The organism is Klebsiella sp. GW_Kp181 (assembly GCF_040062315.1).
Lineage (GTDB): Bacteria > Pseudomonadota > Gammaproteobacteria > Enterobacterales > Enterobacteriaceae > Klebsiella > Klebsiella oxytoca.
This window is the reverse complement of the sequence record NZ_JBEAFR010000084.1, coordinates 1-57,671: the sequence shown is the minus strand read 5'-3', so window position 1 is coordinate 57,671 and position 57,671 is coordinate 1. Positions and strand designations below refer to the sequence as shown.

Annotated in this window: 50 protein-coding genes (1 of these 50 running past the window's edge); 37 read left to right on the top strand and 13 right to left on the bottom strand. The window is 52.8% G+C overall.

Annotation, left to right across the window (positions count from 1 at the left end):
• The 3 genes in view from thrA to thrC are tightly spaced (at most 3 nt apart) and all read left to right on the top strand, a layout consistent with a single transcriptional unit that may run on beyond the window.
• Positions 1-963 carry the end of a bifunctional aspartate kinase/homoserine dehydrogenase I gene (gene thrA, locus ABLV11_RS24480; protein WP_224329930.1) on the top strand. Its footprint begins 1,500 nt before the window's first position, so the window shows 963 of its 2,463 coding nt (coding positions 1,501-2,463); its start codon lies beyond the left edge, outside the window; it ends in the stop codon at positions 961-963.
• A 1-nt stretch (position 964) separates the two neighbouring features.
• Positions 965-1,894 (top strand): homoserine kinase, encoded by a 930-nt coding sequence (thrB, locus tag ABLV11_RS24475; protein ID WP_004110407.1) that lies wholly within the window; start codon positions 965-967, stop codon positions 1,892-1,894.
• 3 nt (positions 1,895-1,897) lie between these two features.
• Entirely contained in the window at positions 1,898-3,178 is a 1,281-nt protein-coding gene (gene thrC, locus ABLV11_RS24470) for a threonine synthase (RefSeq protein WP_004108418.1), read from the top strand.
• Positions 3,179-3,229: 51 nt separating this feature from the next.
• Here the strand turns inward: thrC and yaaA are convergent, their stop codons facing one another.
• Together yaaA and ABLV11_RS24460 are read right to left on the bottom strand one after the other, a co-directional pair.
• Positions 3,230-4,003, bottom strand: a complete 774-nt coding sequence (gene yaaA / locus ABLV11_RS24465) for a peroxide stress protein YaaA (RefSeq protein WP_126488404.1) — start codon at positions 4,001-4,003, stop codon at positions 3,230-3,232.
• A gap of 77 nt (positions 4,004-4,080) precedes the next feature.
• A complete protein-coding gene (locus ABLV11_RS24460; RefSeq protein ID WP_004108414.1) occupies positions 4,081-5,511 on the bottom strand; it encodes a sodium:alanine symporter family protein in 1,431 nt (476 codons plus the stop codon).
• 203 nt (positions 5,512-5,714) lie between these two features.
• On the opposite strand from ABLV11_RS24460, the gene tal reads away from it, so the two are divergent.
• From tal to ABLV11_RS24445, 3 genes are all read left to right on the top strand, one after another.
• The gene (gene tal, locus ABLV11_RS24455) at positions 5,715-6,668 is read left to right on the top strand and encodes a transaldolase (protein ID WP_004108412.1); all 954 of its coding nucleotides are present in this window, start codon (positions 5,715-5,717) and stop codon (positions 6,666-6,668) included.
• A 99-nt stretch (positions 6,669-6,767) separates the two neighbouring features.
• A complete protein-coding gene (mog, locus tag ABLV11_RS24450; RefSeq protein WP_004108410.1) occupies positions 6,768-7,355 on the top strand; it encodes a molybdopterin adenylyltransferase in 588 nt (195 codons plus the stop codon).
• A gap of 120 nt (positions 7,356-7,475) precedes the next feature.
• Positions 7,476-8,786, top strand: coding sequence for an MFS transporter (locus tag ABLV11_RS24445; RefSeq protein WP_348855927.1), 1,311 nt, complete (start codon positions 7,476-7,478; stop codon positions 8,784-8,786).
• Between the two features lie 47 nt (positions 8,787-8,833).
• On the opposite strand, the gene satP is transcribed toward ABLV11_RS24445, so the two are convergent.
• The 3 genes from satP to ABLV11_RS24430 all read right to left on the bottom strand — a co-directional run bounded on the left by satP (position 8,834) and on the right by ABLV11_RS24430 (position 10,672).
• Positions 8,834-9,400, bottom strand: coding sequence for an acetate uptake transporter (gene satP, locus ABLV11_RS24440; protein ID WP_004110413.1), 567 nt, complete (start codon positions 9,398-9,400; stop codon positions 8,834-8,836).
• An 89-nt stretch (positions 9,401-9,489) separates the two neighbouring features.
• Positions 9,490-10,239 (bottom strand): acidic protein MsyB, encoded by a 750-nt coding sequence (msyB, locus tag ABLV11_RS24435; protein ID WP_004108405.1) that lies wholly within the window; start codon positions 10,237-10,239, stop codon positions 9,490-9,492.
• A gap of 28 nt (positions 10,240-10,267) precedes the next feature.
• Positions 10,268-10,672 carry a DUF2541 family protein gene (locus tag ABLV11_RS24430; RefSeq protein ID WP_348855925.1) on the bottom strand — a complete coding sequence of 135 codons (405 nt, stop codon included), beginning with the start codon at positions 10,670-10,672 and terminating at the stop codon, positions 10,268-10,270.
• Positions 10,673-11,058: 386 nt separating this feature from the next.
• On the opposite strand from ABLV11_RS24430, the gene dnaK reads away from it, so the two are divergent.
• The 4 genes from dnaK (at position 11,059) to ABLV11_RS24410 (ending at position 15,783) form a co-directional block, all read left to right on the top strand.
• Positions 11,059-12,975, top strand: coding sequence for a molecular chaperone DnaK (gene dnaK, locus ABLV11_RS24425; protein WP_004108401.1), 1,917 nt, complete (start codon positions 11,059-11,061; stop codon positions 12,973-12,975).
• 87 nt (positions 12,976-13,062) lie between these two features.
• Positions 13,063-14,196 carry a molecular chaperone DnaJ gene (gene dnaJ / locus ABLV11_RS24420; protein ID WP_004108399.1) on the top strand — a complete coding sequence of 378 codons (1,134 nt, stop codon included), beginning with the start codon at positions 13,063-13,065 and terminating at the stop codon, positions 14,194-14,196.
• Positions 14,197-14,363: 167 nt separating this feature from the next.
• A complete protein-coding gene (locus ABLV11_RS24415; protein WP_004108397.1) occupies positions 14,364-15,311 on the top strand; it encodes a LysR family transcriptional regulator in 948 nt (315 codons plus the stop codon).
• Between the two features lie 124 nt (positions 15,312-15,435).
• Entirely contained in the window at positions 15,436-15,783 is a 348-nt protein-coding gene (locus ABLV11_RS24410; RefSeq protein ID WP_105889666.1) for a phage holin family protein, read from the top strand.
• A gap of 76 nt (positions 15,784-15,859) precedes the next feature.
• Here the strand turns inward: ABLV11_RS24410 and ABLV11_RS24405 are convergent, their stop codons facing one another.
• The gene (locus tag ABLV11_RS24405; RefSeq protein WP_024273704.1) at positions 15,860-16,393 is read right to left on the bottom strand and encodes a glycoside hydrolase family 108 protein; all 534 of its coding nucleotides are present in this window, start codon (positions 16,391-16,393) and stop codon (positions 15,860-15,862) included.
• A 16-nt stretch (positions 16,394-16,409) separates the two neighbouring features.
• Positions 16,410-16,853, bottom strand: a complete 444-nt coding sequence (locus tag ABLV11_RS24400; protein WP_004108388.1) for a transcriptional regulator — start codon at positions 16,851-16,853, stop codon at positions 16,410-16,412.
• Between the two features lie 389 nt (positions 16,854-17,242).
• Here ABLV11_RS24400 and ABLV11_RS24395 point away from each other — a divergent pair, with 389 nt between their 5' ends.
• The 16 genes from ABLV11_RS24395 to nhaR all read left to right on the top strand — a co-directional run bounded on the left by ABLV11_RS24395 (position 17,243) and on the right by nhaR (position 37,629).
• Positions 17,243-19,357, top strand: a complete 2,115-nt coding sequence (locus ABLV11_RS24395; RefSeq protein ID WP_126488405.1) for a glycosyl hydrolase family 18 protein — start codon at positions 17,243-17,245, stop codon at positions 19,355-19,357.
• Positions 19,358-19,448: 91 nt separating this feature from the next.
• Complete coding sequence (locus ABLV11_RS24390) at positions 19,449-22,508, top strand: chitinase (protein WP_348855921.1); 3,060 nt, start codon at positions 19,449-19,451, stop codon at positions 22,506-22,508.
• Between the two features lie 311 nt (positions 22,509-22,819).
• Positions 22,820-23,536, top strand: a complete 717-nt coding sequence (locus tag ABLV11_RS24385) for a winged helix-turn-helix transcriptional regulator (RefSeq protein ID WP_224250590.1) — start codon at positions 22,820-22,822, stop codon at positions 23,534-23,536.
• A 417-nt stretch (positions 23,537-23,953) separates the two neighbouring features.
• A complete protein-coding gene (locus ABLV11_RS24380; RefSeq protein WP_004108376.1) occupies positions 23,954-24,496 on the top strand; it encodes a fimbrial protein BcfA in 543 nt (180 codons plus the stop codon).
• 84 nt (positions 24,497-24,580) lie between these two features.
• Entirely contained in the window at positions 24,581-25,264 is a 684-nt protein-coding gene (locus ABLV11_RS24375) for a fimbria/pilus periplasmic chaperone (protein ID WP_126488409.1), read from the top strand.
• A 10-nt stretch (positions 25,265-25,274) separates the two neighbouring features.
• A complete protein-coding gene (locus ABLV11_RS24370) occupies positions 25,275-27,884 on the top strand; it encodes a fimbrial biogenesis usher protein (RefSeq protein ID WP_126488411.1) in 2,610 nt (869 codons plus the stop codon).
• The gene (locus ABLV11_RS24365) at positions 27,885-28,892 is read left to right on the top strand and encodes a fimbrial protein BcfD (RefSeq protein ID WP_070557724.1); all 1,008 of its coding nucleotides are present in this window, start codon (positions 27,885-27,887) and stop codon (positions 28,890-28,892) included. It abuts the gene before it with no gap.
• A complete protein-coding gene (locus ABLV11_RS24360; RefSeq protein WP_126488412.1) occupies positions 28,893-29,429 on the top strand; it encodes a fimbrial protein BcfE in 537 nt (178 codons plus the stop codon).
• A 35-nt stretch (positions 29,430-29,464) separates the two neighbouring features.
• Positions 29,465-29,962: a fimbrial protein BcfF gene (locus ABLV11_RS24355; RefSeq protein ID WP_126489684.1), complete on the top strand. Its 498-nt coding sequence runs from the start codon at positions 29,465-29,467 to the stop codon at positions 29,960-29,962.
• Positions 29,955-30,659: a pili/flagellar-assembly chaperone gene (locus ABLV11_RS24350; protein ID WP_348855918.1), complete on the top strand. Its 705-nt coding sequence runs from the start codon at positions 29,955-29,957 to the stop codon at positions 30,657-30,659. Before ABLV11_RS24355 ends, ABLV11_RS24350 begins: the two co-directional genes overlap by 8 nt.
• A 29-nt stretch (positions 30,660-30,688) precedes the next feature.
• Positions 30,689-31,534, top strand: coding sequence for a DsbA family protein (locus tag ABLV11_RS24345; RefSeq protein WP_004108353.1), 846 nt, complete (start codon positions 30,689-30,691; stop codon positions 31,532-31,534).
• Positions 31,535-31,596: 62 nt separating this feature from the next.
• Complete coding sequence (locus ABLV11_RS24340; RefSeq protein WP_017145020.1) at positions 31,597-31,896, top strand: hypothetical protein; 300 nt, start codon at positions 31,597-31,599, stop codon at positions 31,894-31,896.
• Between the two features lie 489 nt (positions 31,897-32,385).
• Positions 32,386-33,822 carry a sulfatase-like hydrolase/transferase gene (locus ABLV11_RS24335; RefSeq protein WP_348855916.1) on the top strand — a complete coding sequence of 479 codons (1,437 nt, stop codon included), beginning with the start codon at positions 32,386-32,388 and terminating at the stop codon, positions 33,820-33,822.
• A gap of 232 nt (positions 33,823-34,054) precedes the next feature.
• Positions 34,055-35,317, top strand: a complete 1,263-nt coding sequence (locus ABLV11_RS24330) for an IS1 family transposase (protein ID WP_126488415.1) — start codon at positions 34,055-34,057, stop codon at positions 35,315-35,317.
• Positions 35,318-35,465: 148 nt separating this feature from the next.
• The gene (gene nhaA / locus ABLV11_RS24325) at positions 35,466-36,641 is read left to right on the top strand and encodes a Na+/H+ antiporter NhaA (protein ID WP_016809073.1); all 1,176 of its coding nucleotides are present in this window, start codon (positions 35,466-35,468) and stop codon (positions 36,639-36,641) included.
• A gap of 52 nt (positions 36,642-36,693) precedes the next feature.
• Positions 36,694-37,629, top strand: coding sequence for a transcriptional activator NhaR (gene nhaR, locus ABLV11_RS24320; protein WP_004108338.1), 936 nt, complete (start codon positions 36,694-36,696; stop codon positions 37,627-37,629).
• Positions 37,630-37,728: 99 nt separating this feature from the next.
• On the opposite strand, the gene rpsT is transcribed toward nhaR, so the two are convergent.
• Positions 37,729-37,992 carry a 30S ribosomal protein S20 gene (gene rpsT / locus ABLV11_RS24315; RefSeq protein WP_003018940.1) on the bottom strand — a complete coding sequence of 88 codons (264 nt, stop codon included), beginning with the start codon at positions 37,990-37,992 and terminating at the stop codon, positions 37,729-37,731.
• A 330-nt stretch (positions 37,993-38,322) separates the two neighbouring features.
• On the opposite strand from rpsT, the gene ribF reads away from it, so the two are divergent.
• The 6 genes from ribF (at position 38,323) to rihC (ending at position 45,101) form a co-directional block, all read left to right on the top strand.
• Positions 38,323-39,261 (top strand): bifunctional riboflavin kinase/FAD synthetase, encoded by a 939-nt coding sequence (ribF, locus tag ABLV11_RS24310; protein ID WP_004108323.1) that lies wholly within the window; start codon positions 38,323-38,325, stop codon positions 39,259-39,261.
• Between the two features lie 44 nt (positions 39,262-39,305).
• Positions 39,306-42,122 (top strand): isoleucine--tRNA ligase, encoded by a 2,817-nt coding sequence (gene ileS, locus ABLV11_RS24305; RefSeq protein WP_126488417.1) that lies wholly within the window; start codon positions 39,306-39,308, stop codon positions 42,120-42,122.
• Entirely contained in the window at positions 42,122-42,622 is a 501-nt protein-coding gene (gene lspA / locus ABLV11_RS24300) for a signal peptidase II (RefSeq protein WP_004108317.1), read from the top strand. Before ileS ends, lspA begins: the two co-directional genes overlap by 1 nt.
• A 97-nt stretch (positions 42,623-42,719) precedes the next feature.
• Entirely contained in the window at positions 42,720-43,169 is a 450-nt protein-coding gene (fkpB, locus tag ABLV11_RS24295) for an FKBP-type peptidyl-prolyl cis-trans isomerase (RefSeq protein WP_004098486.1), read from the top strand.
• Between the two features lies 1 nt (position 43,170).
• The gene (ispH, locus tag ABLV11_RS24290; RefSeq protein WP_151386399.1) at positions 43,171-44,121 is read left to right on the top strand and encodes a 4-hydroxy-3-methylbut-2-enyl diphosphate reductase; all 951 of its coding nucleotides are present in this window, start codon (positions 43,171-43,173) and stop codon (positions 44,119-44,121) included.
• Between the two features lie 65 nt (positions 44,122-44,186).
• A complete protein-coding gene (gene rihC / locus ABLV11_RS24285; RefSeq protein ID WP_004108313.1) occupies positions 44,187-45,101 on the top strand; it encodes a ribonucleoside hydrolase RihC in 915 nt (304 codons plus the stop codon).
• 28 nt (positions 45,102-45,129) lie between these two features.
• Here rihC and ABLV11_RS24280 read toward each other — a convergent pair whose 3' ends face one another.
• A complete protein-coding gene (locus ABLV11_RS24280; RefSeq protein ID WP_004108311.1) occupies positions 45,130-46,065 on the bottom strand; it encodes a LysR family transcriptional regulator in 936 nt (311 codons plus the stop codon).
• A 279-nt stretch (positions 46,066-46,344) separates the two neighbouring features.
• Here ABLV11_RS24280 and ABLV11_RS24275 point away from each other — a divergent pair, with 279 nt between their 5' ends.
• The 4 genes from ABLV11_RS24275 to ABLV11_RS24260 all read left to right on the top strand — a co-directional run bounded on the left by ABLV11_RS24275 (position 46,345) and on the right by ABLV11_RS24260 (position 52,743).
• Positions 46,345-47,400, top strand: coding sequence for a 4-oxalomesaconate tautomerase (locus ABLV11_RS24275; protein ID WP_105889675.1), 1,056 nt, complete (start codon positions 46,345-46,347; stop codon positions 47,398-47,400).
• Positions 47,401-47,507: 107 nt separating this feature from the next.
• Positions 47,508-48,941: an anion permease gene (locus ABLV11_RS24270; RefSeq protein ID WP_004108306.1), complete on the top strand. Its 1,434-nt coding sequence runs from the start codon at positions 47,508-47,510 to the stop codon at positions 48,939-48,941.
• A 183-nt stretch (positions 48,942-49,124) separates the two neighbouring features.
• On the top strand, positions 49,125-50,384 hold the full coding sequence (locus tag ABLV11_RS24265; RefSeq protein ID WP_004108304.1) for an SLC13 family permease: 1,260 nt from the start codon (positions 49,125-49,127) through the stop codon (positions 50,382-50,384).
• Between the two features lie 70 nt (positions 50,385-50,454).
• Entirely contained in the window at positions 50,455-52,743 is a 2,289-nt protein-coding gene (locus ABLV11_RS24260; protein ID WP_126488419.1) for a hydratase, read from the top strand.
• A 55-nt stretch (positions 52,744-52,798) separates the two neighbouring features.
• Here ABLV11_RS24260 and ABLV11_RS24255 read toward each other — a convergent pair whose 3' ends face one another.
• Positions 52,799-53,752: a LysR family transcriptional regulator gene (locus tag ABLV11_RS24255; RefSeq protein ID WP_126488421.1), complete on the bottom strand. Its 954-nt coding sequence runs from the start codon at positions 53,750-53,752 to the stop codon at positions 52,799-52,801.
• A gap of 92 nt (positions 53,753-53,844) precedes the next feature.
• Here ABLV11_RS24255 and ABLV11_RS24250 point away from each other — a divergent pair, with 92 nt between their 5' ends.
• Positions 53,845-54,474, top strand: a complete 630-nt coding sequence (locus tag ABLV11_RS24250; RefSeq protein WP_126488423.1) for an alanyl-tRNA editing protein — start codon at positions 53,845-53,847, stop codon at positions 54,472-54,474.
• A 45-nt stretch (positions 54,475-54,519) separates the two neighbouring features.
• Here the strand turns inward: ABLV11_RS24250 and ABLV11_RS24245 are convergent, their stop codons facing one another.
• From ABLV11_RS24245 to ABLV11_RS24235, 3 genes are all read right to left on the bottom strand, one after another.
• Entirely contained in the window at positions 54,520-55,218 is a 699-nt protein-coding gene (locus ABLV11_RS24245) for a response regulator (protein ID WP_004108295.1), read from the bottom strand.
• Positions 55,211-56,839: a sensor histidine kinase gene (locus ABLV11_RS24240; protein WP_004108293.1), complete on the bottom strand. Its 1,629-nt coding sequence runs from the start codon at positions 56,837-56,839 to the stop codon at positions 55,211-55,213. Before ABLV11_RS24240 ends, ABLV11_RS24245 begins: the two co-directional genes overlap by 8 nt.
• Before the next feature lie 323 nt (positions 56,840-57,162).
• Positions 57,163-57,671, bottom strand: a 509-nt coding sequence (locus ABLV11_RS24235; RefSeq protein WP_348855908.1) for a sodium ion-translocating decarboxylase subunit beta, incomplete at its 5' end; no start/stop codon positions are given.

The following is a 57,671-nucleotide window of genomic DNA, read 5'->3' as shown; positions in this document are numbered from 1 at the left end:
TGCGGGGTAGCCAACTCTCGCGCTTTACTGACCAACGTACACGGTCTGAACCTGGAACACTGGCGCGATGAGCTAGCGGAAGCCAAAGATGCGTTCAACCTGGGACGACTCATTCGTCTGGTGAAAGAGTACCATCTGCTGAACCCAGTGATTGTCGACTGTACCTCCAGCCAGGCGGTGGCCGATCAGTATGCCGATTTCCTGCGCGAAGGCTTCCACGTGGTGACGCCGAACAAAAAGGCCAATACCTCATCGCTGGATTACTATCATCAGCTGCGTCATGCCGCGAGCAGCTCACGACGCAAGTTTCTCTACGACACCAACGTCGGCGCGGGGCTGCCGGTAATCGAAAACCTGCAAAATTTGCTGAATGCCGGTGATGAACTGCTGCACTTCTCCGGTATTCTGTCCGGCTCGCTGTCATTTATCTTCGGCAAGCTGGATGAGGGCGTAAGCTTCTCTGCCGCGACGAAGCTGGCGCGTGAGATGGGCTATACCGAACCGGATCCGCGCGACGATCTTTCTGGCGTTGATGTCGCGCGTAAGCTGCTGATTCTGGCTCGTGAAACAGGGCGAGAGCTGGAGCTGTCTGACATTATCGTAGAGCCGGCGCTGCCGGCGGATTTTGATGCCAACGGCGATGTTGATAGCTTTATGGCGCGTCTGCCGTCACTGGATGATGAGTTTGCTTCACGGGTCGCTAAAGCGCGCGATGAAGGTAAAGTCTTGCGTTATGTTGGCAATATCGAAGAGGATGGCACCTGCCGCGTGAAAATTGCCGCGGTAGACGGCAACGATCCGCTGTTTAAAGTGAAAAACGGCGAGAATGCGCTGGCGTTTTACAGCCACTATTATCAGCCACTGCCGCTGGTGCTGCGCGGTTATGGCGCGGGGAATGATGTCACCGCGGCTGGCGTTTTTGCCGACCTGCTGCGTACCCTGTCATGGAAGTTAGGAGTTTAAGATGGTCAAAGTATATGCCCCGGCTTCCAGTGCCAACATGAGCGTCGGGTTTGACGTGCTGGGCGCGGCGGTAACGCCGGTCGACGGCACGCTGCTGGGGGACAACGTCTCGGTTGAAGCGGCGGCGAGCTTTAGCCTGCAAAACGTGGGTCGCTTCGCCAGTAAACTGCCGACGGCTGCGCAGGAGAATATCGTCTATCAATGCTGGGAGCGTTTTTGCCAGGAGATTGGCAAACAGGTACCGGTGGCGATGACGCTGGAAAAAAACATGCCGATTGGTTCCGGCCTGGGCTCCAGCGCCTGTTCCGTGGTTGCCGCGCTGGTGGCGATGAATGAATTCTGCGGTAAGCCGCTCAATGAGAGCCGAATGCTGGCGCTGATGGGCGAGATGGAAGGGCGGATTTCCGGCAGCATTCACTATGATAACGTCGCCCCTTGCTATCTGGGCGGGATTCAGCTGATGCTTGAGGAAAATGGCATCATCAGCCAGCAGATACCGGCATTTGATGAATGGCTGTGGGTGCTGGCCTATCCGGGGATTAAAGTCTCAACTGCGGAAGCGCGGGCCATTCTCCCGGCGCAGTATCGCCGTCAGGACTGTATTGCCCACGGTCGCCATCTGGCGGGCTTTATTCACGCCTGCTATAGCCGTCAGCCTCAGCTGGCGGCGAAGTTGATGAAAGATGTCATTGCCGAACCGTATCGTACCAAACTACTGCCGGGCTTCAGCGAAGCGCGTCAGGCAGCAATGGAAATTGGCGCGCAGGCGTGCGGCATTTCCGGTTCCGGTCCAACGTTGTTTGCATTATGCGATAAACCGGAAACCGCGCAGCGCGTCGCCGACTGGCTGGCTACGCACTATCTGCAAAATAAGGAAGGCTTCGTTCATATTTGCCGGCTGGACACGGCGGGCGCTCGAGTAGTGGGATAACCAATGAAACTCTATAACTTAAAAGATCATAACGAACAGGTCAGCTTTGCGCAGGCCGTTACGCAGGGGCTTGGCAAGCATCAGGGGCTGTTCTTCCCGCACGATCTGCCGGAATTCAGCCTGACTGAAATCGACGAAATGCTGCAGCAGGACTTCGTGTCGCGTAGCGCAAAAATTTTGTCGGCATTTATCGGCGACGAGATCCCGCAGGAGGTTCTGCAAGAACGTATCGGCGCCGCCTTTACCTTCCCGGCACCGGTAAGTAAAGTGCAGGACGACGTCGGCTGCCTCGAACTGTTTCACGGTCCGACTCTGGCGTTTAAAGACTTCGGCGGCCGCTTTATGGCGCAAATGCTGACCCATATCGCAGGCGACAAACCGGTTACTATTCTGACGGCCACCTCGGGTGATACCGGCGCGGCGGTTGCGCATGCGTTCTATGGTCTGCCTAACGTCAAAGTCGTCATTCTCTATCCGCGCGGCAAAATCAGCCCGCTGCAGGAAAAGCTGTTCTGCACCCTGGGCGGCAACATTGAAACCGTAGCAATCGACGGTGACTTTGATGCCTGCCAGGCGCTGGTTAAGCAGGCATTTGATGATGAAGAGCTGAAAGCCGCGCTGGGTCTTAACTCGGCTAACTCAATCAATATCAGCCGCCTGCTGGCGCAGATTTGCTACTACTTTGAAGCCGTTGCTCAGCTGCCTCAGGAAGCCCGTAATCAGCTGGTTATCTCGGTACCCAGCGGTAACTTTGGCGATCTGACCGCCGGTCTGCTGGCTAAATCTCTGGGGCTGCCGATCAAGCGTTTTATCGCGGCGACTAACGCCAATGATACCGTGCCGCGCTTCCTGCAGGACGGTAACTGGTCGCCAAAAGCGACTCAGGCCACGCTGTCTAACGCGATGGACGTCAGCCAGCCGAACAACTGGCCGCGTGTGGAAGAGCTGTTCCGTCGTAAAATCTGGCGTCTGAACGAGCTGGGCTACGCGGCGGTGGATGATGAAACCACCAAAAAGACCATGCGTGAGCTGAAAGCCATCGGCTATACCTCTGAACCGCATGCGGCGATTGCCTATCGCGCGCTACGCGACCAGCTGCAGCCTGGCGAATATGGCCTGTTCCTCGGCACGGCGCATCCGGCGAAATTTAAAGAGAGCGTGGAAGAGATTCTGCAGGAGACGCTGCCGCTGCCGAAAGAGCTGGCCGATCGTGCCGATTTGCCGCTGCTGTCGCATGATCTGCCGGCTGATTTTGCCGCGCTGCGTAAGCTGATGATGGGTTAAGCCTGATTCAGCGCTCCCCTCCTGCATTATCCGCAGCAGGGGAGCGTGTTTTTACTGCTCGTGGCGTTTAAAGACCAGTTCTCCGTTATCCGAAGCCTCGGCGTCAAAGAAATAGCCTTCACTATCAAAGCGGGTCAACTGCTCAGGCTTCGTTAAGCGATTCTCAATGATATAACGACTCATCAAGCCGCGCGCTTTTTTAGCGTAGAAGCTGATCACTTTAAACTTGCCGTTTTTCTCATCAAGGAATACCGGCTTAATCAGCTGGCCCTCAAGCCGTTTGGCTTTCACCGACCTGAAGTATTCATCAGAGGCAAGGTTGACCACGATATCGTCGCCCTGGGCTTTCAGTGCCTGATTCAGCTTATCGGTGATGACGTCTCCCCAATAGTGATACAGGTCTTTACCCCTCGTATTCTCAAGCTTAATACCCATTTCCAGGCGATACGGCTGCATCAGATCCAGCGGGCGCAGAACGCCATACAGGCCGGACAGCATCCGCAGATGCTGCTGGGCAAAATCGAAATCAGCTTCGCTAAAGGTCTCTGCCTGCAGGCCGGTATAGACATCGCCCTTAAACGCCAGGATCGCCTGACGGGCATTGTCCGGGGTGAAGTCTGGCTGCCAGTCGTGGAAGCGGGTCGCGTTCAGATCGGCCAGCTTGTCGCTGATGCCCATCAGTTTAGCAATCTGTGGTGCCGACAGCTGGCGGGCAATGCCGATAAGCTCCTGAGAGTGTTCCAGCAGCTCTGGCTGAGTATAACGCGTCGTTGCCAGCGGACTTTGATAATCAAGCGTTTTGGCAGGTGAAATCAGAATGAGCATATCCAGTCCTTACGGGAAATTTTTGACGACTTTAGCAAAAAAACCTCAAGAGAGGATCGATAGCTGCGATTGCCGCGCTATTCGCGCGGCAGGTTATCCCAGGTTCCCGGTACCAGCTGTTGATGGATTTCAGGGTAGCGGGTGACGTCAAATTCCGGCCGCTGGCCCAGCTTGCGCTGCCGCAGGTAATCGCTGGCAATGATGCGCACCGTCGGCGACAGCAGCAGGATAGCCGTCAGGTTAGTTATCGCCATCAGCGCCATGATAATATCCGCCATCTGCCAGACTACCGGCAGGCTGACTACCGCTCCGGTGATGACCATGCACAGCGTCAGCAGACGCAGCAGCCAGATGTTGCGGAGGCTATCCATGCGCAGAAAGATGAGGTTATTTTCGGCATAGATATAGTTTGCGACGATCGAACTGAAGGCGAACAGCAGCACGATACAAGCGACAAAGCTGGCACCCCAGTCGCCGACAAGATTGTTCATCGAGTGCTGGATAGCCTGAATACCGTTTGCCACCCCTTCATTGCCGTCTCTTGGCGCCAGCATAATGATCACGGCGCTGGCGGTACAGATGACGATGGTATCAATAAAGACGCCGATCATTTGTACGATCCCCTGCGCTGCGGGATGAGGTGGCCAGGAGGCAGCGGCGGCGGCAGAATTTGGCGTCGAACCCATACCCGCTTCATTGGAGAACATCCCGCGCTGAAAGCCGCTGGTGAGCGCCTGGCTGATGGTATAGCCCACCGCGCCTGCAGCGGCCTCCTGCCAACCGAAAGCGCAGCGGAAAATAATTTCAAAAATCGTCGGCAGGGCGCTGATATGCCACAAGCCAATGACCAGGCTGGCCATCACCCACAGCAAAGCCATAGCCGGCACGAGCCACTGCATCAAGCGCGCTACGCCGCGAATACCGCGAATGATGACCAGTAGGGTCAGGGCCGCAAGCACGCCGCCGGTGATGACATCAGGTAAACGAAACGCATACTCCATGGCATGGGCAACGGAGTTGGCCTGGACGGTGTTAAAAATAACACCGTAGGCCAGCAGGAGAAGAATAGAGAACAGCACGCCCATCCAGCGCATGCCGAGCCCCCGGGCCATATACCAGGCCGGACCGCCGCGAAAGTGGCCGCGAGAGTCGCGCTCTTTATAAAGCTGCGCCAGAGAGCATTCGGCGAAGCTGCTGGCCATGCCGAGCAGCGCCGAGATCCACATCCAAAAAACGGCGCCCGGGCCGCCAGCGGCAATGGCCAGCGCAACCCCAGCCATATTGCCGCTGCCCACGCGCGCCGCCAGGCTCATGCACAGCGCCTGAAAAGACGTTAAGCCGCCGGGCTGCGGCTGAAGGCTTTTTTTCAGACTTTTGCTGAACTGGCGGATATAACGGAACTGAATATATTTTGTTCGCCAGGTAAACCAGACGCCAGCTCCCAGTAACAGGTAGATCATTACCGAGCCCCAAAGTATTTCATTGATAAACGACAGAAAATCAGGCATCAAGCATCCTCTTGCCCATATCGGCGCGCGAGTGTAAGCGCTACCAATCCAGTGACAATCCTTTAGTGTTCAGGTAATTAATTGGCCCAGTTTATCACACTCTGCGCTCATGCATTGTAGGCGGTTGCGCTGCCCCGGCAGCGTGTTATCATCTTGGCAGACCGGTTACATCCCCTTAACTGCTGTTTAAGAGAAACACTATCATGACGGATAAATTGACTTCTCTGCGTCAGTACACCACTGTCGTAGCTGATACCGGAGATATCGCGGCAATGAAGCTGTATCAGCCTCAGGACGCCACGACTAACCCTTCTTTGATTCTCGGCGCGGCTCAGATCCCTGAGTACCGTAAGCTGATTGATGACGCTGTTGCCTGGGCTCGCGGCCAGAGTAGCGATCGCGCGCAGCAGATTATCGATGCTTCCGATAAGCTGGCGGTGAACATTGGTCTCGAAATCCTTAAGCTGATCCCTGGCCGTATTTCCACCGAAGTTGATGCTCGTCTGTCCTATGACACCGATGCATCTATCGCCAAAGCTAAGCGCCTAATCAAGCTGTATAACGATGCCGGCATCAGTAACGATCGCATTCTGATCAAACTGGCTTCTACCTGGCAGGGCATTCGCGCCGCTGAGCAGCTGGAAAAAGAAGGCATCAACTGTAACCTGACTCTGCTGTTCTCCTTCGCTCAGGCGCGTGCTTGTGCGGAAGCGGGCGTATTCCTGATTTCTCCGTTTGTGGGCCGTATCCTCGACTGGTACAAAGCGAACACCGATAAGAAAGAATACGCGCCGGCAGAAGATCCGGGCGTGGTGTCCGTGAGCGAAATCTACGAATACTACAAACAGCACGGCTACGAAACTGTGGTTATGGGCGCAAGCTTCCGTAACCTTGGCGAGATCCTGGAACTGGCCGGCTGCGATCGCCTGACCATCGCTCCGGCCCTGCTGAAAGAGCTGGCTGAAAGCGAAGGCGCGGTTGAGCGTAAACTGTCTTTCAGCGGCGAAGTGAAAGCCCGTCCGGCTCGCATCACCGAATCCGAATTCCTGTGGCAGCACAATCAGGATCCGATGGCGGTAGACAAACTGGCGGAAGGTATCCGTAAGTTTGCGATCGACCAGGAAAAACTGGAAAAAATGATCGGCGATCTGCTGTAATCCCCCATGTGGCCGACGCCCGTCGGCCACATTAAACTGTCTGCCTTGCTCCCCTCGGTGTATTATTCTGGCTATTAATACTGTTTGAACGGAATAATCATGAACACCTTACGAATCGGCTTAGTTTCCATCTCCGATCGCGCCTCCAGCGGCGTCTATCAGGATAAAGGCATCCCGGCGCTCGAAGAGTGGCTGGCCCGTGCGCTATCCACGCCTTTCGAATTGCAAACCCGCTTGATCCCGGATGAACAGGTTATTATCGAGCAAACGCTGTGCGAACTGGTTGATGAAATGGGCTGTCATCTGGTCCTGACTACCGGTGGCACGGGCCCGGCTCGCCGTGACGTGACCCCGGATGCGACGCTGGCGATTGCCGATCGGGTGATGCCAGGCTTTGGCGAGCAAATGCGCCAGGTGAGCCTGCATTTTGTGCCGACGGCCATTCTTTCTCGCCAGGTTGGCGTTATTCGCAAGCAGGCGCTGATCCTTAACCTGCCCGGGCAGCCGAAAGCGATTGAAGAAACCCTGGAAGGCGTAAAAGATGCTGAGGGTAACGTGCTGGTGCACGGAGTTTTTGCAAGTGTACCGTATTGTGTACAGTTGCTTGAGGGGCCATATGTCGAAACAAACGGCAATGTTGTAGCAGCTTTTCGCCCTAAAAGCGCGAGACGTGAAACATTATCCTGAATTTAATGCATTCCTGAAATAACCTGCAACATCAGTGGTGTGTTGTTTTATTTACGATATAGTGTTTTTTACTTTACACACTGCGTAGAATCTCTTCACACCTCTGGATGATTGCTCGTTATGTCACACTATACCCGACCCCTGAACCGACAGGATTATAAAACCCTGACGCTTGCCGCGCTTGGCGGCGCGCTGGAGTTTTATGATTTCATCATCTTTGTTTTCTTTGCCGCCGTTGTCGGCGAGCTGTTTTTCCCGGCGGATATTCCTGAGTGGCTGCGACAGGTACAAACCTTCGGCATTTTTGCGGCAGGCTATTTAGCGCGTCCTCTTGGCGGCATCATTATGGCCCACTTTGGCGATCTGGTTGGTCGTAAGAAAATGTTTACTTTGAGCATTTTACTGATGGCGCTGCCTACGCTGGCGATTGGTCTGCTGCCTACCTACGCGTCGATGGGCATCGTGGCGCCGATTTTGCTGTTGCTGATGCGCATTCTTCAGGGCGCAGCAATTGGCGGCGAAGTTCCCGGCGCCTGGGTCTTCGTTGCCGAGCATGTACCGGAAAAAAGAATAGGTATCGCCTGCGGTACGCTGACTGCCGGTCTGACGGTGGGTATTTTACTCGGTTCGGTCGTCGCGACGCTGATTAATACGCACCTCACCCCTCAGGGTATCCACGATGGCGGCTGGCGTATCCCGTTCCTGTTAGGCGGCGCATTTGGCCTCGTCGCCATGTATCTGCGCCGTTGGCTTCAGGAGACGCCGATTTTCCTCGAAATGCAGCAGCGTAAGGCATTAGCGCAGGAGCTGCCGGTTAAAGCCGTCGCGCTGAAGCATCAGAAGGCGGTTGTGGTCTCAATGCTGCTGACCTGGCTGTTATCCGCAGGCGTGGTGGTGGTGATCCTCATGTCTCCGGTCTGGCTACAAAAACACTACGGCTTTGCTCCCGCCATCACCCTGCAGGCGAACAGCATCGCTACCATCATGCTCTGTATCGGCTGCCTGCTGGCAGGCCTGGCCGCCGATCGTTTTGGCGCCAGCCGCACGTTTATTGTCGGCAGCTTATTCCTCGCTGCGGCAAGCTGGGCTTTCTATCATCTTTCCGGTGATAGCCCGCAGCGCCTGTTCCTGCTCTACGGTACGGTGGGGTTATGCGTTGGCGTGGTCGGGGCGGTTCCGTATGTGATGGTGCGCGCGTTCCCGGCGGAGGTCCGATTTACCGGTATTTCGTTCTCTTATAACGTCTCTTACGCCATCTTTGGCGGCCTGACGCCGATTGCGGTGACCATGCTGATGGGCGTTTCGCCGATGGCGCCCGCGTGGTACGTGCTGGCACTGTCGTCTATGGGATTGGGGTTGGGGATCTGGCTGCGTCAGGGACTGGATCAGCAGGTTGCAGCGCCGAAAGCTGAACTGCAGCGTCTGCCTTAAATCAAGGTGACTCATGTCGCCGCTCGTGAACGAGCGGCGACAATGAATTAATGCTTTTCGCCGATTGGCAGAACGGTGCGGCCAAACTGCTCGTTCAGCACTTCACCCATCGCCAGATAGATGGCGCTGCCGCCGCAGACCAGACCCACCCAGCCAGCGATCTTCACAATGCCTTCGTTATCAGCCAGGTGGCCAATCGCCAGCAGAGCGAACAACACGGTCAGGCTGAGGAAAACAAACTGCAGCATACGTGCGGCTTTCAGAGTGCCAAAGAACATGAACAGGGTGAAAACGCCCCACAATCCAAGGTACATACCGAGGAAGTGTGCATCAGGCGCTTCAGCAAGGCCCATTTTCGGCATCAGAAGAATGGCAACCAGCGTCAGCCAAAAAGCGCCGTAAGACGTAAATGCGGTTAAGCCAAAAGTGTTGCCTTTTTTAAATTCCAACAGGCCGGCAAAAATCTGCGCAATGCCGCCATAAAAAATGCCCATCGCCAGGATAGCTACATCAAACGCGAACAGGCCGCTATTTGCCAGGTTAAGCAGAATAGTGGTCATGCCGAAGCCCATAAGGCCCAGCGGTGCCGGATTAGCCAACTTAGTGTTGCCCATAATTCCTCAAAATAATGATTAGAAAGGGAAGCATTCCCCGCCGTCTCTGCGTCGGGGCGCGGCATAATAATTAGGCGTTACGATACTGTCTATGATCTGGCGGGGTATTTTTCGCCAATTTCATTTTTTCCCTGATGAAGTCTGGTCATTTGCCTTAAACAGGCAATATGCAACACGGCTGGAATGGTCACCCGATATGCGCTGCCGCTCACGGCTTTTACCCCATTAAACGCGGCGCCGAGCGGTCCGCCAAGCCCTGCTCCGCGTACCAGCCCGTGGCCGATGACGCTCACCGCGGCGTGGGTGCGGAGGATCTTCGTCAGTCGGGTTTCAAGAAGATGCGAGACTCCCTGCGCTAACTTATTTGTCTGAAGCAGATGGGGAAGCAGCTCTTTCTGCTCTTTGACACGACACTCAACGGCACTAAAGAAGTCGGCTTTTTGCCGCTCATCCATCTTTTTCCAGCTATGCTCCAGAAAGTGTTCCAGGAGATGTTGTTCTATTTCCGGGGTAGAGGCTTGTTTATCGGTTTTGATTTTTAGTCTCTTGCAGACGTCCAGCAAAATTTCGCGATAGAACTTGCCATGACGACGCAGCGTGTTGGCGATGCTATCACCGCCAAAGTGCTGGAGTTCCCCGGCAATGAGCTGCCAGTTGCGGCGATAGCGCTCAGGGTGTCCTTCCATCGCCTGAAAGGTTTCATTACGCAATAGCGTACTTGAAAGCCGGGGTTTTCCATTCTCATTGTGAGTCAGAATTCGAGTGAATGTTTCCAGATGCTCTTCGCTGCAGCGATGCAGAAAAGAGAGGTCTTCATCATCCAGATAATTAATCTTCATAAGCGTTTTGATAATGTGAACCGGAATATTAATCGTCGCCGATAATTTTTAGCGAGGCCATATCGGAAGAGTTAATGGTGTGACCAGAAAAAGCGATTTTTTTAACGCAGCGTTTGTTGTCGTTGTCGCTATTAATATTAATCCAGCCGGTCGTTTCCCCTTCTTTTATAGTTGACGGGACGCTGAGGATTTGGCTGGTGCTGTTGCTGACTTTGAAGTACACCGTTGCGCCGGACAGCTGGACATCGCCGCGATCGGCAGTCAGCTGGATACGCTTAATTACCCTGCATATCGGTAGCTTCAGGGTGAGATCGTTAGTCTCATTTCGCGGCATGGCGACAACCCCTAAAATTTTATGATCGTTAGCGGACGCCGACGCGACTAACGTTGCGCTCAAAAATAATCCTGCTGATATATGAATCAGTGATTTCATGAGGATTTCCTGATTATTAGATGGGTTATTAGGACGACGCATTTTATCACTGGAACTTTATTGTATTTAGCACGTAATGATTGCGGATTATGTCAATTACGGTGTGAATGTATTTAGGTTTAATTATAATTTTAAATTATGTAATGGGCGTTTTTAGCGCGGCATTTCGCGCGTTTTCGGCTGTCGGGATGTACCCGGCGACGCGGTCAGAGTAAAAATTTTTTGTATCCCCCCCTTGATGAAGTCGCGGGTGACCCCATCTTGTAGTCAACCGCAGTGAATGAACCTGAAAAAAAAATGATGTCTGGGTAGTTGAAACCGCACGTTTCGCCCTTATTACAGGTTCACAACCACATGTTGACTGAATTTTTAGTGGAGACGTTTAGATGGGTAAAATTATTGGTATCGACCTGGGTACTACCAACTCTTGTGTAGCGATTATGGATGGCACTACTGCACGCGTGCTGGAGAACGCCGAAGGCGATCGCACCACGCCTTCTATCATTGCCTATACCCAGGATGGTGAAACTCTGGTTGGTCAGCCGGCTAAACGTCAGGCAGTGACAAACCCGCAAAACACCCTGTTTGCGATTAAACGCCTGATTGGCCGCCGCTTCCAGGACGAAGAAGTCCAGCGTGACGTTTCTATCATGCCGTACAAAATCGTGGCCGCAGATAACGGCGACGCATGGCTTGATGTGAAAGGCACCAAAACCGCACCGCCGCAGATCTCTGCTGAAGTGCTGAAGAAAATGAAGAAAACGGCTGAAGATTACCTGGGCGAACCGGTAACTGAAGCGGTAATCACCGTACCAGCTTACTTCAACGATGCTCAGCGTCAGGCAACCAAAGACGCCGGCCGTATCGCAGGTCTGGAAGTCAAACGTATCATCAACGAACCGACAGCCGCTGCGCTGGCTTACGGTCTGGATAAAGAAGTCGGCAACCGTACTATTGCGGTATACGACCTTGGTGGTGGTACTTTCGATATCTCCATTATCGAAATCGACGAAGTTGACGGTGAAAAAACCTTCGAAGTTCTGGCGACCAACGGTGATACTCACCTGGGCGGCGAAGACTTCGACACCCGTCTGATCAACTACCTCGTTGACGAGTTTAAGAAAGATCAGGGCATCGACCTGCGTAACGACCCGCTGGCGATGCAGCGCCTGAAAGAAGCCGCTGAGAAAGCGAAGATTGAACTCTCTTCTGCTCAGCAGACCGACGTGAATCTGCCGTACATCACCGCAGATGCCACCGGTCCGAAACACATGAACATTAAAGTGACCCGTGCGAAACTGGAAAGCCTGGTAGAAGATCTGGTTAACCGTTCCATCGAGCCGCTGAAAGTTGCTCTGCAGGATGCTGGCCTGTCCGTGTCTGACATCAACGACGTTATTCTCGTTGGCGGCCAGACTCGTATGCCAATGGTGCAGAAGAAAGTTGCTGAGTTCTTTGGTAAAGAGCCGCGTAAAGACGTTAACCCGGACGAAGCCGTGGCCATTGGCGCAGCTGTCCAGGGCGGTGTTCTGACCGGTGAAGTAAAAGACGTACTGCTGCTGGACGTTACCCCGCTTTCTCTGGGTATCGAAACCATGGGCGGCGTGATGACTGCGCTGATCAACAAGAACACCACTATCCCAACTAAGCACAGCCAGGTGTTCTCTACTGCGGAAGACAACCAGTCTGCGGTAACCATCCATGTGCTGCAGGGTGAACGTAAACGCGCATCTGATAACAAATCTCTGGGTCAGTTCAACCTGGATGGGATTAACCCGGCGCCGCGCGGCATGCCGCAAATCGAAGTCACCTTCGATATTGATGCCGACGGTATCCTGCACGTTTCCGCGAAAGACAAAAACAGCGGTAAAGAGCAGAAGATCACCATCAAAGCCTCTTCTGGCCTGAACGAAGAAGAGATCCAGAAAATGGTTCGTGAAGCAGAAGCTAACGCGGAATCTGACCGTAAGTTTGAAGAACTGGTTCAGACCCGTAACCAGGGTGACCATCTGCTGCACAGCACCCGTAAGCAGGTTGAAGAAGCGGGCGATAAACTGCCGGCTGACGATAAAACAGCTATCGAGTCTGCATTGACCGCGCTGGAAACTTCCCTGAAAGGTGAAGATAAAGCCGATATTGAAGCGAAAATGCAGGCGCTGGCCCAGGCTTCCCAGAAGCTGATGGAAATCGCTCAGCAGCAGCACGCACAGCAGCAGGCTGGCGGCGCTGACGCTTCCGAGAGCAACGCGAAGGACGACGATGTTGTTGACGCTGAGTTCGAAGAAGTGAAAGACAAAAAATAATCGCCCTTTGAACGGGTAAAACACTGGCACGGGCGAAGAGGTTTCCTCTCCGCCCGTGCACGCATGTTAAGGGGCTGAAAAACACCAATGGCAAAGCAAGACTATTACGAGATTTTAGGCGTTTCCAAAACAGCGGAAGAGCGTGAAATCAAAAAGGCGTACAAGCGCCTGGCCATGAAGTATCACCCGGACCGCAACCAGGGCGATAAAGAGGCAGAATCAAAGTTCAAAGAAATCAAAGAAGCGTATGAAATCCTGACTGATGCCCAGAAGCGTGCAGCTTACGATCAGTACGGCCATGCTGCGTTTGAGCAGGGCGGTATGGGGGGCGGCGGCGGTTTTGGCGGCGGCGCGGATTTCAGCGATATCTTTGGCGATGTTTTCGGCGATATTTTCGGCGGCGGACGCGGTCGTCAGCGCGCATCGCGCGGTTCGGACCTGCGCTATAACATGGATCTTACGCTCGAAGAAGCCGTTCGCGGCGTAACGAAAGAGATCCGTATCCCGACTCTGGAAGAGTGCGACGTATGTCATGGCAGCGGCGCCAAAGCGGGCAGCCAGCCGCAGACCTGTCCGACCTGCCACGGGGCAGGCCAGGTTCAGATGCGACAGGGCTTCTTCGCCGTTCAGCAGACCTGTCCGCACTGTCAGGGACGCGGTACGCTGATCAAAGATCCGTGCAATAAATGTCACGGTCATGGCCGCGTCGAGAAAACGAAAACGCTGTCGGTTAAAATCCCGGCGGGCGTTGATACCGGCGACCGTATTCGTCTGGCAGGTGAAGGTGAAGCCGGCGAGCATGGCGCACCGGCAGGCGATCTGTATGTTCAGGTTCAGGTTAAGCAGCACGCCATTTTCGAGCGTGAAGGAAATAATCTGTACTGTGAAGTACCGATCAACTTCACTATGGCTGCTCTCGGCGGTGAAATCGAAGTCCCGACGCTGGACGGTCGTGTAAATCTTAAAATACCGGGCGAGACGCAGACCGGTAAGCTGTTCCGGATGCGCGGTAAAGGCGTGAAGTCCGTTCGCGGCGGCGCGCAGGGCGATCTGCTGTGCCGCGTGGTCGTCGAAACGCCGGTTGGCCTGAACGATAAACAAAAGCAGCTGCTGAAAGATCTGCAGGAAAGCTTTGGTGGCCCAACGGGTGAAAAGAATAGCCCGCGCTCCAAAAGTTTCTTCGATGGCGTGAAGAAATTTTTCGATGATTTGACCCGCTAATTGCATTTCATTTTCAGTCTTCCACTAAGCCTGGGCCTTCGCGCTCAGGCTTTTTTCTATCCACAGCCCCTATCTTTTTAATTAACCTATTATTTATAAGGGCTAAGAATTGATTTATTTTGAGTATTATCTATATTGCTTTTTTCGTTTTTAGAGGCTGACAGCGGATGGGATCGAAAGGTGCCAACAAGGATTTTGATTACAATTTAATCAAGACCCTTGACGCTGTTATTTCAGCTGGAAATGCTGCCAAAGCAGCAAAAAAACTTGGTATCACTCCGGCGGCGGTCTCGTTGGCGCTTCGCCGTTTACAGAGCTATTATCAGGAAGAGTTGTTTATCCGTGGTAAAGATGGCCTGTTACCCACCGCTAAAGCGATAGAGATCCATCAAAATTTCCGTCAGGTTATGGAACTGATAAATAGTACCTTTATTCCCGAGCATAAAGGGAGTCGTGATGCCCGGCTGACTATTTTAGGCGGTGATATCGTTGAGGCTTACTATCTCTCACAGCTTTATGCCGGAGATATCTTTGAACGGGTATTACTCAACCATTATTCATCAAGAAATCTCTCTCGTGAGATGATGACGGAGCTACTGCTTACAGCAGAATGTGATGTTCTGATTGGTACCGAGCCGTTGAACGTCCCCGGGATTGATAATCAACTGATCGATAGCTTCAAAAGCTTTGTCTGCATTTTTGCCAGTAATCATATCTTAAGTACCTTGCCTCATCTTTCATTACATCATTTCTATTCCTCCCGTCATGCGATGTATCAGCCGGGCATGCACTCCCCGATGATTATTAATGATAAGGGTCTTTTTAAAGATGATCTTTATTATAAAGGGTCACGTATTATTGGCTATCGTAGCGACTCCCTCAATGGCCTGATGAGTATGATTGAACGTACTTCATTAATAGCCCTGATGCCGTTGAAATTGGCGCTATTCTATAAAAATCAGCGTAAATATGATATTAAGTTTGTGCAACCGCCACCGGAACTCACTTTTAAATCTATACAGATTTATGCATCATGGAACAGAAACAGTAAAAATATATCAGTGATAAATGAAATTGTTTCCATGTTACACACTCTGTCATCATTTCGTCGCTGAGGAGTATCACTTCAAACGATATAGTTAATATGGTTTGGTTTGATGCTCTTTGATTACTGGTAAATAGCTAACCTATTTACACTTATTGGGTACCATTTTGTACGCCTTCATCAAGGAGTGTTCTATGTCTATTCCAAATCATTTGGCGACAACGGAAGTCGTTTTGCTGGAAGTCGAAATTTTTATCACCATTATTGCTATCGGAGCCTGGGGCGGGTTTGTTAGCTACCTTATCCGGCGTGATAAGCAAGAAGGTGATGATCATTCCCATAAGGGCATCATGCACTGTTTAACCCAGGTTGTGATTTCCTGTTTTACTAGTTTTTTGCTCAGCGCCGTGGCGATTGAAAAAGAGCTTAGTTTTAATATGGTGTTGCTCGCCGCGGGTCTTGGCGGGGTATTTGCAGGGCCGATTTTGAAAATTCTTGGCGAGAAGATTAAAAAGGCTCTGGAAAATGCAAAAATTCATTAAGTGATGTCCAGTCTATATTTATGCTAATAAAAGTCTCGTCCCTGAGTCTTTTATTAGCTGTATTGCTACGATGATCTCAGGTGATTCTGGCCTTCATCCAGCCATAAATAAACTCTTCATTACCTTTGTTTTTTTCTGTGATATCCAGATAGTAGGCTCCCTGGCTGCAGTTGAGCGCTTTTATCAGCACTTCTTCACCCTGTTTGCCCCTTAAGGTCAGAAAGTGATTGAGAGCGGAGAGGGTCCGAGGGCCAATCTTGCCATCGGTTTTGATATCCTGGTAACTTTTTTCTTCCCGGTTTAGCGCGTTGAGCCAGCGCTGTAGCCAGACGCAAGGATAGTGGGGGCCAATATTGACTGCGGCATCGCAGAGTTCGAAAGAAATGGGCCAGGATATAGTTGAGATCTGCTCAAATCCGGGTTTGATCCAGTAATCCTCTTCGAGGATAGAAAATGCTTCAGCTCGCGTCAGGTTGATCATCTCTCCTGTATAACCATGAGCTCGGGCCGTTGCCTCAGTGATCCCCCAGTTGGTGGCTCCACCTTTATCTTTAGGATTGTTGGTATAGCCGCCTTCCATTACTAAAATACCATCAATAATCGGGTTCATTTTTCATTTCCTTGAATTAATGAATGTGCAGGTACATCACCGTACCGAGGGTCACAGAAAACACGGTGGTTAATGCTGCCAGCGTCTTTCTGAACACCTGTCGTTTTGTTCCTTTCTTTTCGCTCTCCATGGCTTTAATAGGAATCTCTTTATTAACCTGAATGCCCTGTCTTGGGATGGTGATAAACAGGTCATTTATCCCAAGGGACTTCAGATCTCTTCTGATTAAGTAGAGTATTTGCGTTAAATTTGCGTCATTCACAAAGTGACTACGGCTTCCCCATAATTCTGAAGTTATTTTTTGCCGTTCAATAATATCCATATTTGCATTTTCGATGATGAAGCTCAGGCACTTCGCCCTCATTGCCGTCATTTTAATGACCTGTGAGTTTGAGGTGGTTCTCAGCTCATACTTTCCTTCGTTGTAAACGCAATTATCATTGATGAGATAAGTTTTCATGTTGTCGTCCTTTAGATATATAGATCCTGATTGCGTGGGTTCAATATATTGTACGAGAATTGGCTTAATCTATTACTTGTCATTCGTATTATTCTAATGTCATTTGATGATGAGAGCTTAATCACATAATCTCATGTAAAGTAAATGATATTTAACCCACTGATAAATGAGATTTAATGTGCTGCTGATGTTTTCGCCATGATTTTGCTGAGATACGTATATCCGCTGATGATTTAAGAATTACCGCCATCATTTTTCTCGCATAAAATAGCGTGAATGAGATGTTGAAAACATGATGTTATGTGATTAGCCATTGTCTCGTAAGCATTGAATTATTGGTCCGGCAGAACGAACTGCGACAATTTTTCAAGCTTAAAAGGAAATTAATAATGGCTACTAGCAAACTGATTCAGGGCGATACGCTGACCGAAACCAGCAACGCCGCAGACGGCTTTAACCCAGCGAAAGAAGTCAGCGCATACAGCTATACTTCTGCTCGCGTCGCGAAGCCTGTATATAACCAGTACAAGTCTTCCACGGCTAAGCCCAAAGTATTCGGCTACTACACCGACTGGTCCCAGTATGATGGTCGCCTGCAGGGAGACGATTCGAAAGATAACCGCGGTCGCGGTTACGATCTGACCAACGTCGCGCCTACCGCTTACGACAAAATCATCGTCGGTTTCGTCGGCGTCACCGGCTTCCATAAAGTGGATGGGATGTACCGCGATGTGGTTGCCGAAGGCGCTGAGCAGTGCGGAAAAGTCAAATATGAGCCGACCTTCCTCGACCCGTGGGGCGATTTCCAGTCCTACGTTAACGTTGGCCACTCCGTCAGCGGCTGGGACGTCGATCCGAAAACCGTCACTCAGGCGAATGCCAAAGGTCTGCTCGGCGGCCTGCGCGATCTGCAGGCTAAAGCGAAGCAGCAGGGTCACGATCTGGTGCTGTCCATGAGCATCGGCGGCTGGACCATGAGTAACGGCTTCCACGAAACTGCAGCTTCTGATTCCGCCCGTAAAACCTTCGCGAAAGGCGTGGTAAAACTGTTCAAACAGTTCCCGATGTTCAGCGAAGTGGATATCGACTGGGAATACCCGAACGCGGAAGGCGCGGGCAACCCTTACGGCCCGGAAGACGGCGAAAACTATGCGCTGCTGATCGGCGAGCTGCGTAAGCAGCTGGATTCCGCCGGTCTGAGCAACGTCAAAATCTCCATTGCCAGCTCCGCGGTAGTGAAGACCTTCGATTACTCCAACGTGAAAGCGCTGCTGCAGGCCGGTCTGTACGGCATCAACGTGATGACCTATGACTTCTTCGGTACGCCGTGGGCGGAAACCCTGACCCATCACACCAACCTGAACGCGCTGGAAGAAGGCAGCTGGGCGGTCAATACCATCGTCGACCATCTGCTGGCCGAAGGTTTCCCGGCAGACCGCATTAACATTGGCTATGCCGGTTATACCCGCAATGGCCGCAGCGTTGAGCTGGAATCTCTGTCTCCGCTGAAAGGCTCCTATAACCCGGGTACCGGTACCACCACCGGTACCTTCGAATCCGGTACCACCGAATGGTATGACGTTATTTATAACTACCTGGACCTGGAAAACCAGAAAGGCCGCAACGGTTTCAACGTCTATACCGACCAGGTGGCCAATGCGGATTACCTCTACAACCCGGAAAGCAAACTGTTCATGTCTCTGGACACGCCGCGTTCTGTTAAAGCCAAGGGCGAGTACGCCGCGAAGCTGGGGCTCGGGGGAATGTTCACCTGGACTATCGACCAGGACAACGGCGTGCTGGTGAACGCCGCGCGTGAAGGTCTGGGCTATGAAATAGCTTCTGAAGTTATCGATATGGAGCCGTTCTATTTCGAAGGCATCAACGTCGATCCGGCAGATGAACAGGATGACGATAGCGTTCAGCCTGAACCGGCGATCAACCACGCGCCGAAGGCTGCCATTGAACTGCGCGTTGTGGGCGGTTCTACCGTACAGCTCTCTGGTGAAGGTTCCTCTGATGAAGATAAAGACGAGATTACCTGGAGCTGGGGCGTTCCTTCTGAAATCAGCGTGGCAGACAAGACCAGTGCCGTCATCGAGTTCGTCGTTCCGGAAGTGACCGTTAACACCAACTTCCAGTTCACCCTGTTCGTTCGTGATGCCTGGGGCGAGCCTTCTTCCCAGCAGCGTTATGTGCTGGTTGCCGTTCCGTCGGCGTCTCAGGTGCAGCCTGAGCCTGAAGAGGACGATACCGTGGTTCCGGTAGAGCCTGTCGAACCGGAAGAAGACACCACACCTGCGGAAGATGACACTTCCACGGATGACGCGACGACGCCTTACCCGCTGTGGGATGCCAGCACCATTTATGGCGGCAACTGGGGCACCTTTGAAACCGTCAGCTGGAAAGGCCATAACTACCAGGTGAAATGGTGGTCTCTGGGCGACCAGCCGGATCTGAACTGCGCTGCGGGCCAGGCATGGACTGACCTTGGTGCTTACTGATCCTTTTCGTTAAGCGAAAAATAGTGGGCTAAAAAATGCAAGCCCCGGTTTACCGGGGCTTTTTTCCACCAGGGAATGAGGAATTTTGTCAATGACGGTCTCGATTAAAAACAGCCAGATCGATGTGAACAGCTGGTATCAAAAAATCACCTTAACCATCACCAATGAAAATAACAGCGCCGTGGATATCAATCATGCGGCCATTGGTTTTACCGGGTCCGGACATCAGGATCCGTGGGGCAATTTTGGCGGTACGCTTAAAGGGAATATGCCCCTCACCTTAAGCGGTAAAGCGCAGGGAACCCTCGACGTCAATGAAATCATTATTAATAACAGCCAACCGCTGCTACTGCAGCCCGGTGAAAGCGGCACGTTATTCTTCAGCTTTGCCGCCACTCAGGTGCCGGTCAAAATCTCAACTTTTAGCTTAACCCTGGCCTCATCTGCGCAAGATGATAGCGCTGATGAATCTGCGGAAGAAGGGCTGCCGGAACCTGAAGCCCCCGTCGATGATCAAACTGATGATGTCGCGCCTGAACCGGAAGAGATTATCCCTGACGATGAGGGTACGGATGAGATGGCTCCTGAGCCTGAAGAGCAGGACGATGATGCGGTTGTGGAAGGAGAGGGAATGACTGTTGTCGCAAGCCCGCTGAGCACGACCAGCTGGTATCAACGGGTGACTCTGACGCTGACCAACCTCTATGCCCAGGCTATCGACCTTAACCAACTTAAGCTGCAGTTTACCGCCAGCGCGCATCCCGATCCTTACAGCGCGTTCAGCGGATCTTTGCTCGGCAACAAGCCCGTAACGTTGGGCAGCGACGGCGGTTGGCCAATCGAAAAGAACACGATTACGATAAATAATGATGGGCAATTCTGGCTAAAGGGCGGCGCAAGCGCTGAGCTGCAGTTCTATCTTTCCGCTACCCAAACTCCGGTCACTATGAGCGGCTTAACGGCAATCCTCGCGCACGACCCAGGCCGTCAGGGCAAGATCAATATTCAGTTCCCTTCGTTAAAACAAAACACCACCCTGAAGCCGACGATCGACCTGTTCTATCCGGATGCGACTTCACGACGCTTTGCAGGCGAGTGGGGAGAGACGCTGACCATCAGCGATCTTAGCGCGGGTGAGTACACGATCGCTGTGCTGGAGCTGAGTAATGATGATATGCGGATCGTACCCGTTGAATCGACGTTCAGGCTGAAGCTGGCTGGCGGATCTGACTGCCAGACCTGTCAGGTCGCGTATCAGGCGCCGGTACAGTTTGCTTCAGTACGCCTTATCGTCGATGCCCCTGAGTTTGCCGGCGCGGAAATGGTGGTTGAGCTGTGGTCGGAATCTGGGGTATGCGAAAGAACCCTGACGATGCCCGTCAACCAAATACAGCTGGTGGATCGGCTTATCGCCGGTCACTGCTACGAGATTGGCTTACAGCCGACGGTAATCAATAACCAGATGATTAGCCATCCCGCCAGACCGACGATTTTTACCCCTGAGCAGGGCCAGGTGAAAGAGGTGAGCATCGGCTTCCAGCAGACCGGGGTTGATAGTCATGATTTTGTCGAAGTTCAGGTGACGATACTAGGTTTACCTGAGGGCGTATCGCCTCAGCGCTATCGGTTCTGCTGCGGGCAATATCAATATACCGTGATGCTGGAGAGCGATGCCCGTCTGCAAACGCTGGCGATGCATCTGGCTCCCGGACAGTATAGCGTTGAGACTCCCGATGTTTACGTCGCCGGTACACCGTGGCGCTGTGAACAGGATGCGCCGCTGCGGCTGCTGAAAAGCGTCAATCATATTACGCTCGAGTTTGTGCAGGGCGTTCCACTGCAGGTTAAAGGCTGGCCGGACTATCTTGCCCACGGCGGGGTGACGGTGAATGCCGCGGATACCGTATCGCTATATCGCGACGTCCCTTTTAGCGCCCTGTTTAAATATGATGGTTTTGACGGCGGCGGCGACCCGATACCGGCGGCGGAAGTGGATAAAAACGGTGACGGCTTCCTTGATTATGACTCGCTGCCGATTCACAAAACCGTTCCGCTGGTGCGTGAGATTGAAAAAGAGGCGGAACGCTCCGTGATGCCGGTCATGGTGGTTTATACCGCTAACGCCAGCGGCGGCAGCGCGCTCTCGGATCTTCAGGACGGACAGCGGTTACGTAACCACTTTGGTAACTTCATCACCCAGTGTCTTGCGGCGCAGTCCTGGAAGGACGACCAGCACGCCGTTCCCGCCACCTTTGGGCTGAATCCGGATTTCCTTGGCGCGATACAGCAGGAGCCGTACGGCTATACCGCGGTACGTAAAGCGAATAGCGTACAGGTTAACGTTCAACTGGCGGCGGCGATTAACGCTTTGCCTGCTCTTCCGGGATTCAGCGCGCCGCTGTTGCCGACGTTTTCTAACGATCTTTATGGTTATGTCCAGGCGATTAACTATATTGTGCGCCAGTTTGCGCCGGACGTGGCCTTCGGCTGGCAGACCAACGTCTGGGCGACGGGAACGGCAGACTGGGTACTCAGAGCAAATGCCGATCCTGTTGCCCAGGGGACAGAGATAGCCAGCTTTATCAATGAGCTGGGAGTGTATAGCGGTGAGTATGCGCCAGATTTTATCGCCTTTGATAAATTTGAACGCGATTGCTTTAGCCCGGATGCATTAGCGCACTATGGCTGGAACGCGACCTGCTGGTTTAATTATTTAGGGATGGTAAAACAAGCGGCTAAAGACCTGCATAAACCGGCTATGCTATGGCAAATCCCGGGGGGCCATATGCCAACCGTAGACGAAGGCAACAGTAAAATTGCCGCCGCGCACTACGCGTCGGGTGGAAGCTTCTTTATGGGCGATGTGCGTATTGGCAGCGATCTCAATACCATCGCTTCGGATCTGTTAAATACGACGGTGAATAGCGCTACTTATGGCGTAGCGACAGTCGGTGACTTTTTACGCCAGGATAATGGCTACGACTGGGGGCAGATGCAGGCGTTAAATCTCCCTGACTATAACGTTTTCTCGGTACTTTGGGGCGGAGGCTCAACGGTAAGTATTACGACGATTCACTCTAACGGTGAAGATGGCGGTTGGCTGGCAGAAAAAATGGTGGAATATTACTCAGCGCCAAAATATTTTAGCTAATCTCTTTTCTTCCTCTGTTATGTAGTGAAAGAACATCGTCTTGCTCATAGTGATTCAGAAAGTTTAATATTCTGAATCACTATTTTTTATGAGGTTTTTTATTTTGCGAAAAATAGTTTCATTTGTAATTTTATTTTCCTGTTAATATTATGTTTTGAGAGTTAATAGAGCTTGTTGATATTCTTATTAAGAATTTACTCATCGTGCTAAGTATTGCGTATTTGTGCGGGTTTGGTACAGATATACTACCAGGTGGTTTTATTTATAATTAATTGAAGACACCTTTCATTAAGTATATGTTGGGTTGACCTATGATTATGGTTTTTAATGAAAAAATGAAAGTTGATGTTGCTGAAAACGATAATGAGAATACCTTACACTCATATTTATTTTCCCAGCAGGCTAAACCTTATGCAGCGCTTGATGCGCTCTTCTCCGCATTATGGTCTTTTGGAAAGCCTTTTAATTTAAATCCTGGCGATGAGTTTTTACTGAATTCTTCCGGAGAAAGTAAAATAGTTCTTCTGCAGTCCGGAATTTTTTCATTTTGCCGCTGCGGCAGCGGACTTCATGTATGTTCCGCTTTTGCGCCCTCTATTGTCGGATTAGTTGACAGCTACGGGGTGACCTACGATGTTCCGACCCGACCGGAGCACTTTCTGGTGGCCGAAACCGAGTGCAGTGGACGTGCGGTTTCTTTGCCCGACTTTATTAAGACCGTCGATGAGTGCGATCTGTGGCACGATGTCGCACGAATACTTGCCTATCGTCTGATGGTGATGAGCGTACGGGATCGGGAGCTGGTTGGTGTGGATTCTTATCTGAAGGTGCGCGCATTATTAATCGAGCTTTGGGCTTATGCCAGCGAATACCGACAAAGTATTAACGTCCTTAACTTTATTCAAAGACGAACGGGCATATCCCGTAGCCGTACGATGAAACTCCTCTCTGAACTTAAGAAAGGGGGTTACATTAGTATTGATGGCGGTCGTTTATTAGACATGAAGAAATTACCGACAGCCTATTAATGATGTTGCATAAAAGGTGTTTTTTTACATCAATTAAACACCTTTTAAAAAATATTACGAACGGTTGCCTTTCGTGCATTCACGTATTAATTAAAAAGTCAATAGTCCTGATGGCATAGGGTATGCCTCACGTCTATAGCTCTTTTAAAACATGGGGTTATCTGTAGTCCTATAAAAACAGCAGGTGATGATTGCAACTGTTTATACCTTTTATAATAATTAACTAATGTCAGAGTGTTTATTTGAGTGAGGCGATTACTGGTCAGTAAGTTATCTCATATTAATGACGTGAGTGTCTTCCTGTAGCATATAAAACCAGGGGTCGTCAGGCTGGCCTGAGCGAAAGCCCTTGTCCACCAATGTCTGATATTTATCAAACTATAACACTGGGTTTTTATTAAATTTAAAAGGGATTATATGAAAAAGCATCTATTAGCCATGATGGTGACTGCTATTTCTGCAGGCGGCATGATGACTTCCGCTTTTGCGGATACGGCGACCGTTTCTGGTGGCACTGTTAATTTTGTTGGCCAGGTTGTTAATGCCGCCTGTTCTGTTTCTGCTGACTCCGTTGATCAAACGGTCACCTTAAGCCAGGTTCGTGCCAGCAAATTAACGGCCGCCGGCATGGTTGCGAATCAAAAAGAAGATTTCTCGATCAAACTGGAAGATTGCGATACCACGGTAAGCCAGGAAGCCGCAGTTATTTTTAACGGTCAGCAGGACGGTACGCTGGCCGGCTCCCTTGCCAACACCGCAGGTGCTGGTGCGGCTACCAACGTCGCTCTGCAGCTGTATGGTCCGGACGGCCAGCCGCTCAATATTGGCGATACTTCTGGCACCGTAACTTTAATTGATGGTGAAAACGTGGTTCCGCTGAGCGTCGATTATATCGCCACCGGCGCTGTAGTTGCCGGTAACGTCTCTGCTACCGCTACCTTTAGTATGGTGTACTCCTGATTTCTTTTCAGGTATTCCTCCGTGCATCTTGCACGGAGGAAACGCTATTTGTGTTGCGCCCAAAATCGTTTATTTACTTAGAAAATGCTTAAAAGAACAATTCAATTTCTATCGCTGTTGCTGGCTATCGCTGGAATAATAAACCAGGCGCACGCGGGCGGTATCGCTCTGGGATCAACCCGCGTTATCTATCCGCAGGGAAGCAAGCAGGTCTCTCTGCCGGTTATTAACTCCTCGGAGAACAACGTTTTCCTGATTCAGTCCTGGGTTGCCAATGCCGATGGTAGCCGGAGCGCTGATTTTATTATTACCCCGCCGCTGTTCGTGATTCAGCCGAAAAAAGAGAACACCTTGCGAATTATGTACATCGGTCCGTCTTTGCCCACCGACCGGGAAAGCGTGTTTTATCTCAATAGCAAAGCGATCCCCTCGGTCGATAAAACCAGACTGGCGAATAATTCATTGCAAATTGCGACTCAAAGCGTCATTAAACTTTTTATTCGTCCTGCGGATTTGCCCGTTCCTTCCACAAATGCGCCCGCGATGCTGCGCTGCCATAGCCAAAACGGTCGATTAATCGTTACCAATCCGTCGCCCTACTATGTCTCTCTGGTTGAAATACATGCTGGAAGCCGAAAACTGCCGAATGCCATGGTCGCGCCGAAAAGCGAGCTGACGTTGCAGAGCAGTGAAAGCCGGGTAACCTTCCAGACCGTCAATGATTTTGGTGCGACCACGCCTGTACAAACCTGCCAGAGCCAATCTTAGCGTGCAGAAAATGGCTGCTATAAAGCGTCAATCGCCGTCTGTCAGTAAACCGGTGCTGATGACCCTGACTTTAGTCAGCGTGTTAACGCTGCCGAAGAGCTGGGCGGATAACTATTTTAATCCCGCGTTTTTATCGGACGATCCGTCAAAGATCGCCGATCTTTCACGTTTTGAAGGCAACGGCCAGGCGCCTGGCGTCTATCGGGTCGACGTCTATCTGAATGGCGCCTTTCTTGCCACCCGCGATATGACCTTCTACGAAGCGAAACCCTCCGCCAGGACGCCAGCCGCAGATGACTCCGGGCTAAGCGCTTGTCTGACGCCTGATATGCTCAAAGAGATGAAGGTGAACGTTGAGGCCTTTCCGGGGTTGTTAAAGCCCTCTTCTCAAGGGTGCGTGGATATTGCCGCCGCCATTCCTGCGGCCTTCGCGCGCTTTGATTTCACCCAGCAGCGCCTGAATATCAGTATTCCCCAGGCGGCGATGAAGAACAGCGCCAGGGGCTATATTGCACCTGAATACTGGGATGAAGGGATCAACGCGCTATTGCTTAATTACACGTTTACCGGTGCGAATAGCCGCGATCGCAGCGAGGGCGGCGTTGATGCCCATACCCTGTTTCTCGGCCTCAACAGCGGCCTGAACCTCGGCGCCTGGCGCTTGCGTAACTATTCCACCTGGAACGATAACAGCGGCGGCGAGAGCAATAAAAGCGACTGGCAGCATATCAGCACGTATGTAGAGCGCGATCTGCGCGCTCTGAAAAGCGAACTGACCGCAGGAGATAGCTATACGCCTTCCGCGATCTTCGACAGTTTGCCCTTTCGCGGCATTCAGCTGGCTTCCGATGACAACATGCTGCCTGACAGTATGAAAGGCTTCGCACCGACCATCCACGGTATCGCTAAAAGCAATGCCCAGGTGACCATTCGGCAGAATGGCTACACCATCGACCAGCGCTACGTCTCTCCCGGCGCATTTACCATTGACGACCTTTACTCCACGGCCAGCAGCGGTGATTTGAGCGTTGAGATAAAAGAGTCCGATGGCAGCATCACTCGCTATAGCGTGCCGTATTCCGCTGTGCCAATTCTGCAACGTGAAGGGCGGTTGAAATACGCGGCCACGGCGGCGAGCTATCGCGGCGACAGCAGCCAGAAAGAGGACGTTAAGTTTGGCCAGGCGACGCTGATATGGGGCCTGCCGCACGGCTTTACCGTTTACGGCGGGACGCAGTTTGCCGATCATTATCGCGCGCTGGCGTTAGGTACGGGAGCCAATCTGGGCGACTGGGGGGCGATTTCCGTCGACCTGACCCAGGCGCGCAGCACCCTGGCTGATGATAGCGAGCATCAGGGGCAATCCACGCGTTTTCTTTACGCTAAATCGCTGAATAGTCTGGGAACTAACTTTCAGCTGCTCGGCTATCGCTACTCAACATCGGGTTTTTATACCCTCGACGAGACGGCGTGGAAGCGCATGTCTGGCTATAACGGTCCAACCGACGAAAACGAAGACCAGCGTAGCTGGAGCGATTACTACAACCTCTATTACACCAAACGCGGCAAGATTCAGCTGAATATCTCGCAGCAGCTTGGGCGTTTTGGTTCGCTTTATGTAACCGGTAGTCAGCAGAGCTACTGGCATACCGGTGAGAAGAACACGCTGCTGCAAGTGGGCTATAGCGATACCCTGGCGGGCGTGTCATGGAGCCTGTCTTATAACCAAAGCCGTGCCCCGGGAGAGGACAAGAGCGACCAGCTTATTGCCCTGAATCTCTCGCTGCCGCTCAGCCAGTGGCTACATCACAGCGATGATATCACCCACAAGCATCACAATATCTACGCCACGTTCAGCACCAGTACCGATCGGCACGGCGGCGTCAGCCAAAATGCCGGAATAAGCGGTACCGCGCTGGCGCAAAACAATCTCAGCTATAGCGTACAGCAGGGTTATCAAAATCATGGCGTTGGCAAAAGCGGCGCCGCCAGCCTCGAATATGATGGCGCCGAAGGCAATGTCAACGTGGGCTATAACACCAGCAATAACGGCGATTATCAGCAGATAAATTACGGGCTGAGCGGCGGCATAGTGGCGCATGCGCACGGCTTAACGCTGAGCCAGCCGCTGGGCGAGACCAACGTGCTGATCGCCGCTCCGGGAGCAGGCAATGTCAATATTGATGACGAGCCGGGCATTCATACCGATCGCCGGGGCTATGCGGTGGTGCCTTACGCCACGACCTATCGCCAAAATCGCATGGCGCTGGATGTGAACTCGATGGCGGATGACGTGGATATCGACGATGCCGTCGTGAACGTCGTGCCTACGCAGGGCGCGCTGGTACTGGCCAGCTTTAAAGCGCGCGTCGGCGAACGTGCGCTCCTGACGCTGCTGCATGACGGGCAGCCGGTACCGTTCGGCGCGACCGCCTCGACCGATGCGTCAGCGGAGGAGGCGATCGTCGGCGATGGCGGCGAAGTTTACCTGGCCGGTCTGAGCCCTCAGGGGACGCTTAAGGTGCAGTGGGGCCGGGGAGCTTCCCGCCAGTGTCTGGTGCATTATCAACTTCCCGCAACCCGGCAGGCCCTGGTGCGACAACGCGTGGAATGCCGCTAAATGAAGACAGGTTTATTTTTTATTCCGCTGGCGGGGCTGCTGTTAGCCAATGCGGCTCAGGCTGCCGTCTGTCAAAACGTCAACGGCGCGCCTACTACGGTCGATTACGATCTGAGTACCACCCTCACGGCGGCCCAAAACGCGGCGGGGAATACGGTTCAGTTGACCAAAAACCAGGAAGTGAACGTTCAGGCCGTGTGTCCCGCTGGATCGGCATTCTCGAACCGGACGTATCGTTCCTATGTTTCACCCTACGCCGTGGTTGAAACCAGCGGCCCCTGGAAGTATTTAAAGCTCGACCCTGACTATCTGGAGGGGGCGATGAGAATTGACGACTCCGCGGCAGGAACCCTTTATCTCCCTACTAACTACGCCTATATGGGCACCGATGACAGCGTAAACGCCGGCAAACCGTTCTACATCCGCGACTCTAACCTGGTGTTTCAGCTCAAGATTGCCAGGCCTTTCGTGGGTACCGTCACTATCACTCCGAAGACCATGTTTAACGTCTACGTGACGACAGGGGCGAGCGATCCCCTGAGCAACGTGGTTTACAACATTGCTTACAGCGGAACGGTAACCGTGCCACAAAGCTGCGAAATCAACGCAGGGCAGACCATTCTTGTGGATTTCGGCTCGCTTTATAGCGGTGGCTTCAACCGCGCCGGGGCAAAGCCGGTGAGCGTCAGAAATAAAAAATTCAGGGTGCCGGTGAAATGCAGCGGCGTGAATTCGCAGGTTAATTTAAGCCTGCGGCTGATTGCGACAGCGGATACTCACCTTAACCAGGCTATCGCCTCGGATAACCCGGACGTCGGCGTGGTGGTTGAGACCAACGATGGCGCGGTATTGACGCCAAACGATGCCAGCAGCGTGGTGCCTTTCGTCACTGACGATGCCGGCAAAGCCAACATCGCGCTGCAGGCTTATCCGGTTAGCACGACCGGTGAAATCCCCGCAGAGGGCGTATTTACCGCGCTGGCTAACCTGCGGGTGGACTTCGACTAAATGAGCTTAAAACGCGGTCTCTTTTTAGCGCTCCTCTGCGGGAGCCCATTTTGCCGGGCCGGTGATACCGGCAATAACCTGGAATTTACCGGCACGATCGTTGCGCAAACCTGCGATGTGGAGATTTCCAGCGTCAGCCAGAGTATCGATTTGGGGCAGTTTTCGGTTGAGGATTTTCCCGCAACCGGAACGACGACAAAATTTAAGCCGTTTAACATTAATCTGAAAAACTGCTCCCGGGGAATTACCGGAACCAAAATCTGGTTTACCGGCACGGCAGACAGTGATGATCCATCGCTGCTGGCGCTGACCGATACCGGCATGGGTAACGAAAATATGCTGGCCAGCGGCATCGGCGTGGAGCTGCTTGATGAAGATCAAGATGATGTCAGTATGAATAATAGCGAATCAGTAATTTATCCCCTCAAGGCCGGGCGCAATACGCTCTCCTTCTACATTCGCTACAAATCGACACGGCCAGTGGTCACCTCCGGCAATGCGACGGCGGTGATGTATTTCGACCTGCAATACGAATAGGCGCGGCGATGAATAAATATGCTTATTATGCCTGCATGGCTTGCTGCCTTCTGACGACAGCAACAGCAGACGCGCATGACGGGCGTGTCTATGTCACCGGCACGATTACCGACAATACCTGCACGCTGTCGCCGGATTCAGAAAACATTAACGTGGAGATGGGCAGCGTATCGAACCGTCAGTTTTACCATGCTGGCGATGGTTCTGCCTGGCAGCCTTTCGCCATTGATTTGCAAAACTGCGGCAGCACCGTCAGCGGCGTTACGGTGAGCTTCAGCGGGACGGCAAATCAGCGAAATACGGATCTCCTGGCGCTTATCGACGCGGCGGACGATGCCACAGGGATTGGCATTGGCCTCTATGACCAGGATAAACATCTTATTCCGCCAGGGCAGACGAGCGAAGTCATCGCGCTTTCTCCGGGGCAGACTTCCGCGCATCTGCAGTTCTATGCTCGCTATATCGCGGACGGCAGCGCGGTTACGGCCGGAAAGGCGAATGCTTCAGCCACGTTTATCCTCGCCTATGAATAAACTTCTTTTTTATATCGTGATGATCTGGCTGCTGCCGATCCCTGTGGCTCAGGCGGGCGTGGTGATCGGCGGGACGCGGTTTATCTATCATGCGCAGATGCCGACCCTAAGCGTGCCGGTGAGCAACACCTCTTCTGAGAGCTGGCTTATTGATAGCCACATTCAGTTGGCGCGACGATGGACCGGCGCGGCTATTGCCGCAGGGAACAGACCCCCCTTTATCATTACGCCGCCGTTGTTCCGTCTTGCGGCAGAGCAGGAGAATACGCTGCGCGTGACCTGGACCGGCGACGCGCTCCCCCCCGACCGGGAAAGCCTGTTCACATTGAGTATTGCCGCCATACCCTCCGGTAAGCCTGGCGACCATCATGTTCAGATGGCCTTTCGTTCCGCGCTGAAGCTTATCTATCGTCCTGCTGGCCTGGCAGGCAATCCCCAGCAGGCGTACCGGGGGCTGCGCTGGACGTTGACCCCGGAGGGGCTGTCGGTACAGAACCCGGGCCCTTATTACGTCACGCTCTTCTCGCTCAAGGCCAACGGCCGGCCCATTGATACCGCAGGTGTCGTCGCCCCTTTTTCGACGCGCAAAACCGACTGGTGCCAGCGGGCGACCCGCTGCGAGGTGCGCTGGCAAAGCATTAATGATTATGGCCGCGTGCTGCCGCCGATAGCGGCGAACGTACTGCTGGCGCGCTGATTTTTATCCCTGGAATGAGAGTTTGTTTTATGCACGATTCATCTTTAAAGCTAAGCTGCCTGGCGGCGCTGGCGCTGATTAGCGGCGCGATTTCTTTACCGGCGCAGGCGGAGAACGGCGAGCCGGCGTCGCAGATTGGTCCGGCGGCGGAGGCCTATATCGCCAGCCATCCGGATAAAGTCGGCGAAGCCGTAGCCACGTATCTGGCCAATCACCCGGAATTTCTCATCGCCGCCAGCGAAACGCTACATCAGCGGCAGCAGATCGCCCAACAGCAGGCTTACGTACAGCTGGCCCTGCAGTATCAGGCCGGGCTGTTGAGCAGCGCCAGCCCATCCGTTGGCCCGGCAGATGCGAAAGCTGCAGTGGTCATGTTCTTTGATTATCAGTGTTCATGGTGCAGCAAAATGGCGCCGGTTATCGAGGCGCTGATCAAAGCCAACCCGGATACGCGCTTTGTTTTCAAAGAGTTCCCTATTTTTTCTTCGCGCTGGCCGGTATCGGGGCTGGCAGCAAGGATCGGCGAACAGGTGTGGTTAAGCGACGGCGGCGCCAAATATCTTGACTGGCATAACGCGCTCTATGCCACCGGTAAAGTGGAAGGCGCGCTCACGGAACAGGATGTCTATGGCCTGGCGCAGCATTATCTGTCGAAAGAGAAGATCGCGGAGGTCAAGCAGGCGCAGGATAGCGGGGCGGTTCATGACGCTCTGCTGGCAAATCAGGCGCTGGCCCAGCATATGAACTTTTCCGGTACCCCCGCGTTTGTCGTGATGCCACAGGCGAAAACGCCGGAGGCTAACCGCGTCTCGGTGATGCCCGGCAGCTCCTCGCAGGATGCTCTGCAGACGGCGATTCAGAAAGCGAAAGGCTAGGGACGGCGTTCTCCACCGGGGGGGTCACGCCCCGGTGAAATCAAACACAGGAGTGTCGAAACATGGAAAAAATGCCCCTCATACATAGTGTGATACCCGCGCTGGTCTTGCCGCTATGGTTTATCGGCTGCGCGTGCCTCGCCTCCGGCGGTCAGCTTCAGTTTTCCGGTAGCGTGATAACCGCCGCCTGCTGGAACGAAACGGGAACCTCCGATATTTTATGCCAGCGTCAGGATCGTCTTGAGCGTCATATCACCGTGGAAAACCTCATTGTGCCCATATCCTCCCCCTATGCCACGATTGAAAAGTCCTACCTGGATGAGGACAAACAGCTAACGCTGCTGCGTGTGGTCTATGACTGATCCTCACGCCCGTCTGTTATTGCCAATAATCCGATCGCCCCGGTCCCTCAGGCAAGAGAGGGAGCGGAGAAGAGGGTATTTCTTGCGCATCTTTTTAATGAGTCAGTGCCGTTTTCATTATTGTTAAGAGAATATTCTCTGCAACAGAAACATTCATTTATGTGGTTATTAACAACATTCATTGACACCCTTTTTGCATGAGTTTTTATGCCGTTGCTATGTGAGATTTCAATCACTAATATCATTTTCTTTTCGATTGATACTTCTTTCCCGATTGGCCGGTTTGGCTAGGGATACATCAATTTTACTCCCATGAATATCTGCAATTATAGGCTGGTGAGAGAGCAATAATACATCTGGCCAGAGGGCTTATGGGATTAAATGCGTTATATGTTGCGTTATCAATTTTTAAATTTTTTTTTGAGGGATTAACATGAAAAAACATGTGTTGCCGGCCTGATTGGCCTGGCATTATGCGCAGGTAGCGCCATGCATTCTGTTTATGCCGCTGATGCTAAACATCCCAATCTGGTCATCATTCTGGCAGATGATTTAGGCTATGGTGACCTGGGCGCCTATGGGCATCAAATCGTCAAAACGCCCAATATTGATAAGCTGGCTCAGGAAGGGGTGAAGTTCACCGATTATTATGCTCCGGCGCCGCTCTGCTCACCTTCGCGGGCGGGCCTGTTGACCGGCCGCATGCCGTTTCGTACGGGCATTAGATCGTGGATCCCGGAGGGGAAAAATGTTGCCTTAGGCCGTAACGAGCTGACGATTGCGAATCTGCTGAAGCAGCAGGGTTACGATACGGCGATTATGGGCAAACTCCATCTCAACGCCGGCGGCGATCGTACCGACCAGCCGCAGGCGAAGGACATGGGCTTTGACTACAGGCTGGTCAATACCGCCGGGTTCGTGAGCGACTCAACGCTGGATAACGCCAAAGAGCGTCCTCGCTACGGCATGGTCTATCCCACCGGTTTTACCCGCAACGAGAAACCTATCGGTCGCGCGAAGACGTTCAGCGGCGAGCTGGTGAGTTCGGAAGTCGTCAACTGGCTGGATAAGAAGAAAGATAACAACCCCTTCTTCCTCTACGTCGCCTTTACCGAAGTGCATAGCCCGCTGGCCTCGCCGAAGAAATATCTCGATATGTATGCGCCTTATATTAGCGCTTATGCGAAGCAGCACCCGGATCTGTTCTACGGTGATTGGGCGGATAAGCCCTGGCGCGGCGCCGGTGAGTACTATGCCAACATCAGCTATATGGATGCTCAGGTAGGGAAAGTTCTCGACAAGATTAAAGCAATAGGTGAAGAAGATAACACGATCGTAATTTTTACCAGCGATAACGGCCCGGTTACCCGCGAAGCGCGAAAAGTTTATGAGCTGAACCTTGCTGGTGAAACGGATGGGCTGCGGGGTCGTAAAGATAACCTGTGGGAAGGCGGAATTCGCGTCCCGGCGATTATCAAATATGGTCACCATATTCCGCAGGGGATGGTCTCAGAAACGCCGATGTCGGGTCTGGACTGGATGCCGACGCTGGCGCAGATGATGAACTTCCCTCTGCCGAAGGACCGTACCTATGACGGCCAGTCAATCGTACCGGTACTGGAGAAGCAAGCGTTCAAGCGGGAAAAACCGCTGATTTTCGGTATCGATATGCCGTTCCAGGACGATCCGACCGATGAATGGGCGATTCGCGACGGCGACTGGAAAATGATTATTGACCGCCAAGGTAAGGCTAAATACCTCTATAATCTGAAGCAGGATCGCGCAGAAACGCTAAATCAAATCGGTAAGCAGCCCGAAATTGAGCAGCGGATGTTCGCTGAGTTTCTGAAATATAAAAATGACATCGATAATGATTCACTGATGAAAGCCCGCGGCGATAAACCGACGCCGGTGACCTGGGGCTGATGAAATATTAGCATACCATAATCGTATGCTACCTGGCGCCATACCTGCCTGATTCAGCGTTCTGACGTTGAATCAGGTATTTTTATTGGCCCGCATCTGCGGATAGACAGAGGCTGCAATAACCTGAACCGTTACTCATAATCAAAAAAAGGGTGATAACGCGCTTTTACCCTGGAGAAATAATAGTGATAAAATCAGCGAGGCCCGAGGGAAATATTCGCAGTGAGTGAATATGTTTAACGACGTTAATGTTAATAGTTGCAAAACGCCCGGTTGTAAAAATCTTGGCGTGCTTAATAGCCCTGATTACCTTCGTCAGGGAGAAAATATCCTGTGCCGGGAATGCGGCTTTCTCTTTCCGCCCATTTCGGCGATTTCCCTTAACGCTTTTCGCCGCACGGTAAACCAGGGATGGAAGGGGCTGGTTAAGCAGTGTCCGGGATGCGGCAGCGTTTCTCTAAAACGCTACGGCTACTCGGCGCAGGGCGAGCGGCGTATGGCATGTCGCGACTGCAGCAAGACCTTCGTGATACCGGACAGCCTGACCCTCACGCCTCGCCAGCAGGAGCTTGCCGCTCTCATCCAGCAAGGCAGCTCGCTTAACGATATTCGCACTCTACTGGCTATCGATAACACTACATTAGGCCGCGAATTAGCTAACCTCTCTTATCGCGCGGACCTGGCGGAGCGCGCTTTTGACTTTCCGGCGTTTGATATTGTTCTCACCACCCGGGCGTTTAGCCTTGGTTTTAACGGTGGAGAGAATCGGCTGTATGTGCTGGTCACCGCTGAGGAAAAAAGCGGTAAAGTGGTGGCTATCTCGACGAACTATACTCCACGCCCGGTTGAGCCGGCGTATCAGTATCAATCGCAATATGAAGAACGACTGCCCCCAGGCACGCTGGCGTATCTCGTGCAACGCAAAGAAATGCTCACTATGCGGCGTCGTGGCGCGCTGTTTGACATTGATTATGGGCCGGGAACGTTGCACCGGCATGTGCGAGGTATGCTGGTTAAACCCGTATTGCCGGCCTATCGACATTTTGAACTGGTGCGAATGTTAACCGATGAGCGTTCGCTAAATGTGCAGCATTATCTCGATCATGAGTGTTTCATCCTTGGCGGATGTATGATGGCAAACCTGGCGCAGGTCCGGCAGGGGCGCTGCCATATCTCATTCGTCAGAGAACGCGGTGTAAACCCCCCTCATGGCGAAATGCCACCGCGACTGTTCTACAGCGGCGGGATCCGCAACAATGTCTGGCGAACATTCTCCACGCGGGACTACGCCATGGCCGTTTGTAACCTGACCGGAAGTAAGAAAACCGGCCTGTTACGGCATGCGACCCTGCGAAGCGCCAGCGAATTTATAGACTATATTTATCGCCATCCTTTCCTTCCCTGGCTCACCAGGATGTCGCCTGCCAACGTGACGTCTGCGCTAAATCATTTGAAATATGAATATAACAACCGTCTTTCCTGCCTGCCTTTTTAAACTTCACTGCCCGGTTAACCCGGTCAGCATTTGACGGGAATACATTCGTAAAAAACGATCTTAACGGCAATTTAAACCTACTTTTTTCGATGTATTTGCGTCTGTATTATACTTTTATCGAGTTGTTTGCCGATAAGGTGAGGTAAAAGTGAAACATCTACAGCGTTTTTTTCATAGCGAGGCATCCGGGGGGATAATCCTCATCTTCGCCGCCGCTATGGCGATGCTATTAGCCAATACGGGCCTGACCAGCGGCCTGTATCGCTCTTTTCTGGAGACGCCCGTTCAGCTGCGCGTAGGCGCGTTAGAGATCAACAAGAACATGCTGTTGTGGATAAACGACGCGCTGATGGCGGTATTTTTCCTGCTTATAGGTCTGGAAGTAAAGCGCGAGATGAAACAGGGCGCGTTGGCCAGCCGTCGCCAGGCCGTATTTCCGGTCGTCGCGGCGTTGGGCGGCATGGTGGTTCCGGCGTTAGTCTATCTGGCATTTAACGGCCAGGATGCGATCGCCAGAGAAGGGTGGGCGATTCCGGCTGCGACCGATATTGCCTTCGCGCTGGGCGTACTGGCGCTGCTGGGCAATCGGGTTCCCGCTGCGCTGAAGATCTTTCTGATGGCGCTGGCCATCATCGACGATCTGGGCGCCATTATTATTATTGCGTTGTTCTACACGCACGATCTTTCCGTGGTGTCGTTGGTTGTCGCTGCCGGCGCCATTATGGTGCTGGCGGCGCTGAATCTGAGCGGCGTACGGCGTACCGGGATCTATATTCTGGTTGGCGCCATACTCTGGACTGCGGTGCTGAAGTCGGGGGTTCACGCAACGCTGGCTGGCGTCATTGTCGGCTTTATGATCCCGCTAAAAGAGCAGAACGGTAAATCGCCGGCGAAGCAGCTTGAGCACGTGCTGCATCCGTGGGTGGCCTTCCTGATCCTGCCGCTGTTCGCCTTCGCTAACGCGGGCGTTTCTTTGCAGGGCGTCACGGTAGAAGGGCTGACCTCGCTGCTGCCGTTAGGTATTATTGCCGGGCTGTTTATCGGTAAGCCATTGGGAATTAGCGTATTCTGCTGGCTGGCGCTGAAGCTGAAATGGGCCTCGTTGCCGGAAGGGACAACCTGCAAGCAAATTATGGCGGTCGGCATTCTATGTGGGATTGGCTTCACAATGTCGATTTTTATTGCCACCCTGGCCTTCGGCAGCGTCGACCCCGGATTGATCAACTGGGCCAAGCTTGGCATCCTGATTGGATCGATATTATCGGCAGTCACGGGATACATCATACTGCGTAAGCGCGTAACGGATTCGGGCTACGCGGCTTAACATCTCACGGAGAGCCGCTACGGCTCTCCTGGACATTATCAGGGAGAGAAGCATGTCGCATATCAACTACAACCATCTGTACTACTTCTGGCATGTCTATAAAGAAGGCTCCGTTGTTGGCGCGGCGGAAGCGCTGTTCCTGACGCCGCAGACCATTACCGGGCAAATTAAGGCGCTGGAAGAGCGCCTGCAGGGGAAGTTGTTCAAGCGAAAAGGAAGAGGGCTGGAGCCCAGCGAATTAGGCGAGTTGGTTTTCCGCTATGCGGATCGCATGTTTACGCTGAGCCAGGAAATGCTCGATATCGTTAACTATCGTAAAGAGTCGAATCTGCTGTTTGACGTCGGCGTCGCGGACGCGCTGTCGAAAAGGTTGGTGAGCGGGGTACTGGATGCTGCCGTTGTCGATAACGAACAGATCCATTTACGCTGTTTCGAATCGACCCACGAAATGCTGCTGGAACAGCTTAGCCAGCATAAGCTCGATATGATTATTTCCGACTGCCCTATTGATTCAACCCAGCAGGAAGGGCTGTTTTCAGTGAAAATTGGCGAATGCAGCGTCAGCTTCTGGTGCATGAATCCGCCGCCGAAAAAGCCGTTCCCGGCCTGTCTGGAAGAGCGTCGCTTACTGATCCCTGGCCGTCGTTCGATGTTAGGGCGCAAGCTGCTCAACTGGTTTAACTCGCAGGGATTGCAGGTGGAAATCCTCGGCGAGTTTGACGATGCGGCGTTGATGAAAGCCTTCGGCGCGGCGCATAATGCGATATTCGTTGCCCCGACGCTGTATGCGCATGATTTCTATAGCGATGAGTCGATAGTTGAGATCGGACGGATGGACAACGTCATGGAAGAGTATCACGCGATCTTCGCTGAACGAATGATCCAGCATCCGGCGGTGCAGCGTATTTGTCATCGCGACTATTCGGCGCTCTTTACGCCGCCGCAGGCCCAGGACAGCGCTGTTTCTGGCGGTTCGGCAAAGCAATAGTCGCCAGAAGCGCGATGGTTGACGCTTTGAGCGATAGACGACAGACATAAAAAAACCCGCTTTCGCGGGTTTTTTTACAAAGCGACAACAAGCAGACGATTAAGCCAGTTTGTTGATCTGAGCGGTCAGGTTTGCTTTATGACGCGCAGCTTTGTTTTTGTGGATCAGACCTTTAGCAGCCTGACGGTCCACGATTGGTTGCATTTCGTTAAATGCTTTCAGTGCAGTAGCTTTGTCGCCAGCTTCGATAGCTGCGTATACTTTCTTGATGAAAGTACGCATCATAGAGCGACGGCTAGCGTTGTGCTTGCGGGCCTTTTCAGACTGAACGGCGCGCTTCTTAGCTGATTTGATATTAGCCAAGGTCCAACTCCCAAATGTGTTCTATATGGACAATTCAAAGGCCGAGGAGAATGCCCGTTTAGCCTTCTTTTGTCAATGGATTTGTGCAAATAAGCGTCGTTTAAACGAACAACGCTTCATTACGTAGTGATGGCGCAAGATTCTACCAGCTTGTTGCAGGCGAATACAGCCTTTCAACCATAAAAATCGACGACGCCGGAGAGATTTTCCCGCAATCTCGCGCTGAGTGAATGAATTCCCGGGATCTTTCGGTGAAGAGGTGCAATCGCTGGTTAACGTCGCCAGTTGTACAAGGTATACTCGGACGATTTTCACTGTTTTGAGCCAGACATGAAGCTGATACGCGGCATACATAATCTCAGTCAGGCCCCGCACGGGTGCGTGCTGACCATTGGAAATTTTGACGGCGTGCATCGCGGGCACCAGGCATTATTGCAGCGTTTGCGCGCAGAAGGTCGCCAGCGTGGCTTACCGGTGGTGGTGATGATTTTTGAGCCACAGCCGCTTGAGCTTTTTGCCGCCGATAAAGCGCCGGCACGTCTAACGCGCCTGCGTGAGAAGCTGAACTATCTGGCTGAAAGCGGCGTCGATTACGTCCTGTGCGTGCGTTTCGATCGGCGCTTTGCGGCATTGACCGCCCAGGACTTTATCAGCGAACTGCTGGTCCGCCAGCTGGGCGTTCAGTTCCTCGCCGTTGGCGATGATTTCCGCTTTGGCGCAGGTCGCCAGGGGGATTTCTTGTTATTACAAAAAGCCGGCGTGGAGTACGGCTTTGACGTCACCAGCACCCAAACCTTCTGTGAAGGCGGCGTGCGCATCAGCAGCACCGCGGTGCGCCAGGCGCTGGCAGACGACGATCTGCCCCTGGCGGAGACGCTGCTGGGGCATCCGTTTACCATCTCCGGCCGCGTTGTGCACGGTGATGAACTCGGGCGCACAATAGGTTTCCCGACGGCGAATTTACCGCTGCGTCGTCAGGTTTCCCCGGTTAAAGGGGTCTATGCGGTAGAAGTGACAGGGCTTGGCGACAAACCTTTTATGGGCGTCGCCAACATTGGTACTCGTCCAACGGTGTCCGGCGTGCGTCAGCAGCTGGAAGTCCATCTCCTGGATGTTGTAATGGACCTCTACGGTCGCCATATAGATGTAATACTGCGTAAAAAAATACGTAACGAGCAGCGATTTGCGTCGCTTGATGAGCTAAAAGCGCAAATCGCACGTGATGAGTTAACGGCCCGCGACTTCTTTGGGCTAACCGGGCAGGCATAACCCTGACGGTGTTTATCAAACCGAAATACGGAACCGAGAATCTGATGAGTGACTATAAATCGACCCTGAATTTGCCGGAAACAGGGTTCCCGATGCGCGGCGACCTCGCCAAGCGTGAACCGGGAATGCTGGCGCGTTGGACCGATGATGACCTGTACGGCATCATTCGTGCAGCCAAAAAAGGCAAAAAAACCTTCATTCTGCATGATGGCCCTCCTTATGCGAATGGCAGCATTCATATTGGTCACTCGGTTAACAAGATTCTGAAAGACATTATCGTTAAGTCCAAAGGGCTGGCGGGCTATGACTCTCCGTACGTACCGGGCTGGGACTGTCACGGTCTGCCAATCGAGCTGAAGGTAGAGCAGGAATACGGCAAGCCGGGCGAGAAATTCACCGCCGCCGAGTTCCGCGCCAAGTGCCGCGAATATGCCGCCACCCAGGTTGACGGGCAGCGCAAAGACTTTATCCGTCTGGGCGTGCTCGGTGACTGGTCGCACCCGTACCTGACCATGGACTTCAAAACGGAAGCCAACATCATCCGCGCGCTGGGTAAAATCATCGGCAACGGCCACCTGCACAAAGGCGCTAAGCCGGTGCACTGGTGCGTAGACTGCCGTTCCGCGCTGGCGGAAGCGGAAGTTGAGTATTACGACAAAACTTCTCCGTCCATCGACGTGGCGTTCCACGCGACCGATAAAGCGGCGGTGCTGGCGAAATTCGGCGTGGCCGACGTTAACGGTCCGGTTTCTCTGGTTATCTGGACCACCACCCCGTGGACCCTGCCAGCGAACCGCGCCATCTCCCTGTCCCCGGAATTTGACTATGCGCTGGTGCAGGTTGACGGCCAGGCGCTGATCCTGGCGAAAGATCTGGTCGACAGCGTCATGAAACGCGCCGGCATTACTGATTACACCATCCTTGCGGTGGTAAACGGCGCCGAGCTGGAGCTGATGCGCTTTAAGCATCCGTTCCTCGATTTCGACGTCCCGGCGATCCTGGGCGATCACGTCACTCTGGACGCGGGTACCGGTGCGGTACATACCGCGCCAGGCCACGGCCCGGATGACTATGTCATCGGTCAAAAATATGGCCTGGAAGTCGTTAACCCGGTGGGGCCGGACGGCGCCTATCTGCCGGGAACTTACCCGACGCTGGATGGCGTAAACGTGTTTAAAGCCAACGATATTGTCGTTGCGCTGCTGTCTGAAAAAGGCGCGCTGCTGCACGTAGAGAAAATGCAGCACAGCTACCCGTGCTGCTGGCGTCACAAAACGCCGATCATCTTCCGCGCCACGCCGCAGTGGTTCGTGAGCATGGATCAGAAAGGCCTGCGCGCGCAGTCGCTTGCCGAAATCAAAGGCGTGCAGTGGATCCCTGACTGGGGCCAGGCGCGTATTGAATCGATGGTCGCCAACCGTCCTGACTGGTGTATTTCCCGTCAGCGTACCTGGGGCGTACCGATGTCGCTGTTCGTGCATAAAGAGACGCAGGAGCTGCATCCGCGTACTCTCGAACTGATGGAAGAAGTGGCGAAACGCGTTGAGATCGACGGCATTCAGGCGTGGTGGGATCTCGATTCCCGCGACATCCTCGGCGCCGATGCCGATAGCTATGAGAAGGTGCCGGATACGCTGGACGTGTGGTTTGACTCCGGATCGACCCACTCCTCCGTTGTTGACGTGCGTCCGGAATTTGCCGGTCACGCCGCCGATATGTATCTCGAAGGTTCTGACCAGCACCGCGGCTGGTTCATGTCATCCCTGATGATCTCTACCGCGATGAAGGGCAAAGCGCCTTACCGCCAGGTGCTGACCCACGGCTTTACCGTTGATGGCCAGGGCCGCAAGATGTCCAAGTCTATCGGCAACACCGTCTCTCCGCAGGATGTGATGAACAAACTGGGCGCGGATATTCTGCGTCTGTGGGTGGCTTCCACCGACTACACCGGCGAAATGGCGGTCTCCGACGAGATCCTTAAACGCGCCGCCGACAGCTATCGTCGTATCCGTAACACCGCGCGCTTCCTGCTGGCGAACCTCAATGGCTTCGATCCGGCTAAAGATATGGTGAAACCGGAAGAGATGGTCGTGCTGGACCGCTGGGCAGTAGGCTGCGCACAAGCGGCGCAGGACGATATCGTCAAAGCCTATGAATCTTACGATTTCCACGAAGTCGTGCAGCGCCTGATGCGCTTCTGCTCTATCGAAATGGGTTCGTTCTGGCTTGATATCATTAAAGACCGTCAGTACACCACCAAGGCGGACAGCGTCGCGCGCCGTAGCTGCCAGACCGCGCTGTATCACATTGCCGAAGCGCTGGTACGCTGGATGGCGCCGATCATGTCCTTTACCGCTGACGAAATCTGGGGTTACCTGCCGGGCGACCGCGAGAAATACGTCTTTACCGGCGAATGGTACACCGGTCTGTTTGGCCTGGCCGACGACGAAGCGATGAACGATGGTTTCTGGGACGAGTTGCTGAAAGTGCGCGGCGAAGTCAACAAGGTTATCGAACAGGCGCGTGCTGACAAGCAGGTGGGGGGCTCTCTGGAAGCGGCGGTAACGCTGTATGCCGACGCCGATCTCGCGGCGAAGCTCAACGCGCTGGGCGACGAATTGCGATTTGTCCTGTTGACCTCAGGAGCGAAAGTTGCCGATTATGCGCAGGCTCCGGCCGACGCATGGCAGAGTGAGCTGCTGAAAGGCCTGAAAGTCGTGCTGAGCAAAGCCGAAGGTGATAAGTGCCCGCGCTGCTGGCATTACACGACGGACATCGGCAAGGTGGCGGAACACGCGGATATCTGCGGACGCTGTGTCAGCAACATCGCCGGTGACGGCGAAAAACGTAAATTTGCCTGATGAGTAAACCGATTAGTTCAACGGGGCTACGCTGGCTCTGGGTCGTCGTAGCCGTGCTGATTATCGATTTAGGCAGCAAATTCCTGATCCTCCAGAACTTCGCTCTGGGGGATACGGTATCGCTGTTCCCATCGCTTAATCTGCATTATGCGCGTAACTATGGCGCGGCCTTTAGCTTCCTCGCCGACAGTGGCGGCTGGCAGCGCTGGTTCTTCGCCGGTATCGCTATCGGTATCTGCGTGATCCTTGCGGTGCTGATGTATCGCTCTAAGGCGACGCAAAAGCTGAATAATATTGCCTATGCGCTGATTATTGGCGGCGCGTTGGGCAATTTATTCGACAGGCTTTGGCATGGTTTTGTCGTCGATATGATCGATTTCTACGTCGGGGACTGGCATTTCGCCACCTTCAACCTTGCCGATACCGCTATTTGTATCGGCGCGGCGCTGATTGTGCTGGAAGGCTTCTTGCCGAACGCGGCTGCGAAGAAACAGGCGTAACAATACCCGCCGGGCGGCGCTACGTTTGCACGGGTCTACGTTCTCCGTAGGCCCGTTCAGCGCCAGCGTCACCGGACAAAACTAGTGAGCAACCTGCATGTCTAAATCAGTACAGAGCAACAGTGCGGTGCTGGTGCACTTCACCTTAAAGCTCGACGATGGCTCCACCGCAGAGTCAACCCGCAACAACGGTAAACCGGCGCTCTTTCGTCTGGGCGATACTTCCCTGTCTGAAGGTCTGGAACAGCATCTGCTGGGGCTAAAAGAGGGGGATAAAACCACCTTTTCGCTGGAGCCGGACGCCGCGTTTGGCGTACCGAGCCCGGACCTGATCCAATATTTCTCGCGTCGGGAATTTATTGATGCGGGCGAGCCGGAAGTCGGCGCGATTATGCTCTTTACCGCAATGGATGGCAGCGAAATGCCCGGCGTGATCCGTGAAGTAAACGGCGATTCGATTACCGTTGATTTCAACCATCCGCTGGCCGGGCGTACCGTTCATTTTGATGTTGAAGTGCTGGAGATCGATCCGGCGCTGGAGGGGTAACATGCAGATTCTGTTGGCTAACCCGCGCGGCTTCTGCGCAGGCGTTGACCGCGCTATCAGCATTGTTGAAAACGCGCTGACGCTATATGGCGCGCCGATCTACGTGCGTCATGAAGTCGTGCACAACCGCTATGTTGTCGACAGCCTGCGTCAACGCGGCGCTATTTTTATCGAGCAGATTAGCGAAGTGCCGGACGGCGCGATCCTGATTTTCTCCGCCCACGGCGTCTCTCAGGCCGTACGCAACGAGGCGAAAAACCGCGATCTGACGGTTTTTGACGCTACCTGCCCGCTGGTGACCAAAGTCCATATGGAAGTTGCTCGCGCCAGCCGTCGGGGGGAAGAGTCGATCCTGATTGGTCACGCCGGTCACCCGGAAGTTGAAGGCACCATGGGCCAGTACAGCAACCCGCAGGGGGGGATGTACCTGGTGGAATCGCCGAATGACGTCTGGAAGCTGGATGTGAAAAACGACGCTAAGCTGTCGTTTATGACTCAGACGACGCTCTCCGTTGATGATACCTCCGACGTGATTGACGCCCTGCGCGAGCGCTTCCCGAAAATCGTCGGGCCGCGCAAAGATGATATCTGCTATGCGACGACAAACCGGCAAGAGGCCGTCCGCGCGCTGGCCGGGCAGGCTGACGTAGTGCTGGTGGTGGGGTCGAAGAACTCCTCGAACTCTAACCGTCTGGCCGAACTGGCCCAGCGGATGGGGAAAGCCGCCTATCTGATCGATGATGCGACCGATATCCAGGAAGCCTGGGTGAAAGACGCAACCTGCGTCGGCGTAACCGCAGGCGCATCGGCGCCGGATATTCTGGTACAGAACGTGATTTCGCGTTTGCAGGAGCTGGGCGGCGGCGAAGCGGTGCCGCTGGAAGGCCGTGAAGAGAACATTGTTTTCGAAGTGCCGAAAGAGCTGCGCGTAGACGTCCGTGAAGTAGAGTAAGTTCTTTTTCCCCGCAGTATGAGAAGATGCCAGGCTTAACGTCTGGCATTTTTTATGGAGAAACTATGCGCTTACCTATCATTCTGGATACCGATCCCGGCATTGATGACGCCGCAGCGATTGCCGCGGCGCTGTTCGCTCCCGAACTGGACCTACAGCTGATGACCACGGTAGCGGGGAACGTATCCGTGGAGAAAACCACCCGCAACGCCCTGCAGCTTTTGCATTTCTGGAACGCCGATGTTCCGTTGGCTCAGGGCGCTTCCATGCCGCTGGTCCGCCCGCTGCGCGACGCCGCCTCCGTACACGGCGAGTCCGGGATGGAAGGCTACGATTTCGTGGAACATAACCGTCAGCCGCTGGCAAAACCGGCATTTCAGGCGATCCGCGATGCGCTGATGCACGCTCCGGAGCCGATGACCCTGGTGGCGATTGGCCCGCTAACCAATATCGCGCTTCTGCTGACCCAGTATCCCGAATGCCGCTTTAATATCCGTCGACTGGTTATCATGGGCGGTTCCGCCGGGCGCGGTAACTTTACGCCGAATGCGGAGTTCAATATCGCCATCGACCCGGAAGCGGCGGCGAAAGTTTTCCAGAGCGGGCTGGAGATTGTGATGTGCGGGCTGGATGTCACCAACGAGGCGATGCTGGCTCCGGACTACCTTGCTACGCTACCGACGCTGAATCAGACCGGGAAGATGCTGCATGCGCTATTTAGCCACTACCGGAGCGGGAGCATGAGCAGCGGCCTGCGTATGCATGACCTGTGCGCGATTGCCTGGCTGGTTCGTCCGCAGCTCTTCACCCTCAAGCCCTGTTTTGTGACGGTAGAAACCCAGGGAACCTGGACCTCGGGAACGACGGTGGTCGATATCGAAGGCAAACTGGGCCAACCGGCAAACGTGCAGGTGGCGCTGGGTCTGGATGTAGAAGGTTTTCAGCGCTGGGCAGCGGAGGTGATTGCTTTAGCGCCCTAATCTGGCGATGAAGCGGCCGGCATGGCTTTCAGGTTTTCTGCGTTGAATCCACGACGTTGCGCCAGAGCGTGCCCGCTTCATCCGTCCACATCATCAGTAGCAGGGAAGCTAAGCGCTCTGCCGCTGCGGAAAGAGGCCTGTTTTTTACGCGAATCATACCCAGCGTGCGTCTGATGACCGGCTCCACAAGCGGGACGCTCACCACGGCGCTCTCTCCGTGGGGCATTGCCAGACAAGGGAGTGCGGAGACTCCGAGGCCTGCTTCGACAAGGCCGAGCGAGGTCGACAAATGTCTGACTTCATAAAACCAGCTCAGCTGCCAGGGTTTATCCGCCAGGCATTTCTCGATCAACTGTCTATTGCCGCTTGATTTCCTGACGCCGATTAACGTCTGGCTAACAAGCTCCCGCCATTCGACCAGTTTCCTGGTTGCCAGAGGATGATCTTGCCGGCAGGCCAGAACAAAAGGCTCGTTCACCAGGGGAATGAAATCGATATCCGGATGTGTGATGAAGTTCATGTTTATACCAAAATCAACATCGCCTTTTCGTACCGAGTCCATACAGGTTTCAATACCTTGTTCATAAATTCGTACTTTGATGTTGGGGTAACTTTGATTAAATTGCACGATAGCGCGCGGTAAAAAATAAAATACGGCAGTAGGAATGCAGGATAGCGTAACCGTATCATGCAATTGAGACGTTAAATCGTTAAGGTCAAATATTGCCGCATCAAGGCCGGAGATCAAAGATTTAGCTCTTGGGAGAAGCATTTTTCCGGCTTGCGTCAGCGCAATCTTTCGCGTCGTTCGTTCGAACAGCGCAATATCCAGATTACTCTCTATTTTTTTTATCTTCTTAGTTAATGCCGGTTGCGTAAGATTTAATTGTTCGGCGGCTTTACTAAAAGAGCCTAGCTCTGCAACTGTGACAAAGGCTTTCATCCCGGATAGTTCATTTTTCATTATTGCTCCGTAGGGCCTAATAAGTGTTTCTCTAAGTAGATGACAAGTGATTATTAATCGGTAATGGCACTTTTATTAATTCCTGGCAGGAATAACTCTTATGGCGAAATTTTATCAACCGGTAAAAATCTTGCAAGTAGAATGAATTTGTAAAATGCCTGACGTGAATGATGTAGCAGGTGAATTAAGTAAATAAAAAACTTAAACAGCATAAAGCAAATTAAATTCACAAGGCATTTCGTTTAATTCTTCTATGTTTTATCGGGTGAGGAACTTGCTATGAAGAGCATTCCCTGTGTATTAATGCGTGGTGGAACATCCAAAGGCGCCTTTTTATTAGCGGATGATTTACCAAAGGATATTAACCAACGTAATGACTTCCTGTTATCCATCATGGGATCGGGCCATGAGCTGGAAATTGACGGAATTGGCGGTGGAAGCCCACAAACCAGCAAAGTGGCCATTATTAGTCGATCTGTTAGTGAAAAAGCGGACATTGATTATCTGTTTGTTCAGGTTATCGTCAACGAACGGCGGGTCGATACCACGCCGAACTGCGGTAATATGCTGTGTGCTGTAGGGGGATTCGCAATAGAACAGGGGTTAATTAAAGCGGATTCTCCGGTCACGAGAGTGCGCATAAGGAATGTGAACACCAATACTTTTATTGAGGCTGACATTCAAACGCCTGAGGGAAAGGTTATCTACGATGGCGATACGCAGATAGACGGCGTTCCCGGCCGTGCCGCACCGGTTGCATTAACCTTTTTGAATTCTGCGGGTGCAAAATCCGGCCAGCTTTTCCCTACCGGGAATCGGCTGGACGTATTTGATAATGTGCAAGTCACCTGTATTGACATGGCAATGCCGATGGTCGTGATTCCAGCTCAGAACCTGGGAAAAACCGGTTATGAATCTGCCTGCGAATTAGACCGGGACACAGCGCTTTTAGAATCTCTGGAGTCTATTCGTCGACAAGCGGGAAAGGCGATGGGGTTTGGCGATGTGACAAATATGGTTATCCCGAAACCGGTTCTGATTTCTCCTGCGCTTAGCGGCGGAAATTTAAATGTTCGATATTTTATGCCCCACAGTTGCCATAAATCGTTGGCGATTACCGGCGCTATCGGTCTGGCGAGTGCATGTATTATTCCGGGGACGATTGCTAATGAACTGACGAAATTGTCTGGTGATGGCATCGTTAAAATCGAGCACCCCAGCGGGAGTATTGCGGTCGACTTAAGTAATACGACCGAAGCCCCTGAAACGATCCGCGCCTCTGTTATTCGCACGGCACGGAAGATTCTTTCCGGCTCGGTTTATATTGCCGACTAAATACCGAGACCCCTCCTTAACGAAAAATTATCGTGGATTGAGGCGGGGAATTATGTGAATGCGTTCCACAAGCATCCTTAAATATTGAGTACAGCTAAGGAATGGAAATGCAAAAGAATAAGTTATGGAAGCTGCTGGTTATAATAGCAATACCGTTACTCATGAGTTTATTCCCGGCACCGCAAGGATTATCAACACTTGCCTGGGTTTTATCAGGCATTTATCTGGCAGCCATTGTGGGGTTAGTCATTAAACCCTTTTCAGAGCCTGTGGTACTGCTGATTGCCGTCGCCGCATCAATGGTGGTCACCGGCAATCTGGGTGATGGTTCGGTAAAAGCCGCCAGCGTATTAAGCGGATATTCATCCGGCACCACCTGGTTAGTTTTCTCCGCATTTACTCTGAGTGCAGCTTTTGTTATTACCGGGCTAGGTAAAAGAATTGCTTATTTTCTTATCGGAAAAATTGGTAGTACAACGTTGGGCCTTGGCTATGTAACCGCCTTCCTTGACCTGATCCTGGCCCCCGCAACGCCATCGAATACAGCACGTGCTGGGGGGATTGTTTTACCGATCATTAATAGCGTCGCAGTCGCCCTTGGCTCGGAGCCGGAGCACAGCGCAAAGCGAGTTGGTCACTATCTTATGTTGAACATCTATATGGTGACGAAAACAACCAGCTATATGTTCTTTACCGCAATGGCCGGCAATATTCTTGCGCTGAAGATGATTGAAGATATCTGCCACATCAAATTAAGCTGGGGTGGCTGGGCGCTGGCCGCAGGATTACCTGGTATCATTATGCTGCTGCTGACGCCGCTGATTACCTACAAGCTTTATCCGCCGGAATTAAAGCGGGTTGATAATAAAAAGATCGCCAAAACGGGCATCGAAGCTTTGGGACCCATGACCCTGCGTGAAAAAATGCTCTCTTGCCTCTTTGTTCTGGCACTGGGCGGTTGGGTGTTCAGCAGCGCCCTGGGGGTTAATGAGTCAACCGTTGCTATCTGCGTCATGGCCTTGATGTTAGTGCTGAAAATCGTAACCTGGGATGATGTGATAAAAAATAAAGGCGGCTGGAATACGCTCATTTGGTACGGTGGGATTATTGGCTTAAGCTCGTTATTATCAAAAGTTGGCTTTTTCGTGTGGCTGGCTGATTTATTAAAAAATAATATTTCATTTGATGGTCACGGTAATATAGCCTTTATTGTTATTGTCGCCTTGAGCATACTGGTTCGTTATTTCTTCGCCTCGGGAAGCGCTTATATCGTCGCTATGGTTCCGGTCTTTGCCATGCTGGCGAATGTATCTGGTGCACCGATAACCCTCACCGCACTCGCGCTATTATTCAGCAATTCTTATGGCGGAATGGTCACTCACTATGGTGGCGCGGCGGGACCAGTTATTTTTGGTGTGGGTTATAACGATATCAAATCCTGGTGGATTATAGGTGGAATACTGGCGGTACTGACATTCCTCTTGCACATCACCCTCGGGGTATGGTGGTGGGAAATACTCATATCATCCGGGATGATTTAAGTCGTTACTGAGAAAGAATGCCGTGAATATCTGGGCATCGGTTGATGCCCAGGACAATTGTAGATGATGCCATTGCCATGTGGTTATTATCTTACCTGGAGTTTAATGATTTAAGTATGAAAAAACTCACATGATCGCAAATATTATTATATGACCTTTAACAAGGTGAGGTGCAATATATTTATGTCTCCAGTTACGATTACGTTGTCGCTATTGGTTTTTTCGATCGTCATGTTCGTTTGGGAAAAAATACCATTAGCTGTAACTGCCATGATTGTTTGTATTACTCTGGTTGTCACCGGGGTCTTCGATGTCAAAACTGCTTTTGCAGGTTTTATTAATCAGAATGTTATTTTATTTGTGGCTATGTTTGTGGTAGGCGGGGCTTTATTCGAAACCGGCGTAACCGATAAAATTGGCGGTATCGTGACACGCTATGCGCGTACAGAAAAACAGCTGATAGTCATTATTATGTTAGTGTGTGGGACCCTTTCTGGATTTTTATCGAATACCGGAACGGCTGCAGTGTTAATACCTGTTGTGATCGGCGCAGCGATAAAATCAGGTTATGCCCAGTCACGTCTGCTTATGCCCCTGGCCTTTGCCTCTGCGTTGGGGGGAAATTTGTCGCTTATCGGTTCCCCAGGAAATCTGATTGCACAGTCGGCGCTGGAGCAGGTTGGCCAACGTTTTGGTTTTTTTGAATATGCTAAGCTGGGTATTCCGATGCTGGCTTGCGGTATTCTCTATTTTGTCACGATAGGCTACCGACTATTACCGCAAAAAAGTACGCTACACCAGCAACGCACTGAAAGTATGCGCAAGATAGCGTGCCCGAAATACAAGCAGGTGATTGCGCTGTCGGTACTAATCGCAACCGTATCCGGCATGATTTTCGAAGAACAGATTGGATTGCCGATTGCTATTGTTGGCTCAATTGGCGCTTTAACGCTGATTGTCACCCGGGTGATTACTGAAAAACAGGCATACCAGGCCATCGATTCACAGACCATTTTCCTGTTCGGCGGAACGCTGGCACTAGCAAAAGCGCTGGAAACCACCGGCGCTGGTGCGATCATGGCGCGTGCAATGATTGAACAACTGGGTAATCACGCTTCCCCCTTCTTACTTTTAAGCGCGGTATTGCTCATCTCCTGTGTGTTAACAAACTTCATGTCCAATACGGCAACCGCCGCTTTATTAATGCCGATTGGTCTATCTATTGCGCATTCGATGGGGGCCGATCCCCGGGCGGTATTAATGGCTATAGTTATTGGCTGCTCGTGTGCGTATGCAACCCCTGTGGGTACGCCCGCCAATATGATGATTTTTTCTGCGGGCGGCTATAAGTTTATTGATTACGTTAAAACCGGATTGCCGCTTATTGTTATATCGGTAATCGTCAGCTTTATTTTATTGCCTGTGTTTTTTCCATTTTATTAGCCGATAACGGTAGTGATTAAAAAGCGTTGCTATTCTGTCAGACCTTGTTTTGTATATAAGGATATATGTCATGATAAAACTGTATGACCATGGAGTATGTATATCACACCAGCATGGTATTATCCCTGTTGGTCATCCTTCCTTCCCGGTGGACAAGCAGGAGGCGCGTAAAGGCACGATTTCGTGGTCGATCCTCTCCGCCCATAATACTTCAGGCGATCACCGCAAGTTAAAAATAAAATTTGATTGTATGGCCTCACACGATATTACATTTGTGGGGATAATCCAAACCGCTAAAGCGTCTGGAATGCAGCGTTTTCCACTGCCTTACGTATTAACTAATTGTCATAATTCGCTATGTGCGGTCGGCGGTACCATTAATAGTGATGATCATATATTCGGTTTATCTTCGGCCAGAAAGTACGGCGGGATTTATGTTCCGCCGCATATTTCCGTTATTCATCAATATATGCGCGAGATGATGGCCGGCGGTGGCAAGATGGTGCTGGGCTCGGACAGCCATACCCGCTATGGCGCTTTAGGGACGATGGCCGTCGGCGAGGGGGGCGGCGAGTTAGTTAAGCAACTGCTGGGAGGGACCTGGGATATTGATTATCCCGAGGTTGTTGCGGTGTATTTGACAGGTAAACCCAGCCCTGGCGTGGGGCCTCAGGATATTGCCCTGGCGATAATTGGCGCGGTGTTCCGGCGCGGTTATGTGAAAAACAAGATAATGGAGTTTGTGGGACCGGGGGTGGCGACAATGTCTACCGATTTCCGCAACAGTGTTGATGTCATGACGACGGAGACCACCTGCTTATCGTCTATCTGGCAAACCGATGAAGAGACTCGAAGCTACTTGCGTGTTCATGGCAGGGAGCAAGACTATTGTTCGCTCTCAGCATCCGATATGGCTTATTACGATGGTTGTATAGAAGTCAATTTAAGCGCTATCAAACCGATGATCGCCTTACCTTTTCATCCCGCCAACGTCTATGAAATTGATACGCTGAAGGAGAACTTGCCGGATATTTTGCATGAAGTCGAAATGGAATCCGAAAAAATTTCGCTTGGGCGCGCAAAACTCTCCCTGCTGGATAAAGTCGAAAAGGGTAAGCTCCGGATCCAGCAGGGAATTATTGCCGGTTGTGCCGGCGGGAATTACGTCAACGTAGTTGAAGCGGCAAATGCCTTAAAGCATCACTCCTGCGGCGACAACGTTTTCTCTCTCTCGATATATCCCTCATCCCAGCCGGTGCTGATGGATCTGACCAAAAAAGGGATAACGACCGATTTATTAAGCGCTGGCGCGATTATGCGTACCGCATTTTGTGGGCCCTGCTTTGGCGCGGGCGACACGCCTATGCATAATGGATTGAGCATTCGCCATACAACGCGCAATTTCCCAAACCGGGAAGGTTCAAAACCCGGAAATGGGCAAATGTCGGCTGTCGCGTTGATGGATGCCCGCTCAATTGCGGCGACGGCTGCCAACGGTGGTATTCTGACCTCGGCGTCAGAGCTCGATTGCTGGGAGAACATACCGCAATATGAATTTGACGCTTCACCTTATAAAAACCGTGTCTATCAAGGCTTTATTAAAGGCGCATCCCAGCAATCGCTGATTTATGGACCCAATATAAAAGACTGGCCGGAAATGAGTGAGTTAACGGAAAATATTCTCTTAAACGTTACCTCTAAAATCATGGATCCGGTGACGACTACTGACGAGCTTATCCCATCGGGAGAAACCTCATCATTTCGCTCTAACCCCTCAGGACTGGCGGAGTTTACCCTCTCACGGCGCGATCCGGGCTATGTTGGCCGCAGTAAGGAGATTGCCGCTCTGGAACAATTGCGCGTCGCGGGGGACAATCCTTGCAGGCTGCATCCTGAACTTGAGGACATCTTTACCCAAATTCGCCAGCTGCCGGGACAGGAGGGCGTCACCCTGCAGCAGACGGAAATAGGTAGTATGGTTTATGCGATAAAACCGGGCGATGGTTCAGCACGAGAACAAGCGGCCAGCTGCCAGCGCGTGCTGGGGGGGCTGGCAAATATTGCGCAGGAATACGCCACGAAACGTTATCGTTCGAATGTGATTAACTGGGGAATGCTGCCGCTGCAAATGAAAGCCTTACCCGAATTTGAAGTGGGGGATTTTATCTTTATTCCGGGCATAAAATCCGCCTTAGACAGCGAGCTGGATCATATTACCGCGTTTGTCATTAGCCGCGAGCGCCCCATAAAAAAGATTGCGCTTTACATGGAGGGCCTGACCTCATCAGAGCGGGAGATTATTAAGGCAGGAAGCCTGATTAATTATAATAAATCACGCTTAACTTCCCACCATCAGTAAACGATAGTCCTCATTAAGGTAATAAACGGGGGTGATATAGCATCCCCGTTTTTATTCATAGCGGCTTATCCGTGATTTTCGAACGTTGCGCTATGGCTGTGCTGCCTGCAGTCGGCTTCATCTTCTCGCTAAGATAATCAATCATTGCCCGCATTCTGGCGGGCATGTGCTTATTGCCCGACCACAGTAGCCAGAGCTGGCCGGAATAGCGGCTGATAAACTCCCATTCCGGTAAAACCTGCACAATCTCGCCGTTCGCCAGCGCCTCACGGGCGGTAAACAACGGCAGGCTACCGATACCCAGATTTTGCTTGACGGCATCAAGGCGTACGGCGGTGTGGTTTGCCGCGTAACGACCGTGGGTCTGGATAGTCTCCGTTTTGCCGTCGCGGCGAAACTTCCAGCGCGAATCGGCGGGCGTTTCCCCAAGGCTGATACAGCTATGTTCGCGCAGATCCTGCGGCGTTCGCGGTCTGCCATATTGCGCCAGGTAGCCGGGCGTCGCACAGACGATATGGCTGACGGACAGCAAAGGCTTACCGTGCAGCCCCGGCGAGGGCGTATGGGTGATGCGCAGCGCCAGATCGATACCGTCATCGATAAAATCGAGAACCCGATCCTCAAGGCGCAGACAGACGTCGATCTTCGGGTAGCGGCTAAAAAACTCCAGCATCAGCGGATGAATGACAAACCGTCCCACGGCTTTTGGCACGCTTAGCGTGAGCTTACCCTGCGGCACCGCCTGGGCGCTGCCGGCGGAATCCATGGCCAGACGCGCCGAGTCCAGCATCTCCAGCGCATGTTCATACACCGTTTTCCCGGCATCGCTAAGGCGCAGCTTGCGCGTGGTGCGATGCAGCAGCTTGCAGCCCATTTCATGCTCCAGCCGCGAGACGCTGCGGCTAATGGCGGAAGGCGTCGCGCCTGTCTGGCGCGCGACGGCGGAAAAGCTGCCCTGATCGACAATCTGCACGAACAGGGCGAGATCGGGCAGTAAGTTCAGATTCATTTGTGCTTCCAGAGCAAAATTGCATTGATGATCGGCGGGATTATCGCTGTCGTTAATATCAATATACTGTCCTGACTGAGGGGAGGACAACCATGACTGAACGACTTTATTACACCAGCGATGCCACTGAATGCCCTGCGCGAGTCGTCAACTGCCTGGGCGAAGCCGACGGCCGCTATGCCATTGAGCTGGACCGCACGCTGTTTCATCCGCAGGGCGGGGGACAGCCGGCGGATCGCGGCTGGATTGGCGAGCTTGCGGTCGAGAGCGTTGCCGCGCGCGGCGAGAGCATCGTGCATATTGTTGCGCAGCCGCTACCCTCCGGCGAGGTGGCGATCCGGGTGGACGCGGACGCGAGACGGCTGCACGCTCGGCTACATTCCGCCGGGCACCTGATTGGCCAGGCCGGAGAGCGCTTTGGCTGGCGGCCGATTAAGGCGCATCACTGGCCGGGAGAAGGGCGCATCACCTTTGCCGCCGGGACGAACGCGTCACTGCCCGAAGCCAGCGCGCTGCTGGCGCAGATCGAAGGATGGCAGGCGGAGGATTTACCGCGTCGGATCTCTTTTGCCGAAGGTCTGCGCAAGGTCGGGTTCGGCGATATGCCGAGCTATCCCTGCGGCGGCACGCACGTGGTCAGCCTGTCAGAACTGGGAGAGGTCGTCATTACCCAGGTGAAGATGAAAAAAGGCCAGATGATTGTTAGCTACGCTATAGCGTAAACGAATAAAAGGAGATGCATGCTAAACAAAGCATCTCCGCGATCCTTAAACGTGCTCACTATTTTTGCCGTGATAAATCCGCTCCGGTCTGCCGACTTTACCGTAGCTTATTTCGGCCTCAAGAAAATCGTTTTTGACCCCTTGCTCCAGGTAGCGGCGGGCAGTGGTTTTGCTGCTGCCGAGGATACGCGCAAGGGAGTCTGCGGTATGGACGATCCCCGGGTCGGTGAAGAGCTGTAATACGCGGTTAAAGGTGCTTTCATCGATTCCGCGCAGGGCGGTGCCGGCGGCTTCCGCGTGCTCTTTGGCCTGGATATTGAAAAGGGCGTCAACGTGGGTCTGGCTCGCCTGCTCGCTCGAGCGCAGGGAGCTGCGATAGCGGGCAAAACGCTCAAGCGTATGCTGTAATCGCTGATAGTGAACCGGCTTAATCAGATAATCGAAAACGCCCATCCGCAGAGCTTCGCTGATGGTATCCATATGGTTGTCGGCGGTGATGAAAATGATACGTCCTTTATAATTGATATTGACGGCGTGACGGATCAAATCGAGGCCTTTGCCATCGGGCAAAAAGTTATCCAACAGAATCAGCTGGGGCTGATAGAGACGAAGCATTTTTTTTGCGCTTTCCAGCTTATCCGCAATGCCAATGACTTCGAACTGGGGAAATTGCTTGATGGTATCCACCAGAATTTCCGCCAGCATAGGTTCGTCTTCAACGATGAGAGTTGTGATGCTATCCATGGTGTTCATCTCGGGTCAGGGGGATATAAAGAGTAAAAATAGTGCCAAAAGGGATGTTGTCGTCGACGACGATATTGCCGCCCGCCTGCTCGACGTAGCTGCGTACCAGCCATAGCCCGATACCGTGATCGCCGCTGTCGCTGCTGGTGACGCCGCGCTCAAAAATACGATCGCGCAGCGATTCATCAATTCCGCAGCCCTGGTCGGCGATCTCGACGATCGCTTCGCCGCCCTCGCTGTTGATCAGGCACTCGATCTGCTTCGATCCTGCCGGCTGACGTAAGGCGGCATTGTAGGCATTGTCCAGCAGGTTACCGACGATCGAGATCCACTCATTATGCGAAAGCGATGAGGGGAGGGTTTCCACGTGACAGGCGGGATCGAAGACCAGCTCTAATCCGAGCTCTTTGGCGCGGTAATATTTGCCGATCAGCAGCCCGGCAAGATGGTTCACTTTAAAATTACGGGCGATAAAATCGAGAACTTTCTGGTGGCTTTCAGACTGCTGCTGAATGAGATCCAGCGCGTTATCGTAGCGTTTCAAAAACAGTAGCCCGGCAATGGTGGAGATCAAATTGCGGTGCTCGTGCTGCACGGCGCGAAGGTTATCCGCATACTGCTGGACCTGGCTGAGCTGCAGGCTCAGGGTGTTGATATCGTCTTTACTACGAAAGCTAATGACCCATCCCTGGGGCTCGCTATTGAGCGTGACGGCCATGCGGCTGGCGATCACTTTGATCTGATTAAAGGTGACAATTTCGTCTTTTTTATTTGTCTGCGGCGCGTCATAAAAGAACGTCTCCTGAGAGATCACGCTGCTGATGCTTTTGCCAATCAGGATAGTTTCCGGCTGGCTGAGATTTAATAATCTCCTTGCGGTTTGGTTGATGGCGGTAATTCGGTAGTGAGAGTCAATGGCTATCAGTCCCTCGAAGACCGATTCAAACAAGACGCTTTGCTGGATAAGCAGCTGTGATAGCTGCTGCGGCTCCATATTCAGCATCTGTTTTTTGATATGCAGCGAGAAGCGTCGGGCGCAGTAGAGCAGCAGGAGCAGCATGATCGCCATCGGGATCATCAGCGATCCGATTTGCAGACTCAGCCAGTTCTCTAACTGTTCGATGGTGTAGCCCACCGAGACGATGCCGATCACTTTCCCGGTGCTGTCCTGGATCGGCGACTTACCGCGCAATGAAGAGCCGAGCGATCCTTTACGCACCGACACGTAGCTTTTAGCGTTATACAGCGCTTCGTCGCTGTCTCCGCCTTCCATATATTTGCCGATCTCATCCGGATTCACGTGATACAGACGCTGGCCTTTTGCATCACCGACGGTGATGTAGGTGGCATCGGAAAACGATCGCATGGGGTCGATAAGCGCTTTAATTCGCGCCAGATCGTGCTTTTCGACCGCCTCTACCAGCTCAGGCATGGCGGAGATCTGCATCGCCTGGATCAGCGCGCGCTGGCCGACCTGATAATGCAGACGCTCTTCCGTGATGCTGGTGAGATACCATGACATCGCCAGCATCACTATTGTCGAGGTAAACAGGATCAACAGGAAGATGCGGTTCTGGAACGAACGTCGGGCAAACCAGTGCGTGATTTTTCGGCTAAACATTGGGCGAATTGACATCAAAAGGCCATTTTCTCTTTTTTAGCGACCGACGGCGCGGAATCGGCCCACAGTTTTATGGATTTCAGAACACATCCAGATGGAATACGACGTTTTACGTATCCCCGGGTCACGGCTGACGCCTTACCCGGGCTACGGGTTTACAGCCGTCTGCGATCCGGTAGCCCGGACAAGGCGCGTTAACCGCCGCCTCCGGGAGGATCCCCGGGTCGCGGCTGACGCCATACCCGGGCTACGGGTTTACAGCCGTCTGCGGGCCGGTAGCCCGGATAAGCCGTTTACGGCGCAATCCGGGGAAAGGTAACGATTCACATCGCCAGCACGTACTTGAGCATCACCCCGGCGGCAATCGCCGAGCCAATCACCCCCGCCACGTTCGGCCCCATCGCGTGCATCAGCAGGAAGTTCTGCGCGTCCGACTCCAGCCCCACCCTGTTCGACACCCTTGCCGCCATCGGCACTGCCGACACCCCGGCGGAGCCAATCAGCGGGTTGATTTTGTGCCGGCTGCACAGGTTCAGCAGCTTCGCCATCAGCACGCCCGCCGCCGTGCCCACGCAGAACGCTGTCACCCCCAGCACCAGTATCCCCAGCGTCTGCGGCTGCAGGAACTTGTCCGCCACCAGCTTGGCCCCCACCGATAATCCGAGGAATATCGTCACGATATTTATCAGCCCGTTCTGCACCGTGTCGCTCAGGCGCTCCACCACCCCGCTCTCGCGCATCAGGTTGCCGAAGCAGAACATCCCCAGCAGCGGCGCTGCGTCCGGCAGCAGCAGCGCCACCAGCAGCAACAGCACCGCCGGGAAGAGGATTT

Bases quoted from the DNA above. Each gene is read 5' to 3' on its own strand.
- thrB (WP_004110407.1), top strand. From the start codon at position 965: ATGGTCAAAGTATATGCCCCGGCTTCCAGTGCCAACATGAGCGTCGGG.
- thrC (WP_004108418.1), top strand. From the start codon at position 1,898: ATGAAACTCTATAACTTAAAAGATCATAACGAACAGGTCAGCTTTGCG.
- yaaA (WP_126488404.1), bottom strand. From the start codon at position 4,003: ATGCTCATTCTGATTTCACCTGCCAAAACGCTTGATTATCAAAGTCCG.
- ABLV11_RS24460 (WP_004108414.1), bottom strand. From the start codon at position 5,511: ATGCCTGATTTTCTGTCGTTTATCAATGAAATACTTTGGGGCTCGGTA.
- tal (WP_004108412.1), top strand. From the start codon at position 5,715: ATGACGGATAAATTGACTTCTCTGCGTCAGTACACCACTGTCGTAGCT.
- mog (WP_004108410.1), top strand. From the start codon at position 6,768: ATGAACACCTTACGAATCGGCTTAGTTTCCATCTCCGATCGCGCCTCC.
- ABLV11_RS24445 (WP_348855927.1), top strand. From the start codon at position 7,476: ATGTCACACTATACCCGACCCCTGAACCGACAGGATTATAAAACCCTG.
- satP (WP_004110413.1), bottom strand. From the start codon at position 9,400: ATGGGCAACACTAAGTTGGCTAATCCGGCACCGCTGGGCCTTATGGGC.
- msyB (WP_004108405.1), bottom strand. From the start codon at position 10,239: ATGAAGATTAATTATCTGGATGATGAAGACCTCTCTTTTCTGCATCGC.
- ABLV11_RS24430 (WP_348855925.1), bottom strand. From the start codon at position 10,672: ATGAAATCACTGATTCATATATCAGCAGGATTATTTTTGAGCGCAACG.
- dnaK (WP_004108401.1), top strand. From the start codon at position 11,059: ATGGGTAAAATTATTGGTATCGACCTGGGTACTACCAACTCTTGTGTA.
- dnaJ (WP_004108399.1), top strand. From the start codon at position 13,063: ATGGCAAAGCAAGACTATTACGAGATTTTAGGCGTTTCCAAAACAGCG.
- ABLV11_RS24415 (WP_004108397.1), top strand. From the start codon at position 14,364: ATGGGATCGAAAGGTGCCAACAAGGATTTTGATTACAATTTAATCAAG.
- ABLV11_RS24410 (WP_105889666.1), top strand. From the start codon at position 15,436: ATGTCTATTCCAAATCATTTGGCGACAACGGAAGTCGTTTTGCTGGAA.
- ABLV11_RS24405 (WP_024273704.1), bottom strand. From the start codon at position 16,393: ATGAACCCGATTATTGATGGTATTTTAGTAATGGAAGGCGGCTATACC.
- ABLV11_RS24400 (WP_004108388.1), bottom strand. From the start codon at position 16,853: ATGAAAACTTATCTCATCAATGATAATTGCGTTTACAACGAAGGAAAG.
- ABLV11_RS24395 (WP_126488405.1), top strand. From the start codon at position 17,243: ATGGCTACTAGCAAACTGATTCAGGGCGATACGCTGACCGAAACCAGC.
- ABLV11_RS24390 (WP_348855921.1), top strand. From the start codon at position 19,449: ATGACGGTCTCGATTAAAAACAGCCAGATCGATGTGAACAGCTGGTAT.
- ABLV11_RS24385 (WP_224250590.1), top strand. From the start codon at position 22,820: ATGATTATGGTTTTTAATGAAAAAATGAAAGTTGATGTTGCTGAAAAC.
- ABLV11_RS24380 (WP_004108376.1), top strand. From the start codon at position 23,954: ATGAAAAAGCATCTATTAGCCATGATGGTGACTGCTATTTCTGCAGGC.
- ABLV11_RS24375 (WP_126488409.1), top strand. From the start codon at position 24,581: ATGCTTAAAAGAACAATTCAATTTCTATCGCTGTTGCTGGCTATCGCT.
- ABLV11_RS24370 (WP_126488411.1), top strand. From the start codon at position 25,275: ATGGCTGCTATAAAGCGTCAATCGCCGTCTGTCAGTAAACCGGTGCTG.
- ABLV11_RS24365 (WP_070557724.1), top strand. From the start codon at position 27,885: ATGAAGACAGGTTTATTTTTTATTCCGCTGGCGGGGCTGCTGTTAGCC.
- ABLV11_RS24360 (WP_126488412.1), top strand. From the start codon at position 28,893: ATGAGCTTAAAACGCGGTCTCTTTTTAGCGCTCCTCTGCGGGAGCCCA.
- ABLV11_RS24355 (WP_126489684.1), top strand. From the start codon at position 29,465: ATGGCTTGCTGCCTTCTGACGACAGCAACAGCAGACGCGCATGACGGG.
- ABLV11_RS24350 (WP_348855918.1), top strand. From the start codon at position 29,955: ATGAATAAACTTCTTTTTTATATCGTGATGATCTGGCTGCTGCCGATC.
- ABLV11_RS24345 (WP_004108353.1), top strand. From the start codon at position 30,689: ATGCACGATTCATCTTTAAAGCTAAGCTGCCTGGCGGCGCTGGCGCTG.
- ABLV11_RS24340 (WP_017145020.1), top strand. From the start codon at position 31,597: ATGGAAAAAATGCCCCTCATACATAGTGTGATACCCGCGCTGGTCTTG.
- ABLV11_RS24335 (WP_348855916.1), top strand. From the start codon at position 32,386: ATGCATTCTGTTTATGCCGCTGATGCTAAACATCCCAATCTGGTCATC.
- ABLV11_RS24330 (WP_126488415.1), top strand. From the start codon at position 34,055: ATGTTTAACGACGTTAATGTTAATAGTTGCAAAACGCCCGGTTGTAAA.
- nhaR (WP_004108338.1), top strand. From the start codon at position 36,694: ATGTCGCATATCAACTACAACCATCTGTACTACTTCTGGCATGTCTAT.
- ribF (WP_004108323.1), top strand. From the start codon at position 38,323: ATGAAGCTGATACGCGGCATACATAATCTCAGTCAGGCCCCGCACGGG.
- ileS (WP_126488417.1), top strand. From the start codon at position 39,306: ATGAGTGACTATAAATCGACCCTGAATTTGCCGGAAACAGGGTTCCCG.
- lspA (WP_004108317.1), top strand. From the start codon at position 42,122: ATGAGTAAACCGATTAGTTCAACGGGGCTACGCTGGCTCTGGGTCGTC.
- fkpB (WP_004098486.1), top strand. From the start codon at position 42,720: ATGTCTAAATCAGTACAGAGCAACAGTGCGGTGCTGGTGCACTTCACC.
- ispH (WP_151386399.1), top strand. From the start codon at position 43,171: ATGCAGATTCTGTTGGCTAACCCGCGCGGCTTCTGCGCAGGCGTTGAC.
- rihC (WP_004108313.1), top strand. From the start codon at position 44,187: ATGCGCTTACCTATCATTCTGGATACCGATCCCGGCATTGATGACGCC.
- ABLV11_RS24280 (WP_004108311.1), bottom strand. From the start codon at position 46,065: ATGAAAAATGAACTATCCGGGATGAAAGCCTTTGTCACAGTTGCAGAG.
- ABLV11_RS24275 (WP_105889675.1), top strand. From the start codon at position 46,345: ATGAAGAGCATTCCCTGTGTATTAATGCGTGGTGGAACATCCAAAGGC.
- ABLV11_RS24270 (WP_004108306.1), top strand. From the start codon at position 47,508: ATGCAAAAGAATAAGTTATGGAAGCTGCTGGTTATAATAGCAATACCG.
- ABLV11_RS24265 (WP_004108304.1), top strand. From the start codon at position 49,125: ATGTCTCCAGTTACGATTACGTTGTCGCTATTGGTTTTTTCGATCGTC.
- ABLV11_RS24260 (WP_126488419.1), top strand. From the start codon at position 50,455: ATGATAAAACTGTATGACCATGGAGTATGTATATCACACCAGCATGGT.
- ABLV11_RS24255 (WP_126488421.1), bottom strand. From the start codon at position 53,752: ATGAATCTGAACTTACTGCCCGATCTCGCCCTGTTCGTGCAGATTGTC.
- ABLV11_RS24250 (WP_126488423.1), top strand. From the start codon at position 53,845: ATGACTGAACGACTTTATTACACCAGCGATGCCACTGAATGCCCTGCG.
- ABLV11_RS24245 (WP_004108295.1), bottom strand. From the start codon at position 55,218: ATGGATAGCATCACAACTCTCATCGTTGAAGACGAACCTATGCTGGCG.
- ABLV11_RS24240 (WP_004108293.1), bottom strand. From the start codon at position 56,839: ATGTTTAGCCGAAAAATCACGCACTGGTTTGCCCGACGTTCGTTCCAG.